The 52,487-nt window shown below is 70.8% G+C and carries 44 protein-coding genes and 2 pseudogenes; 36 read left to right on the top strand and 10 right to left on the bottom strand.

What is annotated here, in order from left to right; all coding sequences use genetic code 11:
* The first annotated feature begins 214 nt into the window (after positions 1-214).
* Together L0H79_RS01255 and L0H79_RS01260 are read left to right on the top strand one after the other, a co-directional pair.
* Positions 215-1,012 (top strand): SDR family NAD(P)-dependent oxidoreductase, encoded by a 798-nt coding sequence (locus L0H79_RS01255; protein WP_301482718.1) that lies wholly within the window; start codon positions 215-217, stop codon positions 1,010-1,012.
* Between the two features lie 128 nt (positions 1,013-1,140).
* Positions 1,141-1,827, top strand: a complete 687-nt coding sequence (locus L0H79_RS01260) for a FadR/GntR family transcriptional regulator (protein WP_301482719.1) — start codon at positions 1,141-1,143, stop codon at positions 1,825-1,827.
* A 116-nt stretch (positions 1,828-1,943) separates the two neighbouring features.
* Here the strand turns inward: L0H79_RS01260 and L0H79_RS01265 are convergent, their stop codons facing one another.
* The gene (locus tag L0H79_RS01265) at positions 1,944-2,684 is read right to left on the bottom strand and encodes an SDR family oxidoreductase (RefSeq protein WP_301482720.1); all 741 of its coding nucleotides are present in this window, start codon (positions 2,682-2,684) and stop codon (positions 1,944-1,946) included.
* 237 nt (positions 2,685-2,921) lie between these two features.
* Between L0H79_RS01265 and L0H79_RS01270 the strand changes: the two genes are divergently transcribed.
* The gene (locus L0H79_RS01270) at positions 2,922-3,212 is read left to right on the top strand and encodes a dihydrofolate reductase family protein (RefSeq protein ID WP_301482721.1); all 291 of its coding nucleotides are present in this window, start codon (positions 2,922-2,924) and stop codon (positions 3,210-3,212) included.
* 89 nt (positions 3,213-3,301) lie between these two features.
* Here L0H79_RS01270 and L0H79_RS01275 read toward each other — a convergent pair whose 3' ends face one another.
* The 3 genes from L0H79_RS01275 to L0H79_RS01285 form a co-directional block, all read right to left on the bottom strand.
* Complete coding sequence (locus L0H79_RS01275; protein ID WP_301482722.1) at positions 3,302-4,822, bottom strand: class I adenylate-forming enzyme family protein; 1,521 nt, start codon at positions 4,820-4,822, stop codon at positions 3,302-3,304.
* Positions 4,823-5,180: 358 nt separating this feature from the next.
* Positions 5,181-6,617 (bottom strand): aldehyde dehydrogenase family protein, encoded by a 1,437-nt coding sequence (locus tag L0H79_RS01280; protein ID WP_301482723.1) that lies wholly within the window; start codon positions 6,615-6,617, stop codon positions 5,181-5,183.
* A gap of 79 nt (positions 6,618-6,696) precedes the next feature.
* On the bottom strand, positions 6,697-8,478 hold the full coding sequence (locus tag L0H79_RS01285; RefSeq protein ID WP_301482724.1) for a tetratricopeptide repeat protein: 1,782 nt from the start codon (positions 8,476-8,478) through the stop codon (positions 6,697-6,699).
* 151 nt (positions 8,479-8,629) lie between these two features.
* On the opposite strand from L0H79_RS01285, the gene L0H79_RS01290 reads away from it, so the two are divergent.
* From L0H79_RS01290 to L0H79_RS01300, 3 genes are read left to right on the top strand one after another with little or no spacing between them, the layout of a single operon-like run.
* Positions 8,630-9,838 carry an acetyl-CoA C-acetyltransferase gene (locus tag L0H79_RS01290; RefSeq protein ID WP_301482725.1) on the top strand — a complete coding sequence of 403 codons (1,209 nt, stop codon included), beginning with the start codon at positions 8,630-8,632 and terminating at the stop codon, positions 9,836-9,838.
* A gap of 32 nt (positions 9,839-9,870) precedes the next feature.
* A complete protein-coding gene (locus tag L0H79_RS01295) occupies positions 9,871-12,042 on the top strand; it encodes a 3-hydroxyacyl-CoA dehydrogenase NAD-binding domain-containing protein (protein ID WP_301482726.1) in 2,172 nt (723 codons plus the stop codon).
* Between the two features lie 41 nt (positions 12,043-12,083).
* Entirely contained in the window at positions 12,084-13,346 is a 1,263-nt protein-coding gene (locus L0H79_RS01300) for a CynX/NimT family MFS transporter (RefSeq protein ID WP_301482727.1), read from the top strand.
* Between the two features lie 111 nt (positions 13,347-13,457).
* Here the strand turns inward: L0H79_RS01300 and L0H79_RS01305 are convergent, their stop codons facing one another.
* Positions 13,458-14,531: a S9 family peptidase gene (locus L0H79_RS01305; RefSeq protein ID WP_301482728.1), complete on the bottom strand. Its 1,074-nt coding sequence runs from the start codon at positions 14,529-14,531 to the stop codon at positions 13,458-13,460.
* A 101-nt stretch (positions 14,532-14,632) separates the two neighbouring features.
* On the opposite strand from L0H79_RS01305, the gene L0H79_RS01310 reads away from it, so the two are divergent.
* The 3 genes and pseudogenes from L0H79_RS01310 to L0H79_RS01320 all read left to right on the top strand — a co-directional run.
* The gene (locus L0H79_RS01310) at positions 14,633-15,376 is read left to right on the top strand and encodes an SDR family NAD(P)-dependent oxidoreductase (protein WP_301482729.1); all 744 of its coding nucleotides are present in this window, start codon (positions 14,633-14,635) and stop codon (positions 15,374-15,376) included.
* 261 nt (positions 15,377-15,637) lie between these two features.
* Positions 15,638-16,450, top strand: a complete 813-nt coding sequence (locus tag L0H79_RS01315) for a bacterial transcriptional activator domain-containing protein (protein ID WP_301482730.1) — start codon at positions 15,638-15,640, stop codon at positions 16,448-16,450.
* Positions 16,451-16,713: 263 nt separating this feature from the next.
* Positions 16,714-16,911: pseudogene (locus tag L0H79_RS01320) on the top strand (hypothetical protein); the annotation flags it as partial.
* Between the two features lie 86 nt (positions 16,912-16,997).
* Here the strand turns inward: L0H79_RS01320 and L0H79_RS01325 are convergent.
* Positions 16,998-18,080 carry a DUF4157 domain-containing protein gene (locus L0H79_RS01325; RefSeq protein ID WP_301482731.1) on the bottom strand — a complete coding sequence of 361 codons (1,083 nt, stop codon included), beginning with the start codon at positions 18,078-18,080 and terminating at the stop codon, positions 16,998-17,000.
* 153 nt (positions 18,081-18,233) lie between these two features.
* Here L0H79_RS01325 and L0H79_RS01330 point away from each other — a divergent pair, with 153 nt between their 5' ends.
* The 19 genes from L0H79_RS01330 to L0H79_RS01420 are packed head-to-tail and all read left to right on the top strand — an operon-like array spanning position 18,234 to position 44,266.
* Entirely contained in the window at positions 18,234-20,924 is a 2,691-nt protein-coding gene (locus tag L0H79_RS01330; RefSeq protein WP_301482732.1) for a glycosyltransferase, read from the top strand.
* 10 nt (positions 20,925-20,934) lie between these two features.
* Positions 20,935-22,524, top strand: coding sequence for a phage tail sheath C-terminal domain-containing protein (locus L0H79_RS01335; RefSeq protein WP_301482733.1), 1,590 nt, complete (start codon positions 20,935-20,937; stop codon positions 22,522-22,524).
* Positions 22,525-22,537: 13 nt separating this feature from the next.
* Complete coding sequence (locus L0H79_RS01340) at positions 22,538-23,065, top strand: phage tail protein (protein ID WP_301482734.1); 528 nt, start codon at positions 22,538-22,540, stop codon at positions 23,063-23,065.
* The gene (locus L0H79_RS01345) at positions 23,065-23,817 is read left to right on the top strand and encodes a hypothetical protein (protein ID WP_301482735.1); all 753 of its coding nucleotides are present in this window, start codon (positions 23,065-23,067) and stop codon (positions 23,815-23,817) included. Before L0H79_RS01340 ends, L0H79_RS01345 begins: the two co-directional genes overlap by 1 nt.
* Positions 23,814-24,743 (top strand): hypothetical protein, encoded by a 930-nt coding sequence (locus L0H79_RS01350; protein ID WP_301482736.1) that lies wholly within the window; start codon positions 23,814-23,816, stop codon positions 24,741-24,743. The genes L0H79_RS01345 and L0H79_RS01350 overlap by 4 nt, the downstream gene beginning before the upstream one ends.
* The gene (locus L0H79_RS01355; RefSeq protein WP_301482737.1) at positions 24,740-25,951 is read left to right on the top strand and encodes a DUF4255 domain-containing protein; all 1,212 of its coding nucleotides are present in this window, start codon (positions 24,740-24,742) and stop codon (positions 25,949-25,951) included. The genes L0H79_RS01350 and L0H79_RS01355 overlap by 4 nt, the downstream gene beginning before the upstream one ends.
* Positions 25,948-27,903 carry an ATP-binding protein gene (locus tag L0H79_RS01360; RefSeq protein ID WP_301482738.1) on the top strand — a complete coding sequence of 652 codons (1,956 nt, stop codon included), beginning with the start codon at positions 25,948-25,950 and terminating at the stop codon, positions 27,901-27,903. The genes L0H79_RS01355 and L0H79_RS01360 overlap by 4 nt, the downstream gene beginning before the upstream one ends.
* Positions 27,903-28,163 (top strand): hypothetical protein, encoded by a 261-nt coding sequence (locus L0H79_RS01365; RefSeq protein WP_301482739.1) that lies wholly within the window; start codon positions 27,903-27,905, stop codon positions 28,161-28,163. The genes L0H79_RS01360 and L0H79_RS01365 overlap by 1 nt, the downstream gene beginning before the upstream one ends.
* Positions 28,160-29,392 (top strand): DUF4157 domain-containing protein, encoded by a 1,233-nt coding sequence (locus tag L0H79_RS01370; RefSeq protein WP_301482740.1) that lies wholly within the window; start codon positions 28,160-28,162, stop codon positions 29,390-29,392. The genes L0H79_RS01365 and L0H79_RS01370 overlap by 4 nt, the downstream gene beginning before the upstream one ends.
* Positions 29,392-30,051, top strand: coding sequence for a hypothetical protein (locus L0H79_RS01375; RefSeq protein ID WP_301482741.1), 660 nt, complete (start codon positions 29,392-29,394; stop codon positions 30,049-30,051). The genes L0H79_RS01370 and L0H79_RS01375 overlap by 1 nt, the downstream gene beginning before the upstream one ends.
* A gap of 1 nt (position 30,052) precedes the next feature.
* Complete coding sequence (locus tag L0H79_RS01380) at positions 30,053-30,352, top strand: LysM domain-containing protein (protein WP_301482742.1); 300 nt, start codon at positions 30,053-30,055, stop codon at positions 30,350-30,352.
* A gap of 3 nt (positions 30,353-30,355) precedes the next feature.
* Entirely contained in the window at positions 30,356-31,471 is a 1,116-nt protein-coding gene (locus tag L0H79_RS01385) for a hypothetical protein (protein ID WP_301482743.1), read from the top strand.
* Positions 31,468-31,968, top strand: coding sequence for a phage baseplate assembly protein V (locus L0H79_RS01390; protein ID WP_301482744.1), 501 nt, complete (start codon positions 31,468-31,470; stop codon positions 31,966-31,968). Before L0H79_RS01385 ends, L0H79_RS01390 begins: the two co-directional genes overlap by 4 nt.
* A complete protein-coding gene (locus L0H79_RS01395; protein WP_301482745.1) occupies positions 31,968-32,285 on the top strand; it encodes a hypothetical protein in 318 nt (105 codons plus the stop codon). Before L0H79_RS01390 ends, L0H79_RS01395 begins: the two co-directional genes overlap by 1 nt.
* A gap of 9 nt (positions 32,286-32,294) precedes the next feature.
* Positions 32,295-32,654 carry a GPW/gp25 family protein gene (locus L0H79_RS01400; RefSeq protein WP_301482746.1) on the top strand — a complete coding sequence of 120 codons (360 nt, stop codon included), beginning with the start codon at positions 32,295-32,297 and terminating at the stop codon, positions 32,652-32,654.
* Positions 32,651-34,960 (top strand): putative baseplate assembly protein, encoded by a 2,310-nt coding sequence (locus L0H79_RS01405; RefSeq protein ID WP_301482747.1) that lies wholly within the window; start codon positions 32,651-32,653, stop codon positions 34,958-34,960. Before L0H79_RS01400 ends, L0H79_RS01405 begins: the two co-directional genes overlap by 4 nt.
* Entirely contained in the window at positions 34,957-37,827 is a 2,871-nt protein-coding gene (locus L0H79_RS01410; RefSeq protein ID WP_301482748.1) for a hypothetical protein, read from the top strand. Before L0H79_RS01405 ends, L0H79_RS01410 begins: the two co-directional genes overlap by 4 nt.
* Positions 37,824-39,968, top strand: a complete 2,145-nt coding sequence (locus L0H79_RS01415) for a hypothetical protein (protein WP_301482749.1) — start codon at positions 37,824-37,826, stop codon at positions 39,966-39,968. Before L0H79_RS01410 ends, L0H79_RS01415 begins: the two co-directional genes overlap by 4 nt.
* A gap of 11 nt (positions 39,969-39,979) precedes the next feature.
* The gene (locus L0H79_RS01420; protein ID WP_301482750.1) at positions 39,980-44,266 is read left to right on the top strand and encodes a DUF6519 domain-containing protein; all 4,287 of its coding nucleotides are present in this window, start codon (positions 39,980-39,982) and stop codon (positions 44,264-44,266) included.
* Between the two features lie 143 nt (positions 44,267-44,409).
* On the opposite strand, the gene L0H79_RS01425 is transcribed toward L0H79_RS01420, so the two are convergent.
* From L0H79_RS01425 to L0H79_RS01435, 3 genes and pseudogenes are all read right to left on the bottom strand, one after another.
* The gene (locus L0H79_RS01425; protein WP_301482751.1) at positions 44,410-45,372 is read right to left on the bottom strand and encodes a hypothetical protein; all 963 of its coding nucleotides are present in this window, start codon (positions 45,370-45,372) and stop codon (positions 44,410-44,412) included.
* A gap of 171 nt (positions 45,373-45,543) precedes the next feature.
* Positions 45,544-46,134 (bottom strand): annotated as a pseudogene (locus L0H79_RS22120) (DUF4157 domain-containing protein); the annotation flags it as partial.
* A gap of 434 nt (positions 46,135-46,568) precedes the next feature.
* On the bottom strand, positions 46,569-47,225 hold the full coding sequence (locus L0H79_RS01435) for a HutD family protein (protein WP_301482753.1): 657 nt from the start codon (positions 47,223-47,225) through the stop codon (positions 46,569-46,571).
* Between the two features lie 359 nt (positions 47,226-47,584).
* Here L0H79_RS01435 and L0H79_RS01440 point away from each other — a divergent pair, with 359 nt between their 5' ends.
* Both L0H79_RS01440 and L0H79_RS01445 read left to right on the top strand, forming a co-directional pair.
* The gene (locus tag L0H79_RS01440) at positions 47,585-47,827 is read left to right on the top strand and encodes a type II toxin-antitoxin system Phd/YefM family antitoxin (RefSeq protein WP_301482762.1); all 243 of its coding nucleotides are present in this window, start codon (positions 47,585-47,587) and stop codon (positions 47,825-47,827) included.
* On the top strand, positions 47,796-48,089 hold the full coding sequence (locus L0H79_RS01445; protein ID WP_301482754.1) for a Txe/YoeB family addiction module toxin: 294 nt from the start codon (positions 47,796-47,798) through the stop codon (positions 48,087-48,089). The genes L0H79_RS01440 and L0H79_RS01445 overlap by 32 nt, the downstream gene beginning before the upstream one ends.
* 493 nt (positions 48,090-48,582) lie before the next feature.
* Here L0H79_RS01445 and L0H79_RS01450 read toward each other — a convergent pair whose 3' ends face one another.
* Positions 48,583-49,260, bottom strand: a complete 678-nt coding sequence (locus tag L0H79_RS01450) for an alpha/beta fold hydrolase (protein WP_301482755.1) — start codon at positions 49,258-49,260, stop codon at positions 48,583-48,585.
* A 200-nt stretch (positions 49,261-49,460) separates the two neighbouring features.
* Here L0H79_RS01450 and L0H79_RS01455 point away from each other — a divergent pair, with 200 nt between their 5' ends.
* The 6 genes from L0H79_RS01455 to L0H79_RS01480 all read left to right on the top strand — a co-directional run bounded on the left by L0H79_RS01455 (position 49,461) and on the right by L0H79_RS01480 (position 52,089).
* Entirely contained in the window at positions 49,461-49,691 is a 231-nt protein-coding gene (locus L0H79_RS01455; protein ID WP_301482756.1) for a ribbon-helix-helix domain-containing protein, read from the top strand.
* Positions 49,678-50,025 carry a type II toxin-antitoxin system PemK/MazF family toxin gene (locus tag L0H79_RS01460; RefSeq protein ID WP_301482757.1) on the top strand — a complete coding sequence of 116 codons (348 nt, stop codon included), beginning with the start codon at positions 49,678-49,680 and terminating at the stop codon, positions 50,023-50,025. Before L0H79_RS01455 ends, L0H79_RS01460 begins: the two co-directional genes overlap by 14 nt.
* Positions 50,026-50,074: 49 nt before the next feature.
* Positions 50,075-50,467, top strand: coding sequence for a hypothetical protein (locus L0H79_RS01465; protein ID WP_301482758.1), 393 nt, complete (start codon positions 50,075-50,077; stop codon positions 50,465-50,467).
* 163 nt (positions 50,468-50,630) lie between these two features.
* Positions 50,631-50,903 carry a hypothetical protein gene (locus tag L0H79_RS01470; RefSeq protein ID WP_301482759.1) on the top strand — a complete coding sequence of 91 codons (273 nt, stop codon included), beginning with the start codon at positions 50,631-50,633 and terminating at the stop codon, positions 50,901-50,903.
* A gap of 377 nt (positions 50,904-51,280) precedes the next feature.
* Entirely contained in the window at positions 51,281-51,460 is a 180-nt protein-coding gene (locus L0H79_RS01475) for a hypothetical protein (RefSeq protein ID WP_301482760.1), read from the top strand.
* Between the two features lie 2 nt (positions 51,461-51,462).
* The gene (locus tag L0H79_RS01480; protein WP_301482761.1) at positions 51,463-52,089 is read left to right on the top strand and encodes a hypothetical protein; all 627 of its coding nucleotides are present in this window, start codon (positions 51,463-51,465) and stop codon (positions 52,087-52,089) included.
* Positions 52,090-52,487: the final 398 nt, after the last annotated feature.

The raw sequence follows: 52,487 nt of genomic DNA on the forward strand, positions 1-52,487 counted from the left end.
ACACCCGCTGTGAGAACCGTCGCACCGGCAGCGGCGACCATTCTGATCAGGGTTTGGCGCTTCATGGATCAGCCTCCTTGCAGTGCGCGTGGCGCACGTGGTCGTTGGGCTCCGTCGCCGTTAGGTTATAAGTATTACGGATCGGATCAGATCACCAAGCGATAACGATCCGTCCCGCGCGACGCCTCGTCACCACCCACTCTCTGGAGGGGCCATGCAGATCGATCTGCACGACCAAGTAGCCATCGTCACCGGTGCCGGACGAGGGATCGGCATGGAGATCTGCCTCGCGCTGGCACGCGAAGGGGTGATCACGGTGGCGTTGGACGTCACCGAGCAGGCCCTTGCCACCGTCGACGAGCAGATGCGTGCGATCGAGCCACGCTGTCGGTCGTATGCGTGCGACGTCCGCAACGCCGAGCGGATCACGGAGGTGATCACCGAAGTGGACGAGATGCTGGGGCGCATCGACCTGCTGGTGAACAACGCCGGCGTGGTCGATGACGGTCCGATCGACACCGTCGACGAGACCAGATGGGACCTGGTGCAGGACGTCAACGTCAAGGGAACGTTCCTGATGTGCCGGGCGGTGATCCCCGTGATGAAGCGACAACGCTCCGGGCGGATCATCAATGCCGCCTCGTTCGCGGCGATCGTCCCGCGCGTGGGTGGGGTCACGTACGCCACGTCAAAGGCAGCGGTCACACACTTGACCCGGGGTCTGGCCGGCGAGCTGGGCCCGTGGAACATCACCGTCAATGCCTACGCGCCGGGGATGATACCCACGAGCATGAATCGCTTCACCGAGCGGCCCGCGTCCGAGCAGGCCGCACTACTGGACACGCTGACCCTGCACCGCTGGGGCGACGCAGCCGACGTCGCGAACCTCATCTGCTTCCTGGCCTCCGATCGGGCCGGATACATCACCGGCACCTTGATCGACATCAGCGGGGGGAAGCTGGCCACTCAGCTGCCGCACGAGGCCTACGAGATGCCGGGTGCACCGGGATGACCGGGCCGGCAGGGGTGCCGGAGAGTCCAACGAACGAGCCGGCGGCGGGACCAGCCGGGCCCGCACGCTTTGGCGGCGGAAAGCCCGCGCGCGCTGGGACCAGCAGCGGTGCGGATCTGCACTCTCGCGTGGTCGAGGACATCGGCCAGCAGATCATCAACGGCGACCTCGCCGTCGGGGTGACCATCTTCGCCGAGCAAGTGTGCAATCGGCTCAATATCTCGCGCACCGTCGTACGGGAAGGGCTTCGCACTCTCGGCTCGCTCGGCCTGATCCAGTCACGGCCACAGCGCGGGACACGCGTCCTGCCGCGCGAGAACTGGGATCTGCTGAGCCCGTATGTGATTCGCTGGCGCGGCCATGGACCCGACCATCTGACACAGATGCGAGAGCTGCTCGAGTTTCGTCTGGGTATCGAACGCGCCGCCGCCTACTTCGCGGCCACGCGTATGACCGACGACGAGGCACAGGCAATGGCGAGGGCGGCCGCGCAGATGCGCACGTCCTTCCAGGTCCGCGACACGTTCAACTTCTTCCGCGCCGATGCAGAGCTGCACCGCCTGCTGCTCGAGGGGTCAGGCAACCCAGCGTTGGCGCAGTTCGCGGAGACGGTCGCGGCACTGCTGCGCCTGCGCGGCGCCGGGAGCCCCTACGTCTACGCACCCGCTGGCGTCGCGCGTGCCTCCCTCGAGCGACACGTCGCTCTGGCCGAAGCGCTGGGCCGCCGCGACCGGGCGGCTGCGGCAGACTTGGCGGAGGAGATCATCGTGGAGACGCTGCGCGAGGTCAGTTCGGCCAGCGACTTCCGCCGCTGAACCGCGCCGAACCTCGGTTCAGATGCGAGCCGCTGGGGATCCTTGGAGCCAAGGGGCATTCACGTGGCCTCACCCCTGCCGGGCCTCGACGAGGCCGCCGCTACCGTCCCGGCGGATCACCTCCCGTAGGAGGGGCTCTCGATCGGCGAGATCACCAACTCGTTGACGCAGGCGTGGCGCGGCAGCCCGAACACGAACGCGACCGCGCGGGCGACGTCATCGGGGGTCAACATCCGCTCCCGCTGGGCCTGGTCCGGGACGACCGGACGGTTGTCGATCAGGGGCGTGTCGATGTCCCCCGGACACAGCAGACAGGCGCTGATGCCGTGCGGGCCTTCCTGGTCGTTCAGCGACTCGGTGAGCGCCTTCAGCGCCGTCTTGCTGGCCGAATACGCGACGCCCGCCCCACGGCCGTACGTCCAGCCCGCCCAGGAGGAGATCACCACCACACGGCCCGCCCCGCGTGAGCGCATCCCGGGCAGCACCAGTGAGATGGCACGTGCGACGGCGTTCAAGTTGGTGTCCACGATCGCGTCGAACTCACCCATCTTCAGGTCCGCCCAGGACCGGTCGCGCACGTTGAGCCCGGCCGAGAAGAGAAGTTCGCCAACATCACCTCGCTCGGCCGAGATGCGCATGGCTGCCGCGTCCACCGCGGCCCCGTCGGTGGCGTCCAGTGCGAGCACGGTCGCGTCGCCACCCTGGCCGGTGACCTCGTCGGCCAACTGGCCCAGCAGGCTCTCGCGCCGTCCGCTGAGCACGAGGTGACGATCCGGCCCCGCCAGAGCGAGCGCCGACGCGCGACCCACTCCTGAGGTCGCGCCGACGATCCAGGCTACCGTGGCCGGCGCGGTCATGCGTCCGCTCGTGGGTCGGCGACCGCGACGGGCGCGGACCCGTGAGGGGCGGTGTCGTGGGTCTTGCGGACGATGGGCGGCGTCTGATCGTTGGGGAACAGCAGGAGTCGCATCCGTGCAGTCTACGAACACCGCCGCTGAGTTGGCGTCCAGCGGCATACCCCATGTCGTATGCCGTTGAGCCGGCAGGGCAGCGACCGCTACGGATGCGGGAGGGCTTGATCAGGTGATGACGACGTGCACGGTGGGACACTGGTCGAGGAGTACGTCGAGAGCACTGGCGCGGTCCTGGGAGGAAGGACCGCCGACGGCAAGAACCTCGAGGTCTTCTCGCCCTCGATCGGCAGGCAGCTGCTCGAGCTCGGGCTCATCGACGAGATCGACCTGCACGTGGCCCCGGTGCTGCTGGGAGCCGGGATCCGACTCTTCGACGTCCCTGGCGGGGCCGACGTCCGGCTGGACCTCGTCAACGGCGGGGACCCGAGTCGAGCCGTCAACCTTCGGTACCGACCCCACGCGGCCACGTGACAAACGCAGGTATGCCGCTCACCCGGTGAGCGGCATACCCTCGAGCTCGCTGGAGCGACTGCTCGACCGGATCGACCAGCAGTGCGCCGCTACAGCAGCTGCTCCCGCACCGTGCGCTTGAGGATCTTCCCCGAGGGATTGCGCGGGATCGCGCCGACCACGAGCAGCTCGTGCGGAAGCTTGTAGTGGGCGATGCGCTGGCCGCAGAACTCACGCAGCTCGTCGGCGGTGAGCGAGGCCCCGTCGGCGAGCGTGACCACGGCCACGATGCTCTCGCCGTAGTCCTCGTTCGGGCGAGCCACCACAGCGCAGTCGACCACGGCGGGGTGGGCCGCGATCGCACCCTCCACCTCCACCGAGTAGACGTTGCGACCGCCGGTGATGATCATGTCCTTGAGCCGGTCGACCACGGTCATGTTGCCGTTCTCGTCGAGCAGCGTCAGGTCGCCGGTGTGCAGCCAGCCGTCGATGATCGTCTCGGCCGTCTGCTCGGGCTTGTTCCAGTACTCCTTCATCACGGTGACGCCCCGCAGGATCATCTCGCCCACCTCGCCGGGTGCGACGTCGGTCCCGTCGGGGTGCACCACGCGGCACTCGAGGTTGATCAGCGGTTCGCTCCCGCTGGTCTGCGGGTACGCGACGACCTGCGCATGCGGAGCCAGGATGCCGCCGGGCCCTGCCTCGGTCTGCCCACACAGCTGCATGAACTCCACCCCTGGGAAGGTGGCCACGAGCTTCTCGACCGCCGAGGCAGGCATGGGGGCGGCCCCGAACATCCCCGTCCGCCAGGCGGAGACATCCCGCTCCTGCACCCCGGGGACGCGCATGAGGAACTGGTACATCGTGGGCACGCCGAACATCATCGTGATCCGCTCGTGCTCGAGTGCGTCGAGGACCGCCACCGGGTCGAAACCGGGGAGTATGACGTGAGTGGCGCCGACGAACACGCCTGGCAGGAGCATCAGGTTCAGCTCCGCCGAGTGGTACAGCGGGGCGACGTGCAGCAGGCGGTCGCCGCTGCGGAGCCCGACGCCTCCCATGAATGCCGCTGTCTCCCACATCATCTGGTGCTGGTCGAAGAGCGCGCCCTTCGGCCGGCCGGTGGTGCCGGAGGTGTAGAGGATCTCGGCATTGTCCGACTCGGCCACCTCCACGTCCACCGGCTCGTGCGGACGCTCGGCGGCGCGCGCGAACAGGTCTGGGAACTCGGTGTCCTCGCCCGTGCAGTAGACGCGCAGCCCCTCCGAGGTCTCGGCGGCCAAGGCGTCTCGCACCGCACCACCGACCGCCGGCGCGAACACCAGCACCGACGCCCCGGAGTCGCGCAGCAGGTACTCGACCTCCGGCCCGGCCGACGCCGGGTTGACGGGGACGACCACTGCGCCCACCCGTTGTGCGGCGTAGAAGGCGATCACGAACCTGTCCGTGTTGGTGGACATCAGCGCCAGCCGTCGGCCCTTCTCCAGCCCGTCTTCCACCAACACGGCGGCGACCTTGTCCACCTCGGCGTCGAGCTGGGCGTAGGTGAGGCGGATGTCCCCGAACACCAGGGCTTCCCGTGACGGCACCCGGGCGGCGGTGGCGCGCAGGGCTCCGGCGATGGTGGGCATGGTTGGTCTCCATTGAGCGAGCCGACGTGGTACAGCGCACAGTACAGTCGCAGATCGCTTCCGCACAGCCCAGGCCGGAAAGAACGAGGCATGTCACTGAACAACCGTCTCAACGCCTCGGCGCAGCCGCCGTCACTCACGCTGAGCGCGGTGTCGAGTCCGGCGCGGAGGGCGGGTCATGCGGTGCTCGACGGCGTGCTGCAGGTCAGCCCAGCACCGTAGGCGTCCCTTGCTCCCGCGCGCGCGCACAGCTACGCGAGAAGCGAGCCGGGCGGCATACCGTCATGGCGTATGCCGCTGCGCCAGGCCCGCGCGAACCCGCGGTTGCACGCGACCGTCCTGACGAGGCCGCCGTCGTTCAGACCTGGATCGACTTGGTCTCGGTGAACTCGTCCATCGCCGCGAGGCCCATCTCCCGGCCGATGCCGGAATGCTTGTAGCCACCGAAGGGCGCCCGCGGGTTGTGGGCCGCCCCGTTGACGTCGACCTGACCGGTGCGCACCCGCCGCGCGAACGCGATGGCGCGGTCCTGGTCGGCGGACCACACCGCACCGTGCAGACCGTACGCGCTGTTGTTGGCGATCGCGAGCGCATCGGCCTCGTCGGTGAAGGGGATGATGGACAGCACCGGCCCGAAGATCTCCTCCTGCGCGATGACCGAGTCGGGGTCGACGTTCGCGAAGACCGTGGCGCGGACGAAGTGACCTCCCGCCGCCGGCGCCGACCCGTCGGGCCTGGTCGGATCCTCGAGTCCGCCGGTGACCAGCGTTGCGCCCGAGTCGATTCCGGCCTGGATGTAGTCGAGAACCCGCTTCTTCTGACCCGCTGACACCAGCGGGCCCAGCCTCGTCGCCGGGTCGAGCGGATCACCGGCGAGGTACGTCTCCGCGGCGGCCTTGGCGAGCGCAACCGCCTCGTCGTGCCGCTCGGCCGGCACGAGCATCCGGGTCCACGCCGTGCAGGTCTGGCCGCCGTTGAGGAACGCGTTGGCCACGCCGACCTTGACCGCGACCGCGAGGTCGGCATCGTCGAGGATGACGTTGGCCGACTTCCCCCCGAGCTCGAGGGTCACCCGTTTGACGGACGCCGCCGCGAGGGCGGCCACGCGGGTGCCGGTGGGGACCGAGCCGGTGAACGAGACGACGTCGACCTCGGGGTGCGTCACGAGTGCCTCGCCGACCTGCGGTCCGTAGCCGGTGACGAGGTTGACCGCGCCGGCCGGCAGCCCGGCCTCGTCGATGACGTCCATGAGGATGAACGCGGTGAGCGGCGCGACCTCGCTCGGTTTGAGCACGACGGTGCACCCGGCGGCGAGCGCGGGCGCGATCTTGCAGGTGATCTGGTGCAGCGGGTAGTTCCACGGCGTGATCGCGGCGACGACCCCGGCCGGCTCGCGGGCGATGATCGTATTGCCGACTCGCTCCTCGCGCTCCGGCTCGGCGAGCGCGTCGATGTAGACCCCGAGATCGGTGATCGGCAGGGACGCCTGGATCTTCGTCGCGATGCGCAGCGGCGTGCCGACATCCGTCGCGATGACCCGGCCGATCTCCTCCTGCCGTGCCGCGAGGGCGTCCCGGACCCGGACGAGGTAGTCGCGACGCTCGGCGCGGGACAGCCCGGCCCACGTCGGGAACGCAGCCCGAGCCGCCGCGACGGCGCGGTCGACGTCGGCGGCGCCACCTTCGGGGATCGTGGCGATCGGTTCGCCGGTGGCCGGGTTCTCGACCGTGATCCGACCCGTCTCCACCGGATCGACCCAGGCACCCCCGATGTAGAGCTGCGAACGGGACTCCATCGATCCTCCTTGGTCGCTACCTGGCCCTCAGGATGTCACCTTCGGCTCGAGCGGGCCGCGTCCGAGGACTGCTCCTGCTTCACTCATCGCTACCGCAATGGCACGTCGCCTCGGAAGACGCGCAGCACTCCGGGTCCGTCGAGGTGCCGCTGGCCGGGCGTCGCCCGGTCGCTGGCGCCCCGGCTCGCTCGATCCGGCACAGGCACGACGCGGTGACGGGCCGGTCGGCGTGCGCGCCGGCGATGCGCAGCTGCTGCTCGACCACGCCGGCGAGCTCGTGCTTCTCGAGCCGGACGAGGCACTCGTGGTAGCCGTGCAGGCTCCAGACGTTGCCCGGGTGCTGGCAGGCGCGCGGCAGGGTCGGGTCGAGCCCGAGGTCTGCCCGGTAGACCGCCTCCGCCTCGGCGACGTGGCCCTGCTCGAGCAGCAGCGCACCGAGGGCGTGCCGGGTCGGCTGCATCCAGCCCCACGGTTCGTCGTACGGTAGCCCGTCGTCGAGCCCGACCGATCGACGCAGGTGCGCGTAGGCGATCTCGTGGTTTCCCTTGCGGTACTCCAGCTCGCCGTCGAGCATCGCGTCGGCGACCGCGAGGATGTCGCGGCACGTGTTGTTGAACAGGATGCGTGACTCCGGCACGCGCTCGACTGCCGCCTGGAAGAGCCGCCGCTCCTGCTCTGCCTCGGCGACACGTCCGGTGGCCGAGTAGGCGACCCCCTTGCCGTAGTGGAGCATCGCCGTCGTGGTGCAGTAGAGGTCCCGATCACGCGGCAGGGGTAGCGCGATCAGCTCCTCCCACCGCCCGAAGCGGACCAGCACGTGGACGCGCATCGGGACGAAGCCCTCGAGCCAGTCGGCCATGGGGGGCAGCTCGACGTGCAGCAGCTCTTCCGGGATCGCCCGCTCGAGCTCGGCCACGGTCTGCAGCGCCGTCTCCTCCTGGCCGAGGAACAACGCGCCGTAGATCTTGAAGTGCAGGTTGTGGGCCCGGTACAGCGCGTAGAAGTTGAGCGCGCCGCGGTGACCGACGAAGCGGGCATCGACCGCGATGGCGACGCTGTTCGAGTCGACCACCCGTCGGTAGTCGCCGCAGAGGACATCGATGTGGGTCGGCATGTGCTGCAGGTGCCCGGCATCGGGGACCAGGCCCCGCAGCAGGTCGGCGACCGGGAGGGCTGCCTCGGGGGTGCCGGACATCTCCATGAGGTGCAGGTACATGTGCAGCAGACCGGGGTGCCGCGACCCACCGGGGGCCGCGAGAGCCTTGTCGAGCACGGCCTTGGCCTCCAGCGTTCGCGCCCCTTCGGCGGGTCGGCCCGTGCGTTGGTCCCACAGCTGCCAGGCCGCGAGGTTCATCAGCGCCTCACCGTAGAGGCAGGCCACGTCCAGCTCGTCGGGGTGGGCCGCGTACGCCCGACCCATGGCGGCGGCATACTCGACCTCCCACGCGCCACAGTCCTCGATCGGACGCCCGTCGGGATACCGGGTCACGAGCGCCTCGATGAGGGCGCGCTCGACCGGCGCGGCTCCGGGCGCGCACCTGAGCGCTTCGCCCGCCGCGGTCCTGGCCCGAGCCAGCACGGCGAGCGCTTCCTCGGGGGCGAAGAACTCCCACGGCTTGTTGTAGTTGGGCCCGAGGGCAAAGGCGATCCCCCAGTACGCCAAGGCACAGTCGGGGTCGAGCTCGACCGCCTGCTGGAAGCACTCCACCGCCTCCTCGTGGTTGAAGCCGAAGGCCCAGACCAGTCCGCGGTTCACCCAGACGCGCGCCTCCTCGCTGCTGCTCGTCACGCTGCGCGCGTAGTCGCCCAGGTCATACGGGTAGCCGGCCTGCTCAGCGGTCGTGGCGTCGACCAAACTCATGACTACCCCCAGGTAGTGACCGGACCTCCCTGCCAAGGGTACCGTCCTGCCGGGCGCGAACTAGGCTCGAAGGACACGGGCGCCCGGGCCCTACGATCGCTGGTCGCCGGCCCGCCGAGCCAATGACCACTTCAAGGGAAAGAAGAGACCTGTGACCGAGGCATTCGTCTACGACCACGTCCGTACCCCTCGAGGCCGCGGGAAGAAGGGGTCGCTGCACGGCACCAAGCCGATCGACCTCACCGTGGGTCTCATCGACGAGCTGCGCACCCGCAACCCCAACCTCGACGTCGACCGGGTCGATGACGTCGTCATGGGGATCGTCTCGCCGGTCGGCGACCAGGGGTCCGTGCTGCCGCGCATTGCCGCGCTGGCCGCCGGGCTGCCCGACCACGTGGCCGGGGTGCAGCTCGACCGGTTCTGCGCGAGCGGGCTCGAGTCGGTCAACACCGCTGCGCAGAAGGTGCGCTCCGGTTGGGACAGCCTGCTGCTGGCTGGTGGGGTCGAGTCGATGTCGCGCGTGCCGATCGGCTCCGACGGCGGCGCGTGGGCGATGGACCCGGCGACGAACTACGACACGTACTTCGTGCCGCAGGGTGTGTCCGCGGACCTCATCGCGACCATGGAGGGCTTCAGCCGCACCGACGTCGACGCGTACGCGGTGCGCTCCCAGGAGCTGGCGGCCAAGGCGTGGTCCGACGGCCGGTTCGCGCACTCGGTGATCCCGGTGCGGGACGTCAACGGGCTCGTCGTGCTCGACCATGACGAGCACATGCGCCCCGGCTCCACGATCGAGTCGCTGGCCGCCCTGAAGCCCTCGTTCGCGGCGGTCGGTGAGGCCGGCGGCTTCGACGCCGTCGCGCTGCAGAAGTACCACCACGTCGAGAAGATCAACCACGTCCACACCGCGGCCAACAGCTCTGGCATCGTGGACGGCGCGTGCCTCGTGGTGGTCGGCTCGGGTGAGATCGGCAAGGAGCTGGGCCTGACGCCCCGGGCGCGGATCGTCGCGACGGCCACGAGCGGGGCCGACCCGACGATCATGCTGACCGGGCCGACGCCCGCGACGCGCAAGCTGCTCAAGACCGCCGGGCTCACCGTCGACGACATCGACCTGTTCGAGATCAACGAGGCGTTCGCCGCGGTCGTGCTGAAGTACCAGAAGGACCTCGACATCCCGGACGAGAAGCTCAACGTCAACGGCGGCGCGATCGCAATGGGCCACCCGCTCGGCGCGACCGGCGCGATGATCCTCGGCACCACCCTCGACGAGCTCGAGCGCCGGGAGGCGCGCCGGGCCGTCGTCACCCTGTGCATCGGCGGCGGCATGGGCGTGGCCACGCTCATCGAGCGCGTCTGAACCCCAACGGAACCGAAGGAAGCCATACCACCATGCCCAGCAGCAATACCATCCAGTGGGAGCAGGACACCGACGGGGTCGTCGTGCTCACCCTCGACGACCCGAACCAGTCGGCCAACACGATGAACTCCGACTACGTCGCCTCGATGCGGGCGGCGGTCGACCGGCTCGTCGCCGAGCGGGACTCCGTCACCGGCGTCGTCATCACGTCGGCGAAGAAGACGTTCTTCGCCGGAGGCGACCTCAACGACATGTATGCCGCCGGGCCTGGTGACGCCCAGCAGCTCTACGACACGATCACCGAGATCAAGGCGCAGCTGCGCACCCTCGAGACGCTCGGCCGCCCGGTCGTGGCCGCAGTCAACGGAGCGGCCCTGGGCGGGGGACTGGAGATCGCGCTCGCGTGCCACCACAGGGTGATCGCCGACGTGCCCGGCGCCCAGGTCGGCCTGCCCGAGGTGACCCTCGGCCTGCTGCCCGGCGGCGGGGGCGTCGTGCGGGTCACGCGGATGCTCGGCGTCCTCGACGCGGTGACCAAGGTGCTCAGCCAGGGGCAGCGGTACCGGCCGGCACAGGCCGAGGAGCTCGGGCTCGTCGATCAGGTCGTCGCCTCGATAGACGAGCTGCTCCCCGCCGCCAAGGCGTGGATCGCGGCCCACCCCGACGCGGCGGCGCCGTGGGACGTCAAGGGCTTCAAGATCCCGGGGGGCACCCCGAGCAACCCGGCCTTCGCGGCCAACCTGCCTGCCTTCCCGGCAAACCTGCGCAAGCAGCTCAAGGGCGCCAACTACCCTGCCCCCCGGGCGATCCTGGCCGCATCCGTCGAGAGCACCCAGGTCGACGTCGACACCGCCCTGGACATCGAGTCGCGCTACCTCGTCTCGCTCATCACCGGTCAGGTCAGCAAGAACATGACCAAGGCGTTCTTCTTCGACCTGAACACGATCAAGGGCGGCGGCTCCCGCCCCGAGGGCTTCCCGAAGCACCGCGCGAGCAAGGTCGCCGTGCTCGGCGCCGGCATGATGGGCGCCGGGATCGCCTACGTGTGCGCCAAGGCCGGCATCGAGGTGCTCCTCAAGGACGTCAGCCTCGAGGCCGCCGAACGCGGCAAGGCCTACTCCGCCGGACTGCTCGAGAAGGCCGTCGCCCGCGGCAAGTCGACCCAGGAGCAGGCGCAGGCACTGCTGGCCCGCATCACCCCGACCAGCGAGGCGGACGACCTGGCCGGAGCCGACCTCGTCATCGAGGCGGTCTTCGAGTCGGTCGAACTCAAGCACCAGGTGTTCCAGGAGATCGAGGGCGTCGTCGCGCCGGATGCGGTGCTCGGCTCGAACACCTCGACGCTGCCGATCACCTCGCTCGCCGAGGGGGTGCAGCGGCGCCAGGACTTCATCGGGCTGCACTTCTTCTCCCCCGTCGACAAGATGCCGCTGCTCGAGATCATCGCCGGCGAGCAGACCAGCGACGCGACGCTTGCCAAGGCGTTCGACATCGCGCTGCAGATCGGCAAGACCCCGATCGTCGTCAACGACACTCGTGGCTTCTTCACCAGCCGGGTCATCGGCACCTTCCTCAACGAGGCGATCGCCATGGTCGGTGAGGGCGTCGCCGCCGCGAGCATCGAGCAGGCCGGGCTGCAGGCCGGCTACCCCGCCGCGCCGCTGCAGCTGGCCGACGAGCTCAACCTGTCGCTGATGAGCAAGATCGACAAGGAGACCAGGGCCGGGCTGCAGGCCGACCCGACCGGGCGACGCTACGAGCACCACCCGGCCAACGACATCGTCGACGAGATGCTTGCGCAGGGCCGCAAGGACAAGCTCGGCGGAGCCGGCTTCTACGACTACGAGGACGGCAAGCGCATCGGTCTCTGGAGCGGCCTGGCCGAGAAGTACGGCACCGCAACGGAGCTGCCGTTCGAGGACATGAAGGAACGGATGCTCTTCGCCGAGGCCCTCGAGACGGTCAAGTGCTTCGACGAAGGGGTGCTGCGCAGCGTCGCGGACGCCAACATCGGCTCGATCCTGGGCATCGGGTTCCCCGGCTGGACCGGAGGCGTGGCCCAGTACGTCGACGGATACCCGGGCGGCGTCGCCGGCTTCGTCGCGCGAGCCCGCGAGCTCGCCGCACGCTACGGGGACCGGTTCCTGCCGCCGGCCTCACTGGTCGCGCGCGCCGAGCGCGAAGGCACCGAACCTGCTGCCTGACCCGCCAGGCGGCGGGGGACGCACCGAGTGGAGGTGACCCGGTGAAGGGCCAACCGCACCCGTCCCCACCGCTGGGCCTCGTGGTGCTGGGGATCGTCATGATCGCCCTACCACTGCGTGGGCCGATCGTCGCGATCACCCCGGTGCTCGACCAGGTCGCCGCCGACCTGGGCCTCGGTGCCGGAGCGGCCGGACTGCTGGGCACGCTGCCGGTGCTGGCGTTCGCGGTGGCATCTCCACTGGCGGCGTTCACGATCAGCCGGATCGGGCCCGAAGTGGCGACCCTGCTGACCTTCGTCGGCATCTTCGTCAGCCAGCTGGTCCGGGCGATCCCCACAACGGCGACGATGTTCGCCGGGACGGTCGCCCTCGGACTCACGATCACCCTCGGCAACATCGTCGTCCCGGTGGTCATCCAGCGAGACGTCCCCAAGGGCCGTGTCGGTGCGGTGACCGGGATCTACGCCGCCACGATGAACGTCGGTTCGCTGCTGACCGCATTGGCGACGGCGCCGCTCGCCGAGGCACTCGGATGGCCGATGGCGCTGGCCGTCTGGTCGGTGCTGACCGCCGTCTGCCTGGCCGTCTGGGCGGTGCCGACACGTCTTCGGGCCGGGTCCGGCCCGCCGTGGCGAGCGCCACGACGCCGGGCGCCGGAGCGTTCGGTGGACGGACCGGGCGAGACAGCGGACTCAGTTCCGCCCGCCGCATCGAGGCGCGCCACCCGCATCCGGGCCACGTGGCTGCTCTCGGCAGCGTTCTCGGCGCAGGCGTTCACCTACTACGCGTACACGACGTGGCTGCCGAGCTATCTCAGCGACACCGCCGGGCTGGCCGCGACCGGGGCCGGTGCGCTCGCGTCGAGCTTCCAGGCCTGGGGCGTCGTGGGCGGCCTGCTCGTGCCCGTGCTCTTCCGGTGGATCGGCCTGCGCGGCACCACCGCTGCCGTCGGCGCCCTGTGGCTGACCATGTCGATCGGGCTCGTCCTGGCGCCCGGCCTGATCGCACTCTGGCTCGGTCTCGGCGGCATCGGCCAGGCCGGCGGGTTCATCGTGGTGTTCAGCGCCGTCGCCCTGGCCGCCCGCGACTCAGCCGAGACTGCCGGCATGTCGGCCGTCATCCAGACCCTGGGGTACGTCGTGGCGGCGAGCGCCGGTCCGGCGATCGGGGCGCTGCGCGAGGCGACAGGAGGGTGGGGGGTCCCGATGGCCGCACTCGTGGCGACCACCGCGCTCTTCACCGCGACAGCGCTCGCTGCCGCGTTCCACGTGGGCGCAGACGTGCGTCGCCGCGCGGCCGCCTGACCCGGGAAGCGCGCGTGCGCTGGAAGGCAGCTCAACGGCATACCAATGATGGTGTATGCCGCTGTGCTGGGTCTGCGCCCGCGTCCGCGCTGGGGGTGGGGTCGGGTCGGCTCAGCCGAGATGCCGGCTCAGGAAGGCCTCGGTGCGGCGGATCGACAGTGGCCACTGGGTCGTGAAGGTGTGTCGCTGGCCCTTGTAGACCTCGTAGGTCACCTGCTTGCCGGCCGCCTTGAGCGCCTCGACGGTCTGCTCGGACCATGCGATGGGGCACTCCTCGTCGGCGGTGCCGTGGTGGATGAGGACCGGAGCGGTGACCCTGTCGAAGTAGGTGCGCGGGCTCGTCGCCGCCCAGGCCGTCGGGTTCGCCTCCGGGGTGCCGAGCCGCTTGACGATGTCGCGGACCGCTCCCGCGTTGGACGAGTCGCGGCGGATCCACTTGTCGAAGTTGTCGACCGTATCGGAGCTGACCGGGCTGTAGGCGACCGCGGCCGTGAACAGGTCCGGCCGTGCGACGATCGCGCCGTAGACCACCCCGCCACCCATCGACCGGCCGATGATGCCGAGACGGTCCGGGTCGACCGAGTCGAGCTCGCGCAGAGCCAGACCCGCGTTGACGGCGTCCTTGACGTAGCCGGTCCGCAACTCGGTGGCGAGGTCGGGGTCGTCGCTCGACTGGGCGTGGTTGCGGTAGTCGATGTGCAGCGTGACGTAGCCGCGGCGCGCGAGGTAGTCCCGCTCGCGGAGCATCGTCGCGCCGTTGGTGTACTGCTCGATCGGGACGTACCCGTGCGCGAGGACCACGGCCGGGAAGGGGCCCTTGCCCCGCGGGATGTTGATGCGGCCCGAGATCCTCAGGCCGTCGCCCTGGTAGGTGACGTAGTACTGGCGGTAGGCGCTCGTGCTGCCGCCCTCGCGGCCGAGTCGGAGGTTGCGCCCGTCGTAGTCGGCGTCGATGAGCGCCTGGATGCTCGCCGGGTCGGGTCGTCGCGGCGTCGTCGGGGATGCCGTCACCGTGGGATGCGGCCTCGTCGTGACCGTTGTGGTCGCGCCGATGCCGGGTCGGGGTGACGTCGGGGTCGTCGTCTGCGTCGAGGCTGCCGGGGTCGGCTCATCGACCGTGCTCGTGCAGGCACCGAGGCCGAGCACGGCTGCCACCGCACCCGCCGCCACTGCCCTCGTCTGCACCCTCAGAGTGTCACCGGCTTCCGTGTCGGATGCCAAGGCCGGGGCCCTGGCCGCCATCAGCTCCCATCGGTACGATCCGGCCACGGACAGAAGGAGTGGCCATGGACCTGCACGACAAGGTCGTCATCGTGACGGGCGGCGCCTCGGGCATCGGCGGCGCCGTCTCGCGGGTGCTCATCCGGCGCGGAGCCAAGGTCGTGGCCGTCGACATCGACGAGGCGGCGGGGGCCGTGCTCGAGCGGGAGGTCGGCGACGCGGTCACCTTCCTCGCCGGCGACGTCAGCGAGGACGCAGTGGCACGGCGGGCCGTCGAGACGGCCGTCGCCACGTACGGGTCACTGACCAGCCTCGTCAACAACGCGCACGCCTCGCGGCAGGGCCGCTTCGTCGACCTGACCGAGCAGGACTGGGCCCTGTCGTTCGACACCGGCTTCACGGCGACCCGCCAGTTCATGCGCGCCGCCTACCCTGAGCTGCGCAAGCAGGGTGGGTCCGTGGTCAACTTCGGCTCCGGCGCCGGCCTCGAGGGCCAACCGACCCAAGCCGCATACGCCGCGGCCAAGGAGGCGATCCGGGGGCTCAGCCGGGTCGCCGCCACCGAGTGGGCGCCGGAGCAGATCCGGGTCAACGTCGTGTGCCCCATCGCCCTGACGCCAGGGGTCATCGGATGGCGGGAGGCCTACCCGCAGATGTTCGCCGACGTCGTCGCCAAGATCCCGCTCGGGCGGTTCGGCGACCCCGAGGGCGACGTCGCGCCCATCGTCGCCTTCCTCGTCAGCGACGACTCCGTCTACATGACGGGCCAGACGCTCATGGCCGACGGTGGCACCACGAAGCTGCGCTGACCCAGTCACGCGGGCCGATGATCCACGGCTACCTGCCGGCCGACCTGACCCGTTACGCTCAATGCACCAAATTGACACTGTGCTCCGGGACAATTCTCGGCAAATCAGGCCCCCCACCCGGTGCATCCCTGACATCCTGACTCTGTTGGAGGCAGCCACCACGGTCCTGCAGGGCGTGGGACCTCCGTGCGCGACCTTGAAGGCCGACGCACGACCCCGGCGCCCTGGTGGGGCCAGGAGGGGTCAACCATGGACACTGCCATGCGCACGGAGCCGACCGGTCCGACCACCGTGTCGCTCGTCCGCGACTTCGAGATCCGAAGTGGTGGCGCCGTGCTCGACCTACCGCCGATCGCCCAGCGCGTGATCTGCTTCCTCGCGATCCACTCGCGACCGGTCAGGCGACCCTTCGTCAGCGGCAGCCTGTGGCCCGACACCGACGAGCGCCGCGCCAGCGCGAGCCTGCGCAGCGCACTCTGGCGGGTCCCCTCCCCCGGCGGGCAGCCGATCGTGTGCACGTCGAGCACCCACGTCTGGCTCGACGAGTCCGTGGCCGTCGACGTCCACGGACTCATCGACGCGAGCGCCACGATGTTCCAGCCGGGTCGTGAACCTCCCACGTGGACCGAGGTGGCCCGCATCCTCCTGGCCTACGGGCACGACCTGCTGACCGGCTGGTACGACGAGTGGGCCCTGGCCGAGCGGGAGCGGTTCCGTCAGGTCCGCCTGCATGTCCTCGACCGGATAGGCGAACGGCTCTTCACCGACGGCCGGTGCGACGAAGCGCTCGAGGTGGCGCTCACCGTCGTCGCGGCCGAGCCGCTGCGCGAGAGCACGCAACGACTGCTCGTCCGCATCCACCTGCACGAGGGGAACGTCGCCGAGGCCTTCCGGATCTACTGCGCCTACGCCGAACGCCTCGACAAAGAGGTGGGCGCGGCGCCGTCACCGGTCATGACCGGGCTGCTCCTGCCGTACTGCCACCCGTCGCGACTCGAGCACCACGCGGGAAGCGCCACGGGCAGCCACGGGCTGTCGCCGGCAGACAGCGTCGTGCGCCAACAGCCACGGTGACGCCCGGGTGACACCGGGCGTCTAGCCTTCCACCCGACACGCCGATGAACCTCAGCCCTGAGCCAATTCGCTACAGGCCCTAGCCCACGAGGAGCGGAGGCCTCGCCCCCACATCGCATCACAGCCCGAGCCGCCGACCATGCCGGGGCCCTGAGGATGGCCCTGCCCGACGATGTCGCTGCAGCGGATCCTCTACGGCGGCTCCTCGATCTCGGAGGGGGTGCTGCGGCGGGTGCAGGAGCGGCTGCGCTGAGGTCGAGGGCGCCCTGTCCAAGCACCCCGGTGTGGCGGCATCAGCCGTCATCGGCCTGCACGACGAGAAGTTCGGCGAGCGGGTCCACGCCGTCGTCGTCCGCGCGCCCGGGGCGGAGGTGACCGAGGCCGAGCTCATCGCATCAGGGGCCTCATCGCCGGGTACAAGGCCCCACGCAGCATCGAGTGCCGGGACGCTGTGCCGATGAACGGTGCCGGCAAGATCCTCAAGCGCGAGTACGGGGCGAGCACGCAGGGCTCAGGGCGGCAGCCACCTGAGCCGAAGAGGGCCCTGTCAGGGCTTCTTGGGATATGAGACGGTCACGGTGGTGTGATCGATGACGCTGTGGTAGTTCAGGCGCTTCACCGTGGCGATGCTGTTCCAGTCGACGTGGACGCAACCGTGTGAGCTGAAGTCGATCGGCCCGGCGTGCAGCGCCTCGCCCCTGTTGTAGAAGACCGCGAAACTCATGTTGCTCGGCCGGAACCCGCCGGACTGCTTCGTGTACCGCTTGCCCGGGCCCTCTCGCTCGGCCGGGTCGTAGTCGACCCCGGCGGTGCCGGAGAAGGTGCCGCTGTTGTAGCCGTCCCCCTCGATGCGATGCACGGTGAAGGTGCCCGCGTCGCTGAGGCCCAGTGATCGCGACCCGCCGGCGACCGGGAAGGTGAAGTCGGCCTGCTTGACCGGATTGGCGAAGTACGACGCGGTCGCGTTCCCCTTCCAGTACTTCGTACCGTCCGCGTCGGTGTCCGACTTCGTGAAGCCGACCTTGACCGTGGCGATCCACGGTTTCGTGTTCTTGTCGGCCCGAAAGGTGAAGGAGTCTTCCTTGAGCGTCGCGTCGTCGGCGACGCCGAAGTTGAAGGCCGACGCCGGCCGATAGGCCCGGATCGCTGGCCGGCCCGGTCCCTGCACCACGTGGGCCAGCTCATGGGCCAGCATCCTGCGCACCCGACCGCTCGCGAGGTCCGTGCCGCCGACTCCGAGCACCACGTGGTTCCCGACGCTGAAGGCCGCTGCGCCCAGCAGCCCTGCCGACTGCCGCGCCCGTGGCCCGGCATGGACCCGCACTCGCGAGAAGTCGTGCCCGAATCGCCGGCTCATGTCACCACGGATCGCCCGCGGGAGCGGCGCGCTGCGCTCGGCGATCACCGCCCCGGCCCAGCTCGGCAGGTCCGCCAGACCGCCGTCACGCTCATGCCTGCCACGCGTTCGATCATGCAGTGGACGACCGCGGCCGGAGCCGCTGAGTGCTCGATCCGCCAGTGCCTCCGCTTCGTGCTCGACCGGGTGGCGGGGGCCGGTCAGCACCGATCGTGCCATCGTCGGGTCGGGTGAGCCGGTCGCGCGCGACCTGGGAACTGACGTCCGCTCCATGTACCCATTGTGCTCTCGACCGAGTGGGGACGGTGACTCAGCGGTGACGCGGCCGTGACGGCCGCACGATGACATGGAGTTGCCACGGAGCCGATCCGGGGCCGGCCTCACGGTCGGCCGGTGGCCCCGGCTGACCATGGCAGGAGGTCAGGAATGTCTCAGCGAGGCGATGCCGCACCGTTGGTGACATGTGTCCTGCCGACCGGCGATCGGGCCCTGTTCGCCGCGAAGGCGTTCGAGTACTTCGCCCGCCAGACCTATGCCCGGCGCGAGCTCGTCGTCGTGGACACCGGACAGGTCCGGCTGGATCTCGCGCTGCCGCGCGGCGCCCGGGTCGTCGTCGCGGAGGCGGGCACGCCGCTCGGCCAGGCCCGCAACCTCGGAGCCGCGCAGGCGAAGGGCTCGTTCATCGCGCACTGGGACGACGACGACTGGTACGCCCCGGATCGGTTGGCCCGGCAGGTCGCCATCCTGCAGGACCAGCCTGCGCAGGTCTGCGGTGCGGGGTCGCTGCTGACGTACCGGGTGCTGGACGGGGACGCCTGGCGTTACCGGCCGCTGCCGGGGGACGCGACCTTCGTCGCAGGCAGCACCCTGATGTATCGCAGCGCGTTCTGGCGAGAGTTCCCGCTACCGCCCCTCGACGTCGGGGAGGACGCCGCCTGGCTGGCCGGTCTGCCTGCAGGGGCCGTGGCGCCCATGAGCGACGACGGCTGGTTCGTCGCCGTAGTGCACGGGGCCAACACTGCAGCGAGGAACCTCGCCGACGAGCGGTGGTCGCCGGTCGGCATCGAGGAGGTGTCCGCACGCCTGGGCGCAGACCGCGCCTTCTACGCCACGCTGCGGCGTGGGGGCACGCCTCCGGCGCCCGTGCACCGCCGGGAAAGCGCCATCACCGTCGTCGGTGACCTGCTCGTCTACGACGGGCTAGGGAGCATGACCGAGTATGCCGCCCTGACGCTCGACCGGGCCGGCGCCGACGTCCGGCTGCGCCCCTTGTCGCTCGATCGCCGCAGTCTCGCCCGACGAACCCTCGAGCTGCTCGACAGACCGCCGGCCGAGGGGCCGGTGCTCTACTGGACCTGGCCCCGCGAGGAGCTGAGCACCCTCGATCACGACGAGCTGTTCGTGCGGCTCGCCTGGGAGTCGAGCCGGGTGCCCGCGAGCTGGCCCGAGGCCCTGGCCGGCTGCCGTGCGCTGGTCGTCCCGTCGGTCAGTGTCGCCGACGCGTGCATCGCCTCCGGCATCGACATTCCCGTCGTCGTGGTGCCAGACGGCGTCGACCCCCAGGTGCACCATGGCATCTCACGTCCTGAACGCACCGGCCTGACCACCCTCGTCGTCGCGACGGTCATCCCCCGCAAGCACCTCGCCGAGGTGATCGCCTCATGGCACCTGGCCTTCGACGGCGATCCCGCAGCGCGGCTCGTCGTCAAGGCACGCTTCCAGGCCGGAGGGATCGAGGTCGACGACGATCGGATCACTGTCGTCGACACCGACGAGCCGACACGCGGCATCGCCCACTGGTACGCGCAGTCAGACGTCCTGCTCGCGCTGGGCAACGAAGGTTTCGGGCTCCCCGTCGTGGAGGCGATGGCAACGGGGCTGCCGGTGGTCGTCCTCGACAGCGAGGGCCAGCACGACGTTTGCCGCGACGCCGCGGGGCTCGTGCTGCCCGTCGTCGGCCACCCGGCCCCCTTCAACGACCCGCGCTACGGGCGCTGCGGCACCGCCTGCGTACCGGACGTCGCGGACGCGGCGCGGCAGCTTCGATGGGTCGATCGCCACCGCGACGAGGCACGCGCGCTCGGGTTGGCAGCCTCGACGTGGGCGCTTCGTCACCGCAACGTCTGGGAGCTGGGGTCGGCCGTCCTGGGGGCCATGGAGGAGCACGCGCGTCCTTCGCGCCCGCTACGTCGCCGCCGCACGTTGTGGGTGAGCAGCTGGGGGAGTCGGTGCGGGGTCAGCGAGTACGCCGGCCACCTCGTCGGCGGACTTGATCGCGCCGGCCGCAACCTGCCGCCGGTCACGGTCACCCGGCAGGCACCGGACCGGCGTGGGCTGCGCCTGCTCCACGTGCAGCACGAAGACGCCCTGTTCGACGACGCCACCCTGACGGCATACCTCGACGGGATCGCGGAGCCGGTCGTCGTCACCGAGCACTCGGTCGGACAGGAGCCACGCCCATGGGAGGAGCGCGCCGACCTGCTCATCGCCCTCACCGAGGAAGGTGCCCGGCGCCTCCGGGCGCGCCTCGACGAGGGCAAGGTGGCGCACCTGCCGCACGGATGCCCGACGTGGTTCCCGGAACGGAAGCGGCGGCGGGGCAGGGTGATCGGCTCGTTCGGCCTGCTCGCTCCGTACAAGGGGTTCACCGCCCTGGCGACTGCGGTGGGAAGCCTGCCGGGGGCCGAGCTCGTCCTCTACAGCCACCCGCGGTCGAGTGAGGACGCCGCCCGCTTCGAGCGGACGGTGGCCGGGCTCCCCGTTCGATGGCACCAGGAGTGGCTCCCGGCGCGCGACGCCGCAACTGCGCTCGCGGCCGAGTGCGACGCCTTGGCCCTGTGGTACGAGGCCGCGCCGGTCGCCGCGGCGAGCGGTGCGGCGCGCGTCGCGCTCGCGACCGGCGTACCCGTCCTCACGTCCCCCACGGCATGGTTCGCCGACCTTCGCCATGTCACCCACCAGCCCGATGACCTCGTCGAGGGAATCGGACGGATGCTGGAGGACACCAGCCTGCGCGACCGGCTCAGCCTCGCAGCCCGCGAGTACTGCCACGCGCACTCCTGGCGGCGCATCGCCGCCGAACAAGCGACCCTGTGGCAATCCGTCGAATCCGCTTAGGAGAGAGCACATGCCATCGACGTTCACCTACCCGGGCATCTATGTCGAGGAGATCCCGAGCGGCGTACATCCCATCGTCGGCGCGAGCACGTCGGACACGGCCTTCGTCGACTACTTCCCGCGAGGTCCGGTCGGCGTGGCGACCCGGGTCACCAGCCTCGAGGAGGTCACGGCCACGTTCGGCGGCCTCGACGCCACGAGCGAGGCCAGCTACGGCATCCAGGCCTTCTTCCTCAACGGGGGGCAGGTGGCGTGGGTCGTGCGCGTGGTGCCGGCGGCCAACCCGCCGAGCGCGACCTCGACCCTGACCGGAGGGTCGCCTCCCCAGAACACGCTGGCCGTGAGCGCCTCCAGCCCCGGATCCTGGGGAAAGCGCGTCCAGGTGGCCGCGACCCAGACGGTGCCGGCGGTCGCGGGACGGTTCAACCTGTTCGTCCGCGAGGTGGTCGTGGAGGAAGGCGGACCACGGGTCGTCTCGTCCGAGGTGCATCGCAACCTGAGCATGTCGACCACCAGCCCGTTCTACGCACCGTCGGTCGTCAACTCGTCCTCCGCGCTGATCTCCCTTGACGACCTCGACCTCGGGCAGCCGCCGACCGCAGTGGCGCCCGGCGCCAACGGCGACCCGCCCGACGCTGCCTGGAGTCCGCTCTCGACGGTCTCGGACACGCAGGTCTACGACACGGCCGGCGCGGCCGTCCCGGCGTTCGCCGGAGCGCTGTCCGCCGCTCTGCCGGCGCTCGAGCGGATCGAGCCGTTCCGCGCCAGCATCCTCTGCGTCCCGGCCACCCCCCGGCTCACCCTCGCGGACGCCAAGACCGTCATCGACGCCGCGGCCGCGTTTGCGGGTCGACGGCGAGCCGTGCTGCTGGTGGACCCGCCCCGCAGCACCCAGGTGGCCAGCGCCGCGGCGATGCAGGGCTGGGTCGGCGGCAGCACAGGGCCGGCCGGCACGCCCAACGCGGCCGTGTACTTCCCGGGGATCCAGGTCTCCGACCCGCTCGACGGCAACCGACCGCGTGAGATCGGCCCGTCGGGGGCCGTCGCCGGCATCTACGCTCGCACCGACGTATCGCGCGGGGTGTGGAAGGCACCGGCGGGCATCGACGCCGGGCTGCGCGGTGCGGTGCTCGCGCGCACGGTCAACGAGTCCGACAGCGCCCGCCTCAACCCGCTCGGCGTCAACGTGCTGCGCACCCTGCCCGTCATCGGCAACGTGGTCTGGGGAGCCCGCACGTTGTTCGGTGCCGACCAACGGGCGAGCGAGTGGAAGTACGTATCGGTGCGCCGCACGGCCTTCCACATCGAGAGCAGCCTCGCCGACGGTCTCGGCTGGGTCGTGTTCGAGCCGAACGACGAGCCGTTGTGGGCCCAGATCCGCCTCAACGTCGGCTCGTTCATGCAGGACCTGTTCCGGCAGGGGGCCTTCCAGGGCAGCACGCCTCGCGAGGCCTACCTCGTCAAGTGCGACCGCACGACGACGACGCAGAGCGACATCGACAGGGGCGTGGTCAACATCCTCGTCGGTTTCGCCCCCCTGAAGCCGGCGGAGTTCGTCGTCATCCGTATCCAGCAGCTCGCCGGCCAGGCGCAGGCGTGAGGGAGAGGAAGCCATGGCCGAGTTCAGTGTCAACACCTCGCGGTTCGATCCGTACAAGAACTTCAAGTTCCGCGTGAAGTGGGATGGTCGCTACGTGGCGGGTGTCTCGAAGGTCGGGGCCCTCAAGCGGACGACCGACGTCGTCAAGCACCGCAGCGGGGGCGACCCCAGCTCGAGCCGGAAGTCCGTCGGCCGCACCGAGTATGACGCCATCAGCCTCGAGCGGGGCGTCACGCACGACCCCGAGTTCGAGAAGTGGGCGAACAAGGTGTGGAACTACGGCGCGGGCCTCGGTTCCGAGGTCTCGCTGAAGGACTTCCGCAAGGACGTCATCCTCGAGGTCTACAACGAGGCCGGCCAGCTCGCCATCGCCTACAAGATCTATCGCTGCTGGGTCTCCGAGTACCAGGCACTTCCGGACCTCGACGCCAACGCGAACGCCGTCGCCATCCAGCACATCAAGCTGGAGAACGAGGGATGGGAGCGCGACCAGGAGGTCACCGAGCCCACCGAGCCGACGTTCACCAACCCGTCGACCTGATGCGTACCGTCGCGGCCGACACGCTGCTCTCCCACTGGGAGAACGGCCGCGGCCGCACGCCCGCTGCCCGGGCGCTCGACCTGCTCGTCGCCGTCTCACGGGATGCGTCGAGCGACGAGCCGCCGTGGTCGGTGTGGGGCCGCGATCCCGGGCCGTGGACCGTCGGACACCGGGATGCTGCTCTCCTGTCGCTGCGTGCCTCGACCCTCGGGCCGACGCTCGATGCGGTCGCGGCGTGCCCGGCATGCGGTGAGCCGGCGGAGCTCGAGCTCGATGCCGCAGACCTCGTCGAGCGTGCCGAGGGCCCTGTGGCGACGCCGCTCACCGTCCGGGCCGGGGGGCACGTGGTGCGGTGTCACGTGCCCACGGCCGCCGACCTCGCGGCGGTGACCAGCACGGGTCCGGAGTCCGTGGACGACCTCTTCACCACGTGTGTGGAAAGCGCGACCACCGCCGGCCGGACCGTGACCGCGAAGGATCTCCCGCTCCGGGTTCGCGCAGCGGTCGAGTCGGCCCTCGAGCAGGCCGGTGCGGACGCCGAGACGACGCTGTCGCTCTCGTGCCCTGGCTGCGACCACCGATGGGTCGCAGCGCTCGACCCGGCCGCGTTCGTGTGCGCCGAGCTCGACCGTGAGGCCTTCGCGCTGGCCCGCGAGGTGCGCGCGCTGGCGATGACCTACGGGTGGTCCGAGCGAGACATCCTCGCGATGCGCCCGTCCCGTCGCCGGCTCTACCTGGAGGCGGACCGGTGAGCAGCTACCTGCAGCGGCTCGCAGCGCGCGCGACCGGCACCGTGCCGTATGCCGCCGCGCCTCGAGTTCGGTCGCGGTTCGAGCCGACTCCATTGCCACCCGCCTCGTATGTCGGCGCGGCACGTCCCCCGGTCCCCGACTTCGCCACCGCTGTCGTCGACGAGGACGGGGGCCCAGCGCCGACCGAGGCGGCCCTCGTGGGCATCCCGGCGGATGTCGTTACGCCTCTGGCTGGCCCGGCAGCGCCGGCCCTGCCCTCGGCTGCGGCACGTGGCCACCGTGACCCGGCTCTGCGCCCTGAGGTCGGTGACCGGCTCACGGCATACGTCGACGGCGAGGTCGCCGGCGGATCTGGGTCGCCCGAGCCCGACCCACTGGCTGCGCGGGCCGTGTCCGCGTCCGAGCGCCCCGAGCCGAGCCCGTCGCCGCGTCCTGCCCGGCGATCCCCACGGCGCGACCCGGGTGGGGACGACCCGCCGTCCTCGGACGGGTCGCCCGATCCGGTCGACGACCCCAGCGGCAGGGCCGTGACGGGACGTGCGTCCACACGCTGGAGCGAGGACCCGGGGCCCGCTGCCGGCGCGCGGCGGGAGGCCCCGGCATCCGCGGACCGGTCCGTCGACGAGCCGTCCGACGGCCCCGGGCTCGTCAGTGCGCGCGGTGACCCGTCGCCCCGTCCGGTCGCACCGCGCGAGACGAGCCCTGCGCCGACGTGGTCGGCCGCTCCCACCCCGGGCCGCGAGGCCGGCGCGCTCGACACGGTGCCCGGGCCGGCGGCAGGCGGTGAGCCCGCCGTGACGGTGCACATCGGGCGAGTCGTCGTCCGCCCAGACCCCGCGCCCGCGAGCCCGGTGCGACCCTCGCGCTCGCCGGCGGCGCTGCTTCCGCCGCTGGCCGACTACCTGCGCGAAGGGAGGGCACGGTGAGCAACTTCCTGGCAGTCGCGACGGTCACCGCGGCCATCGAGCGTCTTCTGCAGGCGGCCGTCGAGCAGGACGTGGCCGGAGCCAAGGTCGTCCTCGACCGGCCCGACACGAAGAAGACCGGCCCGATCGTCAACGTGTTCCTCTACCAGGCGGTCCCCAACCCCGCGCTGACCAACGCCGACCTGCCGGCCAGACGCGTCGACGGGTCGCTTGCTCGACGCCCACGGACCGTGCTCGACCTGCACTACCTGCTGACCTTCCACGGCAACGACGGTGAGCTCGAGCCGCAACGCCTCTATGGCAGCGTGATCCGGACCTTCACGGCCCGCCCGGTGCTGACGCGCGCCCTCGTCAACGCCGTCGTGGCCCAGGCCGGGACCAACCCGCCCAAGCACCCCTCGCTCGTCGACTCGGACCTGGCCGACGCCGAGGAGGTCTGCCGGATCAGCCCGCTGGCGATGGACGTGGAGCAGATGTCCCGCCTCTGGGCCGAGTTCCCCCAGGCCGCCTATGTCCTCAGCAGCGCCTGGACCGCGTCGCCGGTCGTCATCGAGTCCACGGACACGCCGATGCCGTCCGCCCCCGTCCTCCGCAGCGCGCTGACGACGACCCTCCTGCGCCACCCCGCCATCGAGTCGGTCGAGCCGGTCACCGACCCACTCGCTCCGCTGACCGCGGGAACCGCCTGGCGGATCCGGGGCACCCAGCTGCGCGGCGACGACACCGTCGTGCGCGTCGCGGGTCAGGCGCTCGTGCCGACGTTCGCCTCGCCGACCGAGCTGCGCGTCGACGTCGCCCCGCCCAGCGCGCTGCGGGCCGGACGGGTAGCCGTGGAGGTCGTGCACCAGGCACTCGTCGGCGATCCTGCAGAGGTGCGCGGCGAGCAGGCCAGCGCGGTCCGTCCGGTGTCGTTGTGCCCGCAGGTCCTCACCGCGACCGCGGCAGGGGGCAACGTCGACGTCACGACCGACGTGCCCGTGCGCCGCGGGCAACGGGTCGGCCTGCGGCTGCTCGCCCCGGCGACCGGCGAGGTCGTGCGGACGCTGCCGCTGACCGTGGCCGACGCCGACTCGACCGCCCTCAGCCTGCCCTTCCCGAGTGGCCTGAGCGGGAGCCACGCCGTCATCGTCGTGGTGGACGCGGCGGACAGCCCCCTCGACCGCGACCAGAGCGGTGCGATCGTCGGGCCTCTGGTGAACCTGCCATGACCACCAGCCCGCGCCTGCTCTCCGCCGACGCCAGCCAGCGGGACCTCGTCGCGGCGCTCGGACAGGTCCGCGCCGCCCTCGAGCGGCACGCCCACGCCGGTCGGAACGCGGCCGCCGACGTGGTGACCACCGACCTTCCGCACGCTGATCTTCCGGCTGCCGACGGGCCGGCCGTCGACCCAGCCGACGGGGCCCTCTCCGCACTGTGCCAAGGGTTTTCGCTGTCCACCTTCGAGCGAGCAGTGCTCGTGCTCGCGGCAGGCCCCGACCTCGACGGGTCGTTCCCGGCGCTGTGCGCGGACGCCCAGGACGACCCGCACCGTCCATACCCGACCTTCGGCCTCGCGTTGGCAACCCTGCCGGACGCGCACTGGTCGGCCCTGAGCCCAGCCGGCCCACTGCGCTGCTGGCACCTCGTCGAGCTGTCCGGCGGGCAGTCACCGGCCCACGACCCGATCCGCGCCGACGAGTACGTGCTGCACCTGCTCACCGGCGCCGGGTCGCCCGACCCACGACTTGCCGGGATCGCCGAGCCCGACGACCGGCCGCCCACCACCGCCACGGCATCCCTGACGACACAGGCACGCCTCCTCGCCGGCCTCTGGGGCCCGAGGCCCGGCACGTCCGGCTCGGCGGTGCTGCCGTGCCTCGTCAGCCGCGACCCGGGCAGTCGTCTGGACCTCGCCCGCCACGCGGCCGCCCTGCTCGGCCTGGACGTCCTCCTCGTCGACGCCCGCGCCCTGCCCGGGCACCCCTCGGACGTCGCGCTGCTCACCCGGCTGATCGAACGTACCTGCGTGCTCGAGGGCCGGGTCGCGGTCATCGAGCTCGACCCGGACGACGACCCTGGGTCGGGCGCCGCGCAGCGACTCGCCGACCAGACGTCAGTTCCCGTCGCACTGTCTGCCCGCGACCTCGCCCGGGGGCGGAGACGGCATACGGTGCCGGTCGAGGTCGGCCACCCCACGCGGGTGGAGCAGCGGGAACTCTGGTGCGAAGCCCTGTCCGGCCCCGCGGACGCCATCCGGGAGGGCGTCGATCACGTGACCGGCGCCTTCGACCTCGACGCCGGCACCATCGCCAGCACCGCTGACCTCGTCCGGGCCGGCATGTCGCTCTGGGAGGCGGCCCGGCGAGCCACGCGGCCGCGCATGGAGGCGCTGGCCCAACGCATCGAGCCGTCCGCCACGCTCGACGACCTGGTGCTCCCCGCCGCCCAGCACGCGAGGCTGGCCGAGATGGCGGTGCACGTGCGGCATCGCGGGACGGTCTACGGGGACTGGGCCATGGGTCGCAGTGGGCGTGGTCTCGGCACCACGGCGCTGTTCGCGGGTCCGAGCGGCACGGGGAAGACCATGGCCGCCGAGGCCCTCGCCGCCGATCTGGAGCTCGACCTCTACCGAGTCGACCTCAGCGCCGTCGTGAGCAAGTACATCGGCGAGACCGAGAAGAACCTGCGGCGGCTGTTCGATGCCGCTGACGATGCCGCCGCTGTGCTCCTCTTCGACGAGGCGGATGCCCTCTTCGGGCGCCGGACCGAGGTCCGCGACAGTCATGACCGCTACGCCAACGTCGAGGTGAGCTACCTGCTGCAGCGCATGGAGCAGTACCGCGGCATCGCCGTGCTCACGACCAACTTCCGGGAGGCCCTCGATCCCGCCTTCTCACGGCGACTGCGGTTCGTCGTCGAGTTCCCCTTCCCGGACACCGCGGCCCGACTGGAGATCTGGCGGGGCACGTTCCCACCCCAGGCTCCCGTCGAAGGTCTCGACCTGTCGGTCCTGGCGCACCTCAACCTCTCCGGCGGCGGCATCCGCTCCGTCGCCGTGAACGCTGCCTTCCACGCGGCGGACGACGGCGGAGTGGTGCGGATGCACCACGTCCTGCGCGCGGCCCGGGCCGAGCTGGCCAAGCTCGACCTCTCCTTGCCCGACCTCGAAGGAGCGTCGTGATGGCACCGACCCCGGCTGACCGCCCTGCCTCCGCCCCGTGGAGGATCGTCATCGACGAGATCGAGGTCCGGGGCAGCACGCCCAGCGCGGCCGCCATCGCTTCGGCCGTGGAGCGATCCGTGCTCCGGGCGTCTGGTGGGACTGCGCGCATGGCGACCCGGTCCGCCGTGGCTCGTGAGGTTGCGGGCGCGGTGACCGGCGTCGTTCCCGCGCCGGCCCGCGAGGATCGTCTCGACGCGCCCCGGAGGGCCGGCTCATGACCGTGACCCGTCGGCTCGCAACAAGGCCGCGACGTCCCACCGCAACCCGGAATACCGCGGTTCCACAGCTCACCAGTGGCCCGACAGGCGTCCAACGGTGCGGCGGTCACAGCTGCCCGCCGGGAGGATGCGGCCGGGACGAGACCGAGGTCCACCGGCTGGCTGCCCATTCGGGCCACCCGCCGGCGAGCACCCGGTCGGGCCGTCCGCCCGCAACCGCGCCACCCGTCGTCGCCGACGCCCTGCGCTCCCCAGGACGCCCGCTCCCCGAGACCCTCCGGCAAGACATGGAGACGCGCTTCGGGCACGACTTCGCCCGGGTACGCGTCCACGACGGGGAGCTGGCTGCGCGAGCCGCCGCGTCGCTCGATGCAAGGGCGTTCACGGTGGGCAGCGATATCGTGCTCGCCCCGGGCATGTGGTCGCAGACCCGTTCCGGCCGGAGGCTCATCGCGCACGAGCTGGCTCACGTGGTCCAGCAGGGCCCGATCCGGCCCGAGGCGGCCACCGGTCTGCGGGTCTCCTCGGAGTCAGACGCGGCCGAGGCCGAGGCAGAACGGGCAGCCAGCCTCGCGGTCGAGACCTCCCCGCCGGAGCACGCCCCCCGCGAGGCGGGCGCCGGTGCGAGTGGCGCCGGGGCGGGTCGCGCCGGCGCGGCGGTCGCTCGCGTGCCCGATCCCGAGCCGGTCGTCGGCCGGCTCCCGTTCGGCATCAGGCTGCCGACCGGACTCCGCGGGCTCGACCCCAGCGAGGAGGCCCAGGGGCGAGCGGTCTACGGCAGCAGCATCACCTACTCCCTGGTGCGGCTCAGCGACGCTGCCGGAGTTCACGGACGCGGGTTCACAACGGTCGCGCCACTGGGGTTCGTGGTCATCAACGTCGGACCCGGTCTCTACGGGAGCCCCGGCAGCGACCGCGACCTCATCGTCCACGAGCTCGGGCACGTCTGGCAGTCGCAACACCACCCCAACCCCGCGCAGTTCATGGTCAACTCGGTGGCGAGCCAGGCCGCGGCCTCCGTGGCCGGTGGCGACCCGTACTGCTACGTCGCGGGCAAGCCCTTCGGGCTGTATGCCGCCGAACAGGTCGCCGAGTCCGCCGAGAACGGCGAGCCTGCGATCGTCTCGCACATGTCGTCGGTCCCCGCCGGCCTGCCCGATCCGGCCAACATCGTCAGCCTCGGAATTCCTCGCTGGGAGACCCGCGGCGCACCGGGGGTGAGGTGCTGATGACGACCTTCCCGGGCTCGCCGAAGACGGCGCGCGGCGCACTGATCGGGCTGGACCTGGTCAACCCGCTCGCCAGTGTCATCGTGTTCCAGTACAACCCCGACGAGGTCACCCGCACGGTCACGGCCAACGCCTCGAGCGAGGGCGGGTCTCCGGGTGAGCAGCTGCGGCTCAAGGGCCCGCCGTCGGAGTCCATCTCCTTCACGGTCGAGGTCGACGCCGTCGACCAGCTCGAGCGCGGCGACGCGCTCACCGTGTCGCTCGGACTCACCCCCGTGCTCGCATCGTTCGAGCTCCTGCTCTATCCCAAGTCCCCGGTCGTGATCGCCAACTCCCTGCTCGCCGCAGCCGGGCTCGTGGAGGTCGTGCCGATGGAGGCCCCGTTGGCCGTCCTCGTCTGGGGGCCGCAGCGGGTCCTGCCGGTACGTCTCAACAGCTTCACCATCACCGAGGAGGCCTTCGACCCGGGCCTGAACCCGATCCGGGCGAAGGTCGGCCTCGACCTCAAGGTCCTCACCTACGAGGACCTGGGCCTGGCCAGCGCAGGCGGCGCGCTCTTCCTGGCCCACCAGATCACCAAGGAGGCGATGGCCACGATCAACAGCGCCGCGAGCCTGGGTGACTTCTCCGCATCGGCCAGCCTCGGGATCGGGGGCTGAGATGTTCGCACCGGGCAGCAGGTATGGCGGCCTCGAGATCCGTGACATCGTCCTGGCCGACCCGGACGGGACGACGCGCTCCGTGCCCTACGTCGTGCGTCGGGTCCTCCCGCGCCTCGACGACCAGGCCGCCCTGGCCGTGCACCGGGTCGCGCCCGGAGAGCGGTTGGACGACCTGGCGGCGCGCTACCTCTCCGACCCGACGCGGTTCTGGATGATCTGCGACGCCAACCCGGTGCTGCGGCCTGCGGAGCTCGACGTGCCCGGCCGGTCCTTCGTCGTGGCGATGCCGAGGCGGTGACCGATGCTCGAGAGCGCCCTGGGAATCCGCCTGCTGCTGTGGACCGGCCAGACTGTGCCCCGGCCGCAGCCCGCGCTGCTCGACCCGCTGAGCGAGGTCGAGGTCGTCAACGACGCCGAGTCCGGCGACGGGTTCCGCTTGACCTTCAGGGTCACCAAGGATGCCCTCGGGCTCTACGACGTTCTCGACGCCGGCACGCTCGACCCCATGACGCGGGTCATCGTCGGGGTGGTCCTCGGCGTCGTGCCCGAGGTGCTCATCGACGGGGTGGTCACGCGGCACCACGTCATCCCCGGTGGGCGGCCCGGGGAGGCCACGTTCGCCGTCGACGGACGTGACCTCACGCCGAAGCTGGACCTGCAGGAGCGAGACGAGGCCCACGACAACCAGCCCGACTCGGTCATCGTCACGAAGCTGCTCATGCGCCACCCGGAGCTCGGGCTGATCCCCCAGGTGGCTGCGACCACGGACGTGCCCATCGAGGTCCAACGGATCCCACGCCAGAACGGCACCGACCTGGACTTCATCCGAGACGCCGCGTCCCGCAACGGTTTCGAGTTCTACCTCACCCCCGTGACCGTCGGCGTCAACCGCGCCTACTGGGGCCCGACGGTGCGGGCCGGGGTGCCCCAGCCGGCCCTGACCACCGGGATCCTCGGCTTCGAGAACGTCACGTCGCTCACCTTCGGCAACGACGCGCTGGCGCCGGTCGGAGCCTCCGGCTCGGTCGTCGAACCCCTCACGCGCACCACCATCCCGATCCCCGCCCTTCCGCCGTTGCGGCTCCCACCGCTGTCCGCGCAGCCGGCCACGGCCCTGCGCTCGACCCGCCTGCGACAGGTGGCCGGAGCCGGTCCCCTGCAGGCGGCGCTCGCCTCGGCCGCCGCCGCGACCCGGGCACCGGAGCCGATCACGGGCAACGGGCAGCTCGACACGATGCGGTACGGTGCCGTGCTGCGCGCCCGCGGGCTGGTCGGAGTCCGCGGGGCGGGGCGCACCTACGACGGCACCTACTACGTGCGCACTGTCACGCACCACGTCAAGAAGGGCGCGTACACGCAGTCCTTCAGCCTCAGCCGTGACGGCACGGGCTCACTGCTGCCGGCGGTGCGGCCATGAGCACGCCGTTCTGGGGGAAGTACCGCGGGGTCGTCAGCGACAACGCCGACCCTTTGCGGATCGGCCGGATACGTGCCACGGTCCCCGACGTCTACGGTGGCGACGAGAGCGGGTGGGCGATGCCGGCTGCCCCGTTCGGCGGGGCGGGCAGCGGGTTCTTCGCGATCCCACCGACCGGCGCCGGCGTCTGGCTCGAGTTCGAGCACGGCGACCCCGACTACCCGGTGTGGTCCGGCTGCTGGTGGGGCTCGGCGGCCGACATGCCGCCCAAGCTGCTCCTGTCCCCCACCGACCAGGTCATGGTCGTCACACCTGGGGGCAACACCCTGACCCTCAGCGACGTGCCGGGCGTCGGCGGCGTCATCCTCGAGACCGCTGACGGCGCCAAGATCAGCATGACCTCGGTGGGCATCGAGATCGACAACGGCCAAGGCGCGTCCATCAAGCTCACCGGGCCGATGGTGTCGGTCAACAGCGGCGCACTGGATGTGATGTGATGCCCGGCTTCCTGCTCCACGTCGGCGCCACGGTGCTGTGCATGCACGGGGGCCAGGCACAGCCCACCGTCCCCCTGCCGCGGGTCATGCTCGGCGGGCAGCCGGCGGTCGGGCAGTCCGGTCCGTATGCCGTCGCGGGCTGCCCGTTCGTCCCCCCGGCGGCCGGGCCGTGCGTCACCGCCCAGTGGGTGGTCGCCGCGACGCGCGTCCTCTCCGGTGGGGTGCCGCTCGTGCTGCAGGACAGCACTGCGGTGTGCACCCCGACCGGCACGGGGCTGCTGCCGGTGGTCGTCCAGGCCCGCGTCAAGGGCACCTGAGGAGGCCTCGTGGACATCGACTACCCGCTCCACCTCGACGCGCAGGGCGGCACCGCGCTCACCAGCGCCGGTGACCACGTGCGTGACCTCATCGAGCAGGTGCTCTTCACGAGCCCCGGCGAGCGCGTGAACCGCCCGCACTTCGGTACAGGGCTGCTCCAGATGGTCTTCCTGCCCAGCTCCGAGCCCCTCGCGGCCGCCACCCAGGCCGCCGTGGCCGCCGCCCTGGGGCAGTGGCTCGGCGACCGCATCGAGCTGCACGGCGTCGAGGTGGTCGCCCGCGAGTCCACACTCGAGGTCACCGTGCGCTATGCCGAGGCCGGGTCGGGCGAGCAGCGGGTCGCCACGTTCACGAGGCCCTCACCATGAGCACGCCGGCCCGCCCGCAGTACCACTGCGGCAACCAGCGCCGCCGTGAGCAGGTCCGCGCCGCCGGCACGCTCAACGGCATCGACTTCCTCGAAGTCAGCGACGACCAGCGCGTGCTCAACGTCCACTTCCTGCAGCCGATCGAGGGAACGGGTGTGGTGCCGCCCGGGCTGGCGCTGACGGCGGAGCACATCACCGTCGTCGGAGGCGAGCACGGCCGGGGAGCCGACGTCACCGAGGTCCACGGGACGGGTAGCGCGCTCGCGGTCACGGTCGACGCCCCCGGCGACTTTGCGGCATACGAACTGCGGGTGCAGGAGCCGGGGACGGGCGGGCAGGTGCCGACCGGCGTCGACCCGCGCCTCGCGACCGTGCTCTTCAGCTTCAAGGCAGGGTGCGAGACCGACGCAGACTGCGCGATGCCGGAGCAGTGCCCGCCGGACCCGGCGCCCGAGCCGGTGCTCGACTACCTCGCCAAGGACTACGACAGCTTCCGCACACTCATGCTCGACCGCCTGGCGGTGACGCTTCCGGGGTGGACCGAGCGGCACGCCGCCGACGTGCAGGTCGCGTTGGTCGAGCTGCTGGCCTACGTCGCCGACCACCTCAGCTGGACCCAGGACGCCGTCGCGACGGAGGCCCACCTCGGCACCGCCCGGCGGCGCTCCTCGGTGCGCCGCCACGCCCGGTTGCTGGACTACCGGATGTCGGAGGGTGCCAGCGCCCGGACGTTCGTGCACGTGACCGTCTCCACGGGGCTCACCGTCGCACGGGGCACGGCGATGACTGCGTCGGACCGACCCGGCGCTCCGGTCTTCGAGACCCTCCATGACCTTGCTGCGCGCCCGGCCCACAACGAGCTGGCGCTGCACACGTGGAGCGACGAGGAGTGCTGCCTGCCGCGAGGTGCGACGCGCGCGACGCTCGTGCGGCCGCCGGACGCCGCCCTCGGCGTCGGCGACCTGCTGGTGCTCGAGGAGGTTGCCTCGCCGGACGGTGGACCGCCCGATCCGGGCCACCGGGCCGTGGTACGGCTCACCGACGTGCGCGAGGCCACCGATCCCCTCGACGACACCACGTTGCTCGAGGTCGTCTGGGACGGTCGCGACGCGCTCGCCGAATCCCTCACGGTCAGCTCTCGCGGCACCGCGGTGCTCGTCGCCCGCGGCAACATCGCCGTCGCTGACCACGGGGAGACCCAACCAGCAAGGGGATTCGTGGCCGAGCTCCCGCCGCCCGGACCTTGGCGACCGCTTCTGCCCGACGGGCCGTTGGCTCATCGCGTCGCGTATGAAGCGAGCGCACCCGCCCGGGGCCTGCTCGACGTCGACCCGGCCGACGCGGCGCCGGAGGTCTTCCTGCTCGACGGGTCCGACAGGTGGGAGCCGGTCTCCGACCTGCTCGGTGCCGGCCCGAGCGACCCGGCATTCGTCATCGAGACCGAGGACGACGGCTCTGCCCGGGTGCGCTTCGGGGACGACGAGTACGGACGACGACCGGCGGCCGACACCGACTTCGACGTCATCGCCCGGATCGGTGGAGGGACCGCGGGGAACCTCGGACCCGACGCCATCAACTATCTGGTGCTGCCCGTGTCAGGCGTGGACGCCGTGCGCAACGTCACGTCGGCCACGGGTGGGACGGCCCCCGAGTCGACCGAGCGCGTGCGACTCGCCGCGCCCCAGGCGTTCCGTCGGCAGCGGCGCGCCATCACCACGGACGATTACGCGGCCGTGGTGGCCGCGGTTCCCGGGGTGCAGCGGGCGGCTGCATCGGTGCGCTGGACCGGGAGCTGGTATGCCGCCCACACCACCGTCGACCGGGTCGGCGGGGCCCCGCTGACGACGGACGGTCTCGACCAGGACCTGCTGCGAGCGCTCGGCCGGAACCGGATGGTCGGGGTCGACGTGGCGGTCCGAGAACCCGCCCGGGTGCCGCTCGACCTGGCGCTTCAGATCTGCGTGGCCCCGGGGGCCGACGGGGCCCAGGTCGAGCGCGGAGTGAGGCGGCGTCTCGGCAGCGGGCACCTGCCGGACGGCCGGCGGGCGTTCTTCCACCCGGACGAGCTGACGCTCGGCCAGCCGCTCTACCTGAGCCGGCTCCACCAGGCGGTGCTCGAGGTGCCCGGGGTGCGCTGGGTGCAGGCCACGCGACTGCAACGTCTCGGTGAGGAGTCCTCCGGCGAGCTGGACGCCGGCGTGCTCTCCCCCGGGCCGCTGGAGGTCATCGAGCTCACCGTCGACTCCTCCCGGCCCGGTGGGATCACCACCGGCCGACTCGACCTGACCTTGGCGGGTGAGCGATGAGCACGATTCCCGAGCTCCCACTGTCGGACTGCGGCTGCGCGGGCGCCACCGCCGCAGGTGACGACGCGGCGCTGACCTTGCCGACGACGAGCAACCAGACAGCGGCCGTGCAGGGCCGCACCCAGAACCCCGAGCCGGGGGCCACGGTCCTGAGGTGGCGCTCCGGGACCCAGCCGGGATACCTCGAGTCGATGCGCCGCAGCGCCGCTGACACGCCGGGCGTGAGTCGGCTCCGGGCCCGCACCGACGGAGAACCCGCCGCGGCACTGTTCGACGCATGGGCGTGCGTCCTCGACGTGCTGTCCTTCTACAGCGAGCGCGCCGTCCAGGAGGGCTACCTCCGCACGGCGACGGAGCCTCGCTCGCTGGTGGAGCTGGCTCGCACGGTCGGCTACGAGCGGGGCCCCGGACGAGCCGCGACGACCGTGCTCACGTTCTCCCTCGAGGACGTCCCCGGCGCGCCCACCGTCGTGCCGATCCCGGCCGGCACCCAGGTCGCCAGCCGGCCCGGGCCCGGCGAGACCCCGCAGACCTTCGAGACGGCAGCTGCGCTGGACGCCCGCCCGGAGTGGAACGCGATGCGGGCCCGCACCGCAGCTCCCGACCCGGTGTGTGCCGGCGACACTTCCCTGTACCTGACCGGGCTGGTGACCGACCTGCGAGCCGGCGACTGGCTGCTCTTCGCCTCGCCGCCCAACAAGACCGGTGCGACCGGTTGGGCCATCCGGGTCGCGACGAGCGTCGCACCGCTGGCCGGCCAGGGCGTCACAGAGGTCACCTGGTCAGATCCCCTGCCGACGGCGCTGCCGGCGCCGGAGGTGATCGAGGTCTTCGCGCTGCGCCTCCGGGCGACGCTCTTCGGCGCGACCGCCCCGGACTGGCGGGCCATCCCCGTGGACACCCGGCACGTTTTCGACCCGCCCCCGGTCCTCACCGCCAGTGCCACGAGCACCGCAATGATCGCCGGCGAGACCGGTGTCGCCGGTGCTGGAGGCACCGGAGCGACAGTCGAGCCGTCGAAGATCCTGACGGTCCAGCTCATCGGTCCCGACGACTGGCCCGGTTTCACGGTCGTACCATCCGGCGCGCCGGCCAACACCATCGACCTCGACGGGGCCCACCCCGACGTGGTCCCCGGGAGCTGGCTCGTGCTGCGCGCTCCGGGATCGGCAGGGAGCACCATCGCGCAGCTCTACCGGGTGGAGTCGACGGCACTGGGCAGTCGATCGGACTTCGCCATCAGCGGCCGGACGACGCGAGTTTCGCTGTCGGGGACAGCCGATGTCGCGGGCACCTTCGGCAACCGGCTGCGCACCACCGTGGCACTCGCCCAGAGCCGGCAGCTCGACGTCGCGCCCTCACCCGTCGAGGCGCCCGTGCAGGGCGCGACCATCGATCTCGCCCAGAGCGTGCTTGCCCCACCCGAGGGACACCTCCTCGTGGTGAGCGGCCATCGGCCGGTCATGCGCGTGGCCGACGGCGTCTTCGACCTGCAGGCGCTGCGGCCCACCGGGGCCACGATCCCGCTCCAGCCCGGCGATCTCGTCGAGGTGGCCGGCCCCAGCGCCGCCGCCGGGAGCAAGGCGGTCTGGCCGGTCATCCTCGGTGGACAGGAGGCTTCGGTGACCGCAGGCCCCACCGAGCTGCGCCGGGTGCCACCGTCGCCCACGGCGGAGGTCATCGCGGAGACCGCTGTCGCGGCCGCACCTGTCAGCTCCTCGACCATGGCATCGGCAACGTCATCGCCCGGTGACACGGCCAGCGCGCGGGTCGACACGCTCGTGCTCGCCACTCCGGTGCGCGGGTGCTATGACCGGGCGACCGCCACCGTGTGTGCCAACGCCGTGGCCGCCTCCCACGGCGAGACGAAGACGCAGGTGCTCGGCTCGGGGCAGGGCACTGAGGCGTTCCAACGCTTCGACCTCGCACAGGCCCCCCTCACGTGGGTCGACGGCGTCAGCAGCCTGGCCGTACGGGTGGACGGAGTCCTGTGGACGCAGGTGTCCTCCCTGTACGGCCGAGGACCGACCGAGCGGGTCTACACGGCTCGTACCGCATCGGACGACACCGTCACGGTGCAGTTCGGCGATGGCCGCACCGGCGCCCGACTGCCGACCGGCATCGAGAACGTCCGGGCGACCTACCGCATCGGCACGGGTCTGTCCGGTGTCCTGCCCGCCGGGCGCGTGCAGCTCGTCATGACCCGCCCACTGGGGGTTCGCTCGGCCTCGAACCCCCTGCCGACGGGCCTGGCCGCCGACCCCGACGACCCGGCGGCGTTGCGCGCGCTCGCGACCCGCACAGTGCTCAGCCTGGACCGGGCCGTCTCCGTCACCGACTTCGCCGCCCTGTCCGCCAGCACGCCGGGCATCGCCAAGGCCACCGCCACGGTGTCCGTCGTCAACGAGCGCCACGTGGTCCGCGTGAGCGTCGCTGGCGAGCACGGGCAGGTCGTGGGGGTCGACGACCGGGAGAAGCTGCGCGGGCAGCTTGCAGATGTCTCCCCGCCGCATCGCATCATCGTCGTCGACGCTGCCCAGACCTCCACCTTCGACGTCGAGCTGCACCTGTTCCCCGACCCGGCCTGGGATGCGGCAGAGCTCGAAGCGCGAGTGCGGGAGGCCCTGCTCGCAGCGTTCGGCTTCAGCGCCCGGTCGCTCGACCAGCCTGTCGCCCGGAGCGAGATCTCGGCGGTGGTGCAGGCGGTGCCCGGCGTGCTCGCGGTCACCGTCACGCGTCTCGCCCGGACGACGTCGGGACAGTCATCGGACGTGCTCCCCGCTCGCGACCCCGCGCTCGCGACCCTTCAGGACCCGGCATCCCTCCTGCTCGTCAAGGGGATCAAGATCACGAGGATGACGCCATGAGCAGCGTCGAGCAGCTCTGGCAGCTGCTGCCGCAGGTCTACCGGCTCCGCGACACAGAGGGGGCCCAGTCCGGCTACCTCCGCGGCCTCGTCGAGGTCCTCGCCGGGCAGGCCGACGCCATCGCCGAGGAGCTCGCCGAGCTCTACGACAACTGGTTCATCGAGACGTGCGCCCCGTGGGCCGTCCGCTACATCGGAGACCTCGTCGGAGCCCGCCCGCTGCACCCCGTCGGTACGGCGGGCACCACCCCGCGGGCCCACGTGGCCAACACCATCGCCGCCCGTCGTCGCAAGGGAACCGCGGCCGCGCTGGAACAGGTGGCCAGGGACGTCACCGGATGGCCATGCCACGTGGTCGAGCTCTACCAGCTGCTGGCCTGGTCGCAGTTCCTCGGGCACATCCGCCTTGGTGCGCCCGCGACGGTCGACCTGCACCGCGCCGAGGCCCTGGAGCGGATCGATGGTCCGTTCGAGGGCGCCTGCCGGACCGCCGACGTGCGAGGGGCGCGCACCGGCCGTCCCAACATCCCCGATGTCGCACTGTGCGTGTGGCGTCTCGAGCCGTTCCGCCTGGCGGGGGCCACTGCGCATCCGGTGGGCGGGTCGGCCGGCCGATACCTCTTCGACCCCTGTGGGGGCGAGGTGCCGCTGGCCAACGCCCCGCTGCCCGAGGACTCGATCGACGTGCTGGCCACCGAACGGCACGTGCCCGGTCCGCTGCGGCGACGCGTCCTGACCGACGAGCTCGATGCGCGTCGGCACGGACACGCCCCCACGGCCGCGTCCTTCTTCGGCGACCAGCCCGTCCTGCGGGTCTTCGCCGATCTCGGATCCGGCCTGGCCGAGGTCCCCGCGGAGGAGCTCACTGTGGCCGACCTGTCGGACCCCCCGCCCACCGTGACGACCGGCTGGCGGCGACCGAGGACTCCGCTCGTGGCCGCGGTGGACCCGGTGCTCGGGCGACTCGCCTTCCGCGACGGGTTGGTCCCCAGCCGGGTCGAGGTCGACTTCACCTGTCTGGCTCCTGGCCGCGTCGGAGCCGGACCGTACGATCGCAGCGGGCCGCTTGCCGCGGACGTCCTCGAGCACGCCACGTTCGCTCGCGCCGTCGGCCGAGCCCTGCCGGCCCGGCCCGCACTGACCCGCACCGAGGTCACCACTGCGCTCGGCGACTGGGGGACACCGCAGGAGGGGACCACCGGCGTCGTCGCCGTGCTCGACAGCCGCACGTATGCCGGCCCGCTGAGCGTGACGGTGCCGGCCGGCTGCACGCTGCTGCTCACGAGCGGGGTGTGGCCGCAGGCGGAGGAGGCGCCGACGGCGGATGAGACGCTCGACCCCGCCGACCTCGTCCTCGACGAGCGTCGCCCGGTGATCACGGGCGGCCTGACCGTAACCGGTGGCACCGGTGCGGACGCCGACACGCCCCGAGGGCGTCTGGTGCTCGACGGTCTCGTCATCGAGGGCGGCATCTCGGTGGCCGCGGGCGACCTGGGTCTGCTCCGGCTGGAGCACACCACGGTCGTGCCGGGCAGCGGCCCCGGCGTGCAGGTTGCCGGGAGCAACACCGACCTCGCCGTCGTCATCGACCGATGTGTCACCGGCCAGCTGCTCGTGGCCGGTGAGGGCCCGCAGCTCGTCGCGCGCACCAGCATCGTCGACGGTGGCGGCGGTCCGGCCATCTCGGCGCCCGAAGCAGTCGCCGAGCTCACCGAGACCACCTGTCTCGGCGACGTGACCCTGCGTCGGCTCGATGCCCGCGACTGCCTGCTCGACGGTCGCGTCGACGTGGCGCGCGTCCAGGAGGGCTGCCTCAGCCACTGCTACCTCGCCGAGGCCGTCCGCGCTCCGCGGCGGTACAGGTGCCAACCCGAGATGGCGCTCGCCGCGAAGGACGCCCCGCCGGCGGAGCAGGTCCGAGCCCGCCTCGGGCCCCAGTTCGTGTCTCGGGAGGCCGGCCAGCCGGCATACGGTCTGCTAGCGGACACCACGGCGGTGGAGCTGCTCACCGGCTCCACGAGCAACAGCGAGATGGGGGCCTTCGGGCACCTCATGCGGGCGGCGCGGGAGGCCAACCTGCGCATCGCGCTCGAGGAGTACCTACCCATCGGCCTGCGGGCCGGCGTCATTCACGTGACCTGAAGGGGACGACGATGCATGGTGGAGACCTGACCCGACTGACCTTCGAGCCGTTCCGGCACTACTCGGGAGTGCGGCTGCAACAGGGTCGCGTGCAGCTTGACGCCGACTGGAACGAACAGCTCGACATCAGCGCCCATCGCGACCACACCGCGACCGTCGACACCGTGGGCTCGAGCGGCACCCCACGCGACGCGGGGGGATTCGCACTGACCGCCTCCCCCGACGCCGACGACCTCCTGCTGTCCACCGGGCGCTGCTGGGTCGATGGCAGCCTCTGCGAGACACCGGGCGAGCACACCCCGGCGACCATCGCGGTCGACGTCGCGACGGTCGGGACCACGATTCTCGACGGCTCGGCCCTGGCGGTGCACGACTGGGTCGCCGTCGAAGGGACCGACGGGACAGCGACGGCGCGGGTCGCAGCGGTCGACACCTCGGACCGGACGGTGCGGCTGGACCCGGCCCCTCCGTCGCTGACCGGCCCGGTCCGCCTCTACCGGGTCGCGTCGTACGCGACCCAACCCGACCTGCCGAAACCAGAGCTGACGAAGCAGGACGGCGGGGGGCCCCGGACGTTGGACCTCACCGACGGCCAGTACCTCGCGTACCTCGACGTCTGGGAACGGACCCTGACGGCGTTGGACGCTCCCGGCATCCGCGAGCCGGCCCTCGGCGGTCCCGACACCGCCACCCGGTCCCGGACGGTGTGGCAGCTGCGTCTGCTCCCGCTGCCCGGGGTGGTCGGTGAGCTCACCTGCGCGGACGATCTGGCCACCTGGACGGACGAGGTCTACGCCGCGCCGACCGGGCGGATGGAGGCCTTCGCGACGGCGCCCGCAGCGGACGTCGACCTCTGTACGCCGACGCCCGCGGGCGGCTACACCGGCCTGGAGAACCAGCTCTACCGGGTACAGGTGCACCAGCTGGCGACCGATGGTCGGCCGATCGTGCTCTGGAGCCGGGAGAATGCGTCCGTGGCCGCAGCGTGGACCTCGTCCGGTACCGGGTCCCTCGTCGTCGCGGGTCCTACAGCGGATGCCACCCGCGGTTTCGCGAGCGGTGACCTCGTCGAGCTCGTCGACGACGCGCTGGTCCTGCAGGCCCGCCCCGGCACGCTCGTCACACTGTCCGGCGACCCCACCGGCGACGTGCTCGAGATCGACTCCTCCACTGCCGACGGGCCCGAGACGGCCGACAGCGTCGACCGAGACGACTTCGGCGACCACGCCCAAGTGCGGCGATGGGACTGCAAGGCCGAGCTCGAGATCACCTTCGGCGAGGAGGAACACCTCGAGCACGGCGTGCGGATCCGGTTCTCGGAGGGGACCTACCGCGTGGGCGACTACTGGCTCGTCCCGGCTCGTATCGCCACGGCCGACCTCGACTGGCCACGCGACGCGGACGGTCCTGTCGCCCGGCTCGCGCAGGGGGTCGAGCACCACTACGCCGAGGTCGGCATCGTCCGGGTCGACTCCGGGAAGCTCGATGTCGCGCCGTGCCTGACGGAGTTCCCGTCACTGACGACACTCACCGCCAGCGATGTGGCCGTCGACGGGACCGCGTGCGACCTCCCGGGGCTCTCGACGGTCCAAGACGCGCTGGACCGGCTCTGCCGACAGCACGACCTGCGCCGCCACCACCGGCTCCTGCACGGCTGGGGCATCGTCTGTGGCCTCCGGGTGCGTTGTGGCCCCGACGACGGGCAGGTCCGGCATCTGGTCACGGTCGAGCCGGGCACGGCCCTCGACCCGGGCGGCAACGACCTCGATGTGACCACACCGATCGCGGTCGACGTGCTCGAACGGCTGATGGCCCTCGCCGAGGAGAACCCGGAGGTCATCGACGAGAACGGCAACGCCGACCTCTGCCTCACGATGAGCATGACCGAGCTGGGGCCGGACGGGCAGCCGGCCCTGCAGGTCACGCCGTACACCAAGGGTGAAGACGACCTGCAACACATCCTCCAGGGCACCCTGCTCATGGACTTCTACACCGACTGCATCAAGAGCCTGCACGACTGGCTCCGCAAGGAGTTCGAGCCGCCCGAGGACGAGAAGGGTCTGCCGGTAGGCCCCCAGCGACAGCTCGTCGCCGCCCTCGGCAACCTCGCAATCCAGGTCGTCAACACGAAGTCGGGACGCAACGCCTTCATCTCCCCCCGCGAGGACGACCTGCTCCAGCGCTTCTACAAGGGCCTGCGCGAGCGCCTCGAGAGCGAGACCTTCTGCGCCATGTTCGAGGGCGTACGGACGCCGCCCGCCTACCCCGACATCGCCAAGGGGCTGGACACCGTCTTCGGCACGGGGGGCCACTCCCGGGTGCGGATGCGTCCCGGTGGACGCGAGGCCTGGACCGTCGGCGCCGGCCTCAACCCGCTGCACCCCACCGCCCTGGTCAACCGCTACGACCTCGCCGAGCGGCGTCTCATGTCGAGGATCGACGCCGTGGCCGGCGTCGAGGTCACGAGCGACAACCAGGTCGACACGGGGACGGGCGCCGTGACCGACGTGGCCTTCTCGCCGGACGGCAAGCTCGTGTATGTCGCCGTCCCCACCCGGAACGAGGACAACACGATCTTCCGCGTGGGCCGGATCCTCCCGGACGAGGTGAAGTGGCTCCCGACCGTCACGGTCTGCGGGGTGAAGTGGGTGACCCTCGCGACGACCGCCGCCGACCCCGGCTTCGTGTATGCCATCGGCCACCGCAAGGTCGTCGAGACGGTGAACAACAAGCAGCAGACGACCTGGCACGCCGCGGGTCTGTTCCGGCTCGACCCGCAGAACGTCGACCCGAGCGCACAGCCGTTGCCGATCAACGGCTTCTTCCCCACCGGACACCTCGTGATCACCCCAGAGGGTCTCGCCGTTGCGGCATCGATGGCACAGGACGGCGAGGTCGGTGACTACTCGTACGTCGGGCAGTTCAAGGTGCCTGGAGGCGACGAGATCGGGCCACGGATACAGCTGCCTGCGACGGGCCACGACGACATCGCCGTCGCTACCGCGGCGGACGGCTCAGGCCCGCTGGTCTCCGTGGTCGTCAGCACGGGCGGGACGAAGGCCGTGGCAACGTTCCGGCTGCGCGACGGGGTGCCCGTCGGGGACGGAACCGACCAGGTGCACGGCGGCAAAGGCTCCGTCGGACTGGTCGGCGTCGGGAGCCTCGTCGGCGTCGCGGTGGCGGACGAGTATGTGTTGAAGGTGCTAGATGCGACTCAGGGGCGGGTCCTGCCGGAGGTGGTCATCCCGTTGCAGGTGGGGCCGCTGTCGCTCGCCACCGCAACCACCTCGAGCATGGTGGTGGCCCTCAACTACGGCTCCAACACGCTGAGCGTCGTCCCTCTCCCGCTGCTGCAGGGCGACCCTCGCGTGGACCGCGAAGCCCTGACGGAGTACCGGGCCGGGATGCTGGAGGCCTACGGAGATCTCCTCGGCGGCTTCCTCCAGTACCTCAAGGACTGCTTCTTCGACCACTTCCTCGTCCGCTGCCCACAGCCCAAGGGGACCGAGCAGCTCTACCTGGCCGGAATCAGCGTACGCGCGAAGCAGGTCTACCGGGTGTGCAACTTCTCCCGTCGGCGACACGTGAAGAGCTTCCCGCTCATCGGCTACTGGCTGTCGGCAGTTCCGTTCCTGCCGCTGCTCGCTCGTGAGTTCGCCAAGGCGGCGTGTTCGGTCGTCGTGCCCTTCTTCGCGAAGTACGCCGTGAACCAGGAGGACCCCGGCTCCGACCGGGTGTCGGTGGACCGGATCACCGAGCTGCTCGGGTTCGCGCAGTCCCGGGATCTCGGGGCCAGCATCAGCGAGTTCAGGGCTCGCGGCTCGATGTTCGGCAGTGCGGTCGCCTCGGCCGCCGAGACGCCACCGCAGCCGAGACCGCGCGGAGGATCTCTGGTCGGACGCAACACGGTCGGGCAGCCGACCGACGCAGTCGTGGAGCGTCTCACCCAAGGAGGCGTCAGCGTGACGACGGCGCCGGTGCGCACGAGCGGTGTGCTCGCGCCGATCAGCGACGTGTCGACCTACTTCCGCACAGCGCAACCCGGCGACGCGGTGACTCTCTTCGAGCAGGACGGGAGGGTCCGGTACTTCGAGGTGCACCGCGCCGCCGCGCCGGTGGTGGCTCCGGGCGCGATGCCGGGACCGACTGAGCGGCGTCGACCCACTGGGCAGACTGGGGAGTCCGCGCTCGAGGCGAGGCTGGCTGCCCTCGAGGCGGAGATCGCCGAGCTCAAGAAGGCCGGGCCCGCGAAGGCGGCACGACCCACGCGCAAGCGGGCCGGACCCCCGGACACATAGGGGTTTCACGAGAATCCCGAAGGCCCCTTCAATCGCACCCGCGACAGGAGCACGATGTGCGGAACCGGCAAACCGACGGACCGGTCCGAGACCGGTCCGAGACTCCGAGGAGAGGTCATCGATGGCCGCTGGCACAGCACTCGCTACTTCTGGACGACCTTTCGCAGCTGCCAGAGCATGACCGTGGTGTTGTAGCGGCACACCGTGTCCCACTTCTTGCCACTTCTCTTGCCGCAGTCGGAGTCGGGTCTGTGGACGTCGTTCCACCACCTGTTCGTCATGGTCTCGATGAAGGTGTCGAACCCGGCCTTGTCGTATTGACGGAACCCTGAGATCGCCCCGGGGAGCTGGAAGAAGTTGTCACCCGGGTCGAGCCTCCACTGGTCTGCCCAGAACAACGTCCGTCCCTCGGGCTGGTTGTCCACGAACAGGGTGACGCTGTGGTGGCCGTCCATGATCGCCATCCCGAAGATGTGCCAGCCGAAATCGCTGCCCACCTTGTCCATGACCTTGTCGAACACACTGCTGACGAGCGTCTTCGGCTCCGTGTTGCCGTTGGTCGTCTTCCCTTTCGCGTCGTTGAACTTGACCTCGACACGTGGGTCGGCCACACCGATGCCGGACAGGGTGTCACCCGTGTGCACCATGGTGTACGTCTCACCCTTCTCTCGGAGCTTCGCGAATCGCTTCTCGATCTTCTTCACGACCGGCTCGCTCGAGAAGAGCTTGGGAGCCAGCGAGTGCACGATGGCGATGCAGTTCTGGCGAACCTCGTTCGGCAGGTCCGCCGGTTTCGGGTCATCCTTCCCGGGCAGGATCGCGTTGTAGTGGAACTTGATGAAGGCGCTTCGCACCACGTCTTCGGAGAAGACAGCGCCCTTCTTCTCCTCCGAGGCCCGCGGCTTCCGGCGCTTCGCGGGGAACCTCTTCAGGAGGAAGCGTGCGGCGTCGACGTCGAGGCGCTTGCCGATGCGGGTCTCCTGCAGCGCGATGATGCCTGGCACACCGGCCTCGTCGCGGGTGAAGGCCGTGGCGTCGGGATTGGCGTGGATGAGCCCGACCAGCTCGTTCAGTTGGCTGGTGGTGAACCTCTCGGACAGCTCCACGATCCGTCCGATGTGGACGACCAATCCGACTTTCCTGGGAAGGATGTCGTCGATCTGCGCCAGCCACTGTTCCGTAGGTGGTTTCGGCTGCCGCTGGACGATCGGGGCACCGGCACGCGCCTGCTGCCCGACATGGGCCAGCTCGTGCGCGAGGAGGCGGCGTCCCGACGACGTGTCTGGACGGAACTCGCCGTGTGCGAACGCGATGTCGCGACCGACGGTGAAGGCGCGGGCGTTCAGCGCGGCCGCCGCCACGTTCCCGGCGACGTTTCGATGCACGCGAACCCCGCTGAGGTCAAAGCCGATTCGCGGCTCCATAAATCGTCTGGCGCCGAGATCGAGCTGCTCCCCCGCGTCAAGGAGCGCGCTGGTGCCCGACAAGGTGCGGAGCATCGGTTGGTCGTGTGCGCGCAGAACGCGGTCGGACGGCGCGCGTGCGCCGTCGCGAGCGATCGACTCGGCCGTCGCCTCTGCTTCGCGCTCGCGTGCCGCATCCGTCCATCCGCCGCCCAAGGAAGCAGGCGCTTCCGCCCCCTCGGCTGCAAAGATGCGGATGCGGCCCACGTCGTGCGCGAGTCGCGCCTCGCGGTGCGCCGGAGCGCCGGTCGGCGTGTCCCGTCCTGAAGCGGCGAGCAGGGCAGGCGTCGGGTCGGCGACCGGGGCTGACCCTCGCGCCGCCACTCTGAATGGTGTTGCAGCGCCTGGGCTGCGGCGCGGGAGAGGCCGGGTGTGGTGGGCGGCCGCGGTGGCTTGGGCGTGCATTGCTCTCCATCAACGAAGGGACCTCCAATCGTCCCACGAGACTGCGTGTGGCATAAGGCCAGAGGAGCGCCCGCTGCGGTCGGCATCCGCTGGGGGCAATGTCAAGGACGTCTGTCGAAGGGCCTTGACCGCCTCGCCGATCTCGCCTCGCGCCACACCGCCGAAGACTCGCGGGTTGCTCGCCCCACGATCTTCAGCCGCAGCAATCAGTGCCGAACGCGGCCGCCGATGGCGCCGGCCGAGCCGAGTGTCCGGCAGGCCCGCCTTCAATCGACCCGACAAGGCGACGAGCAGCCTCATGTTGCAGTCGGACTCACGCGGTGCCGTCCGTCAACGGCCGCCGCGGAAGCGACTTCGAGAAGTGATTCTGGCTCGGACGCGAGTAGCGTTCTGGTAGAAGGCTCTTGGTCACGTGCTGTCTGGCCGGGGCGCGGTCACACCGGGCGGATGCGCACCACCACGAGACGCGGCGGGGCATCCCCGTCGCCCGTACCGGCGACGGATGAGATCGCGCGGATACCGCCCGCACCGGACCACCAGATGCCCTCGTGTGGCGCCACCTCGGTCTCGGCGCCCGGCGTCCCGGTCGGCTCGGTGGCGAGCCGCCACCTGCCCTGCAGGCTCATGACGAGCCCGGCGTCGGCCGGCTCGAGGTCACCGGCGCGCTCGACGAGGAGGACCTCGGCCCGGCAGCGGGCCCGACGGGTCATGACGTTGAAGTCCGTCGACTCGCCGCCGAGCCGCGCCGAGTCGATCGCCAGGTCCCCGCTGAAGCCGAACGGCTCGCCGACCGCGTCGAGAGCGTGGTCCACACCCGCTCCCCGTAGCCGCACCCCGTCTCCCGCGAGGAGCATGATCGTGCGGTCCACGCCGGGGAACGCGGAGAAGGGGCCGTCCGAGGCAATGGTCGCAATGCTGACCCGCCAGTCGAACTCGTCGAAGCCGGCACCGGGCGGCCGGCCGACCACCTCGCGCGTCGTGCCCCCTCCGTTCTTCCACGGGACGGCCGGGATCTGGGCCACCGCGAAAGGGTGGAATCCGTCGGGTAGCGCGCTGGGCGGCATACCGTCGCGGTCGGAGGTGGGACTCATGGGGGTGGTTCCTTCCAGGAGGCTGGGTCAGGACGCCCCGCCATTCTTGCCGAGGGTGACGCCGCGTGCCGCTTGGGCGCTGGACACGGTGCGGGTACGCGTCCCGATGTGCGTGGCATTTCGCCGAACAACCACTATTCGCCGTGGTGCGGCTCGCCGAGCACGAGCGATCTGGCCCACGGGCAATAGTGGCCGTCCGGCGCAACGGTGAGTCTGCTGCCCACCGCCTCACAGGTCGAGGAGGGACCGCAGCGCCTGGTCGACCTCAGTCGTCGGTCGGGGTTAGCAAGAGCTGCCCGTGTCGGGGACTCTTGTTCTAACGTACGGAATAACGTACGTTAGCGAAGGAGGTGTTCATCATGACCGCTGTGAGCGCAACCAACGCGCGTGCAAACCTGTACCGCCTCATCGACCAGGTGAACGATGAGTCCCAGCCGCTGACGATCACGGGGCAGCGCGGCAGCGCGGTGCTCGTGGGTGAGGCGGACTGGCAGGCGATTCAGGAGACCCTGTTCCTCGGGTCGGTGCCGGGGTTGGCTGAGTCGATCCGTCAGGCTCGCGCGGAGGGCGTTGAAGCCGGGGCCACCGAGCTCGACTGGTGAGCGACTGGACCCTGATCTACTCGCGCCAGGCTCAGAAGGACGCAAGAAGGCTGGCGAGATCGGGGCTCAAGGCTCGCGCCCGGAAGCTGCTGGATGTGATCGCCGAAGACCCTTCGCCACTCCGCCCCGCTACGAGGAGATCGTCGGCGCTCTGGCGGGATGCTATTCGCGGCGCATCAACATCCAGCACCGTCTCGTCTACGAAGTGGTCGCCGACGAGCACGTCGTGCACGTGCTGCGGATGTGGACTCACTACGAGTGATCCGTCGACGTGTTGCTGCTGCGCGGCCGGCCTCAGCTCAGCGGCACCTGGCTCGCGGCGTTTCGCTGAACGACCACTATTCGGCGTGGTCCGGTCCGCCGAGCACGGGCGATCCGGCGTACTGGCGATGGTGGTCGTCCGGCAGAACGCCGACGCTGCCGCGAACCGTCAACCGATTGCCGTCGTGATCGCGCCGCCAGGGAGGTCGAGCAACAACCATCACGTATGCCGCTGGGCTGGCTCCCGCTCGCAGCGCTCCGCTCGCCGCACCCTGATCGAGTGAGCATCGCGCCCACCGCGGTCCGTCCCAGCGTGCCCACGGGAGTGCGCGCGGGAGTGCACCCTCGGTGGGTAGCGCGCCCAGCGGCATACGGAATGGAACGGACTGAGCCAGAGCGGGGCTCGGCAGTCGACGAGCTCCTTGTGGTGGGAGTTCAGGCACCGATGCACTCGCGCTATTGGCACCTCTTCGACAGCGGGCACTCGCTGGGCCTCAGATTGCGACGAGGTAGTCGGCCAGTTCCCACGGTCGGGACAGGGCGATGAGGTGGCCGCCGGGCAGGACGTCCGGCTCGACGCCGAGTCGTTTGCGCGCCACGGACTGCTGGAAGGTCACCGGGAAGAAGCGGTCATCCCGTCCCGCCACGACGCGAGTGGTGATCGGCGGCCACGCCGTGAAGTCGCAGGGCACCGCGAACACGGTGTCGGTCTGGGGTTTCTCCTGACCGGCGCCGGAGGCCAGCACCTCCGGTGGGACGTCGTGCAGGAAGTAGGCCTCGACCTCGAAATCGGTGGTCCAGCCGCCCGCCTCGGCCGCGGAGCGCATGGCACTCTCTTGGCCGACGTGCTCCCACCAGTCCCCGGCGGTCTCACCGGGCTCCGGGATCATCGCGTTGACGAAGACGATCGCTCGCAGGCCCGGATGCTCGCCGGTGGCGGCCACCTGCGCCGCGGGAAAGCCCCCGAGCGACTGGGCCACGAGGATGACATCGGGGCTCGAGCCGACTGCGTTCGAGACGATCCGGGCGTACTCGGGCAGACCGCTGGCCGGGTCGTCAGCGGGTAGGTCGAGGGCCACGGCCTCATGCCCAGCCGCGGTGAGGAGCGGGACGACGCGGTGCCAGTACCAGGCATCACCTCCGGCGCCGGGCACGAGAACAAATGTCGTCACCGTCCACATTGTAGGTCCGCGGGCGCGGGGGGCGCGGGGCAGCCGTGGGATGTGCAGGTGCCTGGGCAGTCGCGACGAGCAAGCCCTTCGACAAGACCGCAGGCACGTGACCCAGCATGGTCTATGTCGGCGTGTACTCGGCCCAGTGCCTAATGCAGGTTCTCCGCGATACTGAGTACTACCGAAGTAGTATTCGTGGTATGAAACTGAGCATCAGCCTTCCGAAGGAGGACGTGGCCGCGCTGGACCGGTACGCCAAAGCCGCCGGCATCACGACCCGGTCCGCTGCCATCGCGCAGGCGATCCGCATGCTCCGCGACCCCCATCTCGACGACGCCTACGCCGCCGCGTGGGAGGAGTGGGAGTCCTCTGGTGAAGCGGCAGCCTGGGAGGAGACCACCGCCGACGGTCTCGCCGATGCTGCGCGGTGAGATTCGCTTGGTCGGGCTGGATCCAGCCCGACGCGGAGAGGCGAACAAGCGGCGCCCGGCGGTGATCGTCAGCAACGATCGGGCCAACACGACTGCCGCCAGGCTTGGGCGCGGCGTAGTGACGATCGTGCCGATCACCAGCAACGTGTCCCACGTGTACCCCTTCCAAGCAGCCCTGACGGCCGAGGAGACGGGGTTGCGCAGGGACTCCAAGGCGCAGGCCGAACAGGTACGCTCGGTGTCCGTCGACAGGGTGGGACTGCTCCTTGGCCGCGTCCCGGCCAGCCTCATGGCGCAGCTGGACGACGCGTTGCGTCTTCACCTCCAACTCTGACCCATACACGACCGAGGGCAGGACCCGAGAGCGGCGTACGCTGATTCGCATGGGGTGCTGGCTCACCATCGAGATACAGGACGCCGAGGTTCCCGCCAGTCTGTGGCGATCTGGGCGCGGCGACGCGATGACCGAGACCGCCATCACCAACGGCGCCACCGAATGGAAGTGGCACACGCCCCGATGGGGCGTCATCCTCGAGATCAGGTTTCCCGACGAAGCAACTCGTGAGGCCTTCCGGGCCCTCCCGGGCGTGCGAGCCGCTCTGGATGCGGTACCGGACCCGGTCCGTGGACTGTACGTCTATCCCGGTCGAGGCGGTGGCGCCCTGTTCCCGGTCCGGCTGCCGCACCGGCCAACACCGATCGCCGGTGCAGCCGCGGTTGAAGAGCCGCGTGAGGAGTTTCACGAGATCACGACATCGATACCGCCCACGAGGTGACCGCTGGACCTCGTCGACCGCGGGGACCCATGTCACCGTCCACATGGTAGGTCCCGGGCCCGGGACCGCTCGTCTGGCCCGGCTCGCCCGTACCGACTCACGAGGCAGGGGCGGTCGTCGCGTCACGCCCCTCCGAGCGGTGTCTGGCGATACCGTCGAAGTCATGGCGATGACGCTGCGCTTGAGCGACGCCGACGACCGGATGCTGACCGAGCAGGCCCGACGCGAGAAGCGCAGCAAGCAAGGGGTCGCCCGCGAGGCGATCCGCACCTACCTCAGCGACCAAGTTCGGCGAATCGAGGACCTGGCGGACGAGCTCGCATTCGCGCGCTACCAGCTACGCAAGCAACTCGGCGAGGTCACCTATGTTTCGCGGGCCGAGGCCAGGTCCGCCCTGGGGCTTCGGCCGGCGCCCTTGCGTGACGCGGGCGCTTGATCCATGAGATCGTCAGGGCCCGTGGCCCAGCCGGCCCAGCGGCGTACGGCATCAAGAACGTGCCGTATGCCGCTGCGCTCCTTGCCGCTCCAGCACGCCGAGGAGGCCGCTGAGCCGTATCCCGCACGCGCGCAGGCAATTTCGCGCAACCCACAGTGGAGTTGCCCCCACACACGCTTTCGAGGTCGGGGAAACCAGCGTTCACGACCGATCGTGGACCGTCATTCGTGCTCACGAGGAGGCCCGCTAGCAGCGGCGACGGATCGTGGTGGATACGGGGCGTCCCTCACGGGATCGAGATCAAGCGCCAAAGGTCTAGCTCTCTCGACTTGATCGATCTAGTAGTCTAGACTTACGCTGCGGAGCGGACAGACCTGGTGAAGCGGCTGAGTGCGATCGCCAAGGCTCAGGAGCACGAACTGGTCATCAGCGAGGGCGCCAACCACACCAAGGTGAAGATCGGTGACCGGCAGAACGTGGTTCCCCGACACAAGGACATCAACGAGATCACCGCCAAGAAGATCATCGAGCACTTCGAGACTAAGAAGGAGGACTGACCATGCGAGTCACCGCAACCCGCTCCGGCGATTGGTGGGCCATCGAAGCAGAACATGACGGCCAACCGATCTACACCCAAGCCAAGCGCCTCGACCAAGTTGACGAGCTCGTGCGGGATGCCTTCGCCACGCTTGACATCGACCTGGCCGACGAGTCGATCGATGTGGTTCCAGTGCTCGGGTCCGCGGACGTGGCCGAGGCCGCTCGCACGGCGTCGAAGCAGGCCGCCCAAGCGGCCAAGGCGGCATCCGAGTCGATGCGTCGTGCCGTGAGCAGGTTGCAAGGGGATGGCCTGCCTGTTCGCGATGTCGCCGTGCTCCTTGACATCTCCCCGCAACGCGTGTCGCAGCTGTCCTCGGTGCGAGTCGCTGCCCCGAAGCGCGCGCCGCTGAAGAAGGCTCCAGCGGCGGCGCCAGCTGCTTCCAAAGTCGCGAAGCGTGCAGCCGGGGGATCCACCACCGTGAAGCCGGCGGCGAAGCGAGGCGCCCTCGTCAAAGAGTCCCAGCGCGACCAACGGTCCCGTGCGATGCCAGCAGCCAAGCCCAAGCCCGATCGGCTTGCAGAAAAGGACAGCCCGCACGAGCGTCCCCGCGTAACGATTGCCGCCATCCGATCCGCTAGCCGATAGGGATAGCACGCGTCTTTGCGCCGCCTGGGTGCTCGCGCAGCCACTGGGCCCACACGTGCTCTCTCGTCGACGAATTGAGCTCTGCGCACATGAGCATCGCCATTTCGCCGGCAACACGTGAAGGCAGCCAGGTCCGCTGCTCCACGTGAGCTCAGACACAACAGCCGGGCGTAGCGACTCGACCGGCCTTCCTTGAGTGGCGAATAGCGTGAGTTGGTAGCGCTGGTCCGGGTTGTTGGTAGCGGGGTTCTGTCTTGTTGGTAGCGCGGGGTGGTGATCGCTGGTCTCCTTGACGGCGGCGGCGCGCTGGGCGTCGCCGTTTGTCTGCGAGGAGGCAGAAGATGTGGAACGTACCCGCTTTGGTGGACACGGGGATTAGCTGCCCGGGAATTGGAGGG

The organism is Intrasporangium sp. (assembly GCF_030452765.1).
In the GTDB taxonomy this organism is placed as follows: domain Bacteria; phylum Actinomycetota; class Actinomycetes; order Actinomycetales; family Dermatophilaceae; genus Intrasporangium_A.

What these genes read in the sequence shown, in the direction of transcription:
- L0H79_RS01330 (WP_301482732.1), top strand. Translation starts at nt 18,234, where the DNA reads ATGTCTCAGCGAGGCGATGCCGCACCGTTGGTGACATGTGTCCTGCCG.
- L0H79_RS01380 (WP_301482742.1), top strand. Translation starts at nt 30,053, where the DNA reads ATGTTCGCACCGGGCAGCAGGTATGGCGGCCTCGAGATCCGTGACATC.
- L0H79_RS01375 (WP_301482741.1), top strand. Translation starts at nt 29,392, where the DNA reads ATGACGACCTTCCCGGGCTCGCCGAAGACGGCGCGCGGCGCACTGATC.
- L0H79_RS01415 (WP_301482749.1), top strand. Translation starts at nt 37,824, where the DNA reads ATGAGCAGCGTCGAGCAGCTCTGGCAGCTGCTGCCGCAGGTCTACCGG.
- L0H79_RS01465 (WP_301482758.1), top strand. Translation starts at nt 50,075, where the DNA reads ATGGGGTGCTGGCTCACCATCGAGATACAGGACGCCGAGGTTCCCGCC.
- L0H79_RS01470 (WP_301482759.1), top strand. Translation starts at nt 50,631, where the DNA reads ATGGCGATGACGCTGCGCTTGAGCGACGCCGACGACCGGATGCTGACC.
- L0H79_RS01295 (WP_301482726.1), top strand. Translation starts at nt 9,871, where the DNA reads ATGCCCAGCAGCAATACCATCCAGTGGGAGCAGGACACCGACGGGGTC.
- L0H79_RS01390 (WP_301482744.1), top strand. Translation starts at nt 31,468, where the DNA reads ATGAGCACGCCGTTCTGGGGGAAGTACCGCGGGGTCGTCAGCGACAAC.
- L0H79_RS01385 (WP_301482743.1), top strand. Translation starts at nt 30,356, where the DNA reads ATGCTCGAGAGCGCCCTGGGAATCCGCCTGCTGCTGTGGACCGGCCAG.
- L0H79_RS01480 (WP_301482761.1), top strand. Translation starts at nt 51,463, where the DNA reads ATGCGAGTCACCGCAACCCGCTCCGGCGATTGGTGGGCCATCGAAGCA.
- L0H79_RS01275 (WP_301482722.1), bottom strand. Translation starts at nt 4,822, where the DNA reads ATGCCCACCATCGCCGGAGCCCTGCGCGCCACCGCCGCCCGGGTGCCG.
- L0H79_RS01395 (WP_301482745.1), top strand. Translation starts at nt 31,968, where the DNA reads ATGCCCGGCTTCCTGCTCCACGTCGGCGCCACGGTGCTGTGCATGCAC.
- L0H79_RS01460 (WP_301482757.1), top strand. Translation starts at nt 49,678, where the DNA reads ATGCTGCGCGGTGAGATTCGCTTGGTCGGGCTGGATCCAGCCCGACGC.
- L0H79_RS01310 (WP_301482729.1), top strand. Translation starts at nt 14,633, where the DNA reads ATGGACCTGCACGACAAGGTCGTCATCGTGACGGGCGGCGCCTCGGGC.
- L0H79_RS01420 (WP_301482750.1), top strand. Translation starts at nt 39,980, where the DNA reads ATGCATGGTGGAGACCTGACCCGACTGACCTTCGAGCCGTTCCGGCAC.
- L0H79_RS01440 (WP_301482762.1), top strand. Translation starts at nt 47,585, where the DNA reads ATGACCGCTGTGAGCGCAACCAACGCGCGTGCAAACCTGTACCGCCTC.
- L0H79_RS01435 (WP_301482753.1), bottom strand. Translation starts at nt 47,225, where the DNA reads ATGAGTCCCACCTCCGACCGCGACGGTATGCCGCCCAGCGCGCTACCC.
- L0H79_RS01280 (WP_301482723.1), bottom strand. Translation starts at nt 6,617, where the DNA reads ATGGAGTCCCGTTCGCAGCTCTACATCGGGGGTGCCTGGGTCGATCCG.
- L0H79_RS01325 (WP_301482731.1), bottom strand. Translation starts at nt 18,080, where the DNA reads ATGGAGCGGACGTCAGTTCCCAGGTCGCGCGCGACCGGCTCACCCGAC.
- L0H79_RS01365 (WP_301482739.1), top strand. Translation starts at nt 27,903, where the DNA reads ATGGCACCGACCCCGGCTGACCGCCCTGCCTCCGCCCCGTGGAGGATC.
- L0H79_RS01315 (WP_301482730.1), top strand. Translation starts at nt 15,638, where the DNA reads ATGCGCACGGAGCCGACCGGTCCGACCACCGTGTCGCTCGTCCGCGAC.
- L0H79_RS01345 (WP_301482735.1), top strand. Translation starts at nt 23,065, where the DNA reads ATGCGTACCGTCGCGGCCGACACGCTGCTCTCCCACTGGGAGAACGGC.
- L0H79_RS01370 (WP_301482740.1), top strand. Translation starts at nt 28,160, where the DNA reads ATGACCGTGACCCGTCGGCTCGCAACAAGGCCGCGACGTCCCACCGCA.
- L0H79_RS01340 (WP_301482734.1), top strand. Translation starts at nt 22,538, where the DNA reads ATGGCCGAGTTCAGTGTCAACACCTCGCGGTTCGATCCGTACAAGAAC.
- L0H79_RS01335 (WP_301482733.1), top strand. Translation starts at nt 20,935, where the DNA reads ATGCCATCGACGTTCACCTACCCGGGCATCTATGTCGAGGAGATCCCG.
- L0H79_RS01265 (WP_301482720.1), bottom strand. Translation starts at nt 2,684, where the DNA reads ATGACCGCGCCGGCCACGGTAGCCTGGATCGTCGGCGCGACCTCAGGA.
- L0H79_RS01410 (WP_301482748.1), top strand. Translation starts at nt 34,957, where the DNA reads ATGAGCACGATTCCCGAGCTCCCACTGTCGGACTGCGGCTGCGCGGGC.
- L0H79_RS01285 (WP_301482724.1), bottom strand. Translation starts at nt 8,478, where the DNA reads ATGAGTTTGGTCGACGCCACGACCGCTGAGCAGGCCGGCTACCCGTAT.
- L0H79_RS01360 (WP_301482738.1), top strand. Translation starts at nt 25,948, where the DNA reads ATGACCACCAGCCCGCGCCTGCTCTCCGCCGACGCCAGCCAGCGGGAC.
- L0H79_RS01255 (WP_301482718.1), top strand. Translation starts at nt 215, where the DNA reads ATGCAGATCGATCTGCACGACCAAGTAGCCATCGTCACCGGTGCCGGA.
- L0H79_RS01405 (WP_301482747.1), top strand. Translation starts at nt 32,651, where the DNA reads ATGAGCACGCCGGCCCGCCCGCAGTACCACTGCGGCAACCAGCGCCGC.
- L0H79_RS01455 (WP_301482756.1), top strand. Translation starts at nt 49,461, where the DNA reads ATGAAACTGAGCATCAGCCTTCCGAAGGAGGACGTGGCCGCGCTGGAC.